The sequence below is a fragment of the Caldanaerobacter subterraneus genome (genome assembly GCF_004345675.1).
In the GTDB taxonomy this organism is placed as follows: domain Bacteria; phylum Bacillota; class Thermoanaerobacteria; order Thermoanaerobacterales; family Thermoanaerobacteraceae; genus Thermoanaerobacter; species Thermoanaerobacter subterraneus.
The window spans coordinates 1-46,252 of sequence record NZ_SLWU01000020.1 but is presented as its reverse complement, the minus strand read 5'-3'; the positions used below and the strand labels follow the sequence as shown (position 1 = coordinate 46,252).

The 46,252-nt window shown below is 37.8% G+C and carries 50 protein-coding genes, 1 tRNA gene, 2 pseudogenes, 1 riboswitch and 2 other annotated features; of the genes and pseudogenes, 42 read left to right on the top strand and 11 right to left on the bottom strand.

The window, feature by feature from the left end:
• Positions 1–198: 198 nt before the first annotated feature.
• Positions 199–1,677: a stage IV sporulation protein A gene (gene spoIVA, locus EV203_RS09625; protein WP_132040291.1), complete on the top strand. Its 1,479-nt coding sequence runs from the start codon at positions 199–201 to the stop codon at positions 1,675–1,677.
• A gap of 43 nt (positions 1,678–1,720) precedes the next feature.
• On the opposite strand, the gene EV203_RS09620 is transcribed toward spoIVA, so the two are convergent.
• A tRNA-Pro gene (locus EV203_RS09620) sits at positions 1,721–1,796 on the bottom strand.
• 253 nt (positions 1,797–2,049) lie between these two features.
• Here EV203_RS09620 and EV203_RS09615 point away from each other — a divergent pair.
• Positions 2,050–2,352, top strand: a pseudogene (locus tag EV203_RS09615) (ATP-binding protein); the annotation flags it as partial.
• 131 nt (positions 2,353–2,483) lie between these two features.
• Here EV203_RS09615 and EV203_RS09610 read toward each other — a convergent pair.
• From EV203_RS09610 to EV203_RS13430, 6 genes are all read right to left on the bottom strand, one after another.
• Positions 2,484–3,170 carry a Crp/Fnr family transcriptional regulator gene (locus EV203_RS09610; protein ID WP_009610358.1) on the bottom strand — a complete coding sequence of 229 codons (687 nt, stop codon included), beginning with the start codon at positions 3,168–3,170 and terminating at the stop codon, positions 2,484–2,486.
• Between the two features lie 214 nt (positions 3,171–3,384).
• The gene (locus EV203_RS09605) at positions 3,385–3,786 is read right to left on the bottom strand and encodes a gamma-glutamylcyclotransferase family protein (protein ID WP_011025844.1); all 402 of its coding nucleotides are present in this window, start codon (positions 3,784–3,786) and stop codon (positions 3,385–3,387) included.
• Between the two features lie 16 nt (positions 3,787–3,802).
• Positions 3,803–4,423, bottom strand: coding sequence for a pyroglutamyl-peptidase I (gene pcp, locus EV203_RS09600; RefSeq protein ID WP_009610337.1), 621 nt, complete (start codon positions 4,421–4,423; stop codon positions 3,803–3,805).
• A gap of 26 nt (positions 4,424–4,449) precedes the next feature.
• Positions 4,450–5,406, bottom strand: a complete 957-nt coding sequence (locus tag EV203_RS09595; protein ID WP_009610357.1) for a DUF979 domain-containing protein — start codon at positions 5,404–5,406, stop codon at positions 4,450–4,452.
• 15 nt (positions 5,407–5,421) lie between these two features.
• A complete protein-coding gene (locus tag EV203_RS09590) occupies positions 5,422–6,123 on the bottom strand; it encodes a DUF969 domain-containing protein (RefSeq protein WP_011025843.1) in 702 nt (233 codons plus the stop codon).
• A gap of 234 nt (positions 6,124–6,357) precedes the next feature.
• Entirely contained in the window at positions 6,358–6,495 is a 138-nt protein-coding gene (locus tag EV203_RS13430) for a hypothetical protein (RefSeq protein WP_165911604.1), read from the bottom strand.
• 420 nt (positions 6,496–6,915) lie between these two features.
• Between EV203_RS13430 and EV203_RS09585 the strand changes: the two genes are divergently transcribed.
• From EV203_RS09585 to bcp, 34 genes are all read left to right on the top strand, one after another.
• Positions 6,916–7,683, top strand: a complete 768-nt coding sequence (locus EV203_RS09585) for a LamB/YcsF family protein (RefSeq protein ID WP_207910882.1) — start codon at positions 6,916–6,918, stop codon at positions 7,681–7,683.
• An 18-nt stretch (positions 7,684–7,701) separates the two neighbouring features.
• Complete coding sequence (pxpB, locus tag EV203_RS09580; protein WP_132040289.1) at positions 7,702–8,451, top strand: 5-oxoprolinase subunit PxpB; 750 nt, start codon at positions 7,702–7,704, stop codon at positions 8,449–8,451.
• A gap of 4 nt (positions 8,452–8,455) precedes the next feature.
• Positions 8,456–9,463, top strand: a complete 1,008-nt coding sequence (locus tag EV203_RS09575; protein ID WP_009610353.1) for a 5-oxoprolinase subunit C family protein — start codon at positions 8,456–8,458, stop codon at positions 9,461–9,463.
• A gap of 12 nt (positions 9,464–9,475) precedes the next feature.
• Positions 9,476–9,685, top strand: coding sequence for an indolepyruvate ferredoxin oxidoreductase subunit alpha (locus EV203_RS09570; RefSeq protein WP_011025839.1), 210 nt, complete (start codon positions 9,476–9,478; stop codon positions 9,683–9,685).
• 243 nt (positions 9,686–9,928) lie between these two features.
• The gene (locus tag EV203_RS09565; protein ID WP_011025838.1) at positions 9,929–10,348 is read left to right on the top strand and encodes an acyl-CoA thioesterase; all 420 of its coding nucleotides are present in this window, start codon (positions 9,929–9,931) and stop codon (positions 10,346–10,348) included.
• Between the two features lie 393 nt (positions 10,349–10,741).
• The gene (locus EV203_RS09560; protein ID WP_011025837.1) at positions 10,742–11,119 is read left to right on the top strand and encodes a RidA family protein; all 378 of its coding nucleotides are present in this window, start codon (positions 10,742–10,744) and stop codon (positions 11,117–11,119) included.
• Positions 11,120–11,195: 76 nt separating this feature from the next.
• Positions 11,196–12,584 carry a tryptophanase gene (locus EV203_RS09555; RefSeq protein WP_207910881.1) on the top strand — a complete coding sequence of 463 codons (1,389 nt, stop codon included), beginning with the start codon at positions 11,196–11,198 and terminating at the stop codon, positions 12,582–12,584.
• A gap of 123 nt (positions 12,585–12,707) precedes the next feature.
• Positions 12,708–13,850 carry an HlyD family efflux transporter periplasmic adaptor subunit gene (locus EV203_RS09550; RefSeq protein WP_132040293.1) on the top strand — a complete coding sequence of 381 codons (1,143 nt, stop codon included), beginning with the start codon at positions 12,708–12,710 and terminating at the stop codon, positions 13,848–13,850.
• A gap of 8 nt (positions 13,851–13,858) precedes the next feature.
• Positions 13,859–14,536, top strand: coding sequence for a YggS family pyridoxal phosphate-dependent enzyme (locus EV203_RS09545; RefSeq protein ID WP_132040287.1), 678 nt, complete (start codon positions 13,859–13,861; stop codon positions 14,534–14,536).
• 16 nt (positions 14,537–14,552) lie between these two features.
• On the top strand, positions 14,553–14,954 hold the full coding sequence (locus EV203_RS09540; RefSeq protein ID WP_132040285.1) for a cell division protein SepF: 402 nt from the start codon (positions 14,553–14,555) through the stop codon (positions 14,952–14,954).
• Positions 14,955–14,973: 19 nt separating this feature from the next.
• A complete protein-coding gene (locus EV203_RS09535) occupies positions 14,974–15,270 on the top strand; it encodes a YggT family protein (protein WP_132040283.1) in 297 nt (98 codons plus the stop codon).
• A 3-nt stretch (positions 15,271–15,273) separates the two neighbouring features.
• On the top strand, positions 15,274–16,020 hold the full coding sequence (locus EV203_RS09530) for a YlmH family RNA-binding protein (protein WP_132040281.1): 747 nt from the start codon (positions 15,274–15,276) through the stop codon (positions 16,018–16,020).
• Positions 16,021–16,046: 26 nt separating this feature from the next.
• Positions 16,047–16,544 carry a DivIVA domain-containing protein gene (locus EV203_RS09525; protein ID WP_011025831.1) on the top strand — a complete coding sequence of 166 codons (498 nt, stop codon included), beginning with the start codon at positions 16,047–16,049 and terminating at the stop codon, positions 16,542–16,544.
• On the top strand, positions 16,534–16,779 hold the full coding sequence (locus EV203_RS09520) for a TM1266 family iron-only hydrogenase system putative regulator (protein ID WP_031313946.1): 246 nt from the start codon (positions 16,534–16,536) through the stop codon (positions 16,777–16,779). The genes EV203_RS09525 and EV203_RS09520 overlap by 11 nt, the downstream gene beginning before the upstream one ends.
• 60 nt (positions 16,780–16,839) lie before the next feature.
• Positions 16,840–17,060 (top strand) — a binding site (T-box leader).
• Between the two features lie 49 nt (positions 17,061–17,109).
• On the top strand, positions 17,110–19,908 hold the full coding sequence (gene ileS / locus EV203_RS09515) for an isoleucine--tRNA ligase (RefSeq protein ID WP_132040279.1): 2,799 nt from the start codon (positions 17,110–17,112) through the stop codon (positions 19,906–19,908).
• A gap of 50 nt (positions 19,909–19,958) precedes the next feature.
• Positions 19,959–21,260 carry an amidohydrolase gene (locus EV203_RS09510; protein WP_132040278.1) on the top strand — a complete coding sequence of 434 codons (1,302 nt, stop codon included), beginning with the start codon at positions 19,959–19,961 and terminating at the stop codon, positions 21,258–21,260.
• A 66-nt stretch (positions 21,261–21,326) separates the two neighbouring features.
• Positions 21,327–21,974, top strand: coding sequence for an L-fuculose-phosphate aldolase (locus EV203_RS09505; RefSeq protein ID WP_132040276.1), 648 nt, complete (start codon positions 21,327–21,329; stop codon positions 21,972–21,974).
• A 23-nt stretch (positions 21,975–21,997) separates the two neighbouring features.
• Complete coding sequence (locus tag EV203_RS09500) at positions 21,998–22,951, top strand: MDR/zinc-dependent alcohol dehydrogenase-like family protein (protein WP_132040274.1); 954 nt, start codon at positions 21,998–22,000, stop codon at positions 22,949–22,951.
• A gap of 11 nt (positions 22,952–22,962) precedes the next feature.
• Positions 22,963–24,000 (top strand): S-methyl-5-thioribose-1-phosphate isomerase, encoded by a 1,038-nt coding sequence (gene mtnA / locus EV203_RS09495; RefSeq protein WP_011025825.1) that lies wholly within the window; start codon positions 22,963–22,965, stop codon positions 23,998–24,000.
• Between the two features lie 10 nt (positions 24,001–24,010).
• Entirely contained in the window at positions 24,011–25,720 is a 1,710-nt protein-coding gene (locus EV203_RS09490) for an ABC transporter ATP-binding protein (RefSeq protein ID WP_132040272.1), read from the top strand.
• 7 nt (positions 25,721–25,727) lie between these two features.
• Entirely contained in the window at positions 25,728–26,486 is a 759-nt protein-coding gene (locus EV203_RS09485; RefSeq protein ID WP_132040270.1) for an energy-coupling factor transporter transmembrane component T family protein, read from the top strand.
• A gap of 14 nt (positions 26,487–26,500) precedes the next feature.
• The gene (locus EV203_RS09480; RefSeq protein ID WP_022587337.1) at positions 26,501–27,283 is read left to right on the top strand and encodes an S-methyl-5'-thioinosine phosphorylase; all 783 of its coding nucleotides are present in this window, start codon (positions 26,501–26,503) and stop codon (positions 27,281–27,283) included.
• Positions 27,284–27,364: 81 nt separating this feature from the next.
• Entirely contained in the window at positions 27,365–28,168 is an 804-nt protein-coding gene (locus EV203_RS09475) for a QueT transporter family protein (protein ID WP_243700652.1), read from the top strand.
• Positions 28,169–28,222: 54 nt separating this feature from the next.
• On the top strand, positions 28,223–29,416 hold the full coding sequence (locus EV203_RS09470) for a trans-sulfuration enzyme family protein (RefSeq protein WP_207910880.1): 1,194 nt from the start codon (positions 28,223–28,225) through the stop codon (positions 29,414–29,416).
• Between the two features lie 18 nt (positions 29,417–29,434).
• Positions 29,435–29,728, top strand: a complete 294-nt coding sequence (locus tag EV203_RS09465; protein ID WP_011025821.1) for a thiamine-binding protein — start codon at positions 29,435–29,437, stop codon at positions 29,726–29,728.
• A 38-nt stretch (positions 29,729–29,766) separates the two neighbouring features.
• Positions 29,767–30,062 (top strand) — a binding site (T-box leader).
• Between the two features lie 37 nt (positions 30,063–30,099).
• Positions 30,100–31,530 (top strand): anthranilate synthase component I, encoded by a 1,431-nt coding sequence (trpE, locus tag EV203_RS09455; protein WP_132040264.1) that lies wholly within the window; start codon positions 30,100–30,102, stop codon positions 31,528–31,530.
• Entirely contained in the window at positions 31,530–32,096 is a 567-nt protein-coding gene (locus EV203_RS09450; protein WP_132040262.1) for an anthranilate synthase component II, read from the top strand. Before trpE ends, EV203_RS09450 begins: the two co-directional genes overlap by 1 nt.
• Positions 32,097–33,116 carry an anthranilate phosphoribosyltransferase gene (gene trpD / locus EV203_RS09445; RefSeq protein ID WP_043883896.1) on the top strand — a complete coding sequence of 340 codons (1,020 nt, stop codon included), beginning with the start codon at positions 32,097–32,099 and terminating at the stop codon, positions 33,114–33,116. It begins immediately after the preceding gene.
• A complete protein-coding gene (trpC, locus tag EV203_RS09440) occupies positions 33,113–33,883 on the top strand; it encodes an indole-3-glycerol phosphate synthase TrpC (protein WP_132040260.1) in 771 nt (256 codons plus the stop codon). The genes trpD and trpC overlap by 4 nt, the downstream gene beginning before the upstream one ends.
• A gap of 1 nt (position 33,884) precedes the next feature.
• Positions 33,885–34,496, top strand: coding sequence for a phosphoribosylanthranilate isomerase (locus EV203_RS09435; protein ID WP_132040258.1), 612 nt, complete (start codon positions 33,885–33,887; stop codon positions 34,494–34,496).
• Entirely contained in the window at positions 34,493–35,668 is a 1,176-nt protein-coding gene (gene trpB / locus EV203_RS09430) for a tryptophan synthase subunit beta (RefSeq protein WP_009610092.1), read from the top strand. The genes EV203_RS09435 and trpB overlap by 4 nt, the downstream gene beginning before the upstream one ends.
• Positions 35,665–36,453, top strand: coding sequence for a tryptophan synthase subunit alpha (trpA, locus tag EV203_RS09425; RefSeq protein WP_132040256.1), 789 nt, complete (start codon positions 35,665–35,667; stop codon positions 36,451–36,453). The genes trpB and trpA overlap by 4 nt, the downstream gene beginning before the upstream one ends.
• Before the next feature lie 12 nt (positions 36,454–36,465).
• Positions 36,466–37,248, top strand: coding sequence for a 3-deoxy-7-phosphoheptulonate synthase (gene aroF / locus EV203_RS09420; protein WP_009610067.1), 783 nt, complete (start codon positions 36,466–36,468; stop codon positions 37,246–37,248).
• An 80-nt stretch (positions 37,249–37,328) separates the two neighbouring features.
• Entirely contained in the window at positions 37,329–37,802 is a 474-nt protein-coding gene (gene bcp, locus EV203_RS09415; protein WP_011025812.1) for a thioredoxin-dependent thiol peroxidase, read from the top strand.
• Between the two features lie 12 nt (positions 37,803–37,814).
• Here bcp and EV203_RS09410 read toward each other — a convergent pair whose 3' ends face one another.
• On the bottom strand, positions 37,815–38,996 hold the full coding sequence (locus tag EV203_RS09410; RefSeq protein WP_132040254.1) for a trans-sulfuration enzyme family protein: 1,182 nt from the start codon (positions 38,994–38,996) through the stop codon (positions 37,815–37,817).
• 234 nt (positions 38,997–39,230) lie between these two features.
• Between EV203_RS09410 and EV203_RS09405 the strand changes: the two genes are divergently transcribed.
• Both EV203_RS09405 and EV203_RS09400 read left to right on the top strand, forming a co-directional pair.
• Positions 39,231–39,473 (top strand): DUF5665 domain-containing protein, encoded by a 243-nt coding sequence (locus tag EV203_RS09405; protein ID WP_043883910.1) that lies wholly within the window; start codon positions 39,231–39,233, stop codon positions 39,471–39,473.
• A gap of 15 nt (positions 39,474–39,488) precedes the next feature.
• Positions 39,489–40,109, top strand: a complete 621-nt coding sequence (locus EV203_RS09400; protein ID WP_132040250.1) for a yteA family sporulation protein — start codon at positions 39,489–39,491, stop codon at positions 40,107–40,109.
• A gap of 29 nt (positions 40,110–40,138) precedes the next feature.
• Here the strand turns inward: EV203_RS09400 and EV203_RS09395 are convergent, their stop codons facing one another.
• A complete protein-coding gene (locus tag EV203_RS09395; protein ID WP_022588004.1) occupies positions 40,139–40,555 on the bottom strand; it encodes a secondary thiamine-phosphate synthase enzyme YjbQ in 417 nt (138 codons plus the stop codon).
• A 133-nt stretch (positions 40,556–40,688) separates the two neighbouring features.
• Here EV203_RS09395 and EV203_RS09390 point away from each other — a divergent pair.
• A pseudogene (locus EV203_RS09390) lies at positions 40,689–41,417 on the top strand (SIR2 family NAD-dependent protein deacylase).
• A gap of 19 nt (positions 41,418–41,436) precedes the next feature.
• Here the strand turns inward: EV203_RS09390 and EV203_RS09385 are convergent.
• Both EV203_RS09385 and hydG read right to left on the bottom strand, forming a co-directional pair.
• Positions 41,437–41,715, bottom strand: a complete 279-nt coding sequence (locus EV203_RS09385; protein ID WP_132040248.1) for a hypothetical protein — start codon at positions 41,713–41,715, stop codon at positions 41,437–41,439.
• A complete protein-coding gene (gene hydG, locus EV203_RS09380; protein WP_132040246.1) occupies positions 41,690–43,195 on the bottom strand; it encodes a [FeFe] hydrogenase H-cluster radical SAM maturase HydG in 1,506 nt (501 codons plus the stop codon). The genes EV203_RS09385 and hydG overlap by 26 nt, the downstream gene beginning before the upstream one ends.
• A gap of 385 nt (positions 43,196–43,580) precedes the next feature.
• Between hydG and EV203_RS09375 the strand changes: the two genes are divergently transcribed.
• The 3 genes from EV203_RS09375 to EV203_RS09365 form a co-directional block, all read left to right on the top strand.
• Positions 43,581–45,257, top strand: coding sequence for an SWIM zinc finger family protein (locus EV203_RS09375; protein WP_132040244.1), 1,677 nt, complete (start codon positions 43,581–43,583; stop codon positions 45,255–45,257).
• 58 nt (positions 45,258–45,315) lie between these two features.
• The gene (locus EV203_RS09370; protein ID WP_011025805.1) at positions 45,316–45,897 is read left to right on the top strand and encodes an RQC domain-containing protein; all 582 of its coding nucleotides are present in this window, start codon (positions 45,316–45,318) and stop codon (positions 45,895–45,897) included.
• 51 nt (positions 45,898–45,948) lie between these two features.
• A riboswitch (TPP riboswitch) is annotated at positions 45,949–46,051 on the top strand.
• 117 nt (positions 46,052–46,168) lie between these two features.
• Positions 46,169–46,252, top strand: an 84-nt coding sequence (locus EV203_RS09365; RefSeq protein WP_481752970.1) for a MerR family transcriptional regulator, incomplete at its 3' end; no start/stop codon positions are given.

Below are 46,252 nucleotides of genomic sequence, written 5' to 3'. Positions count from 1 at the left end.
TGGAGTTTTAAAGAAAATTTTATCCAGATATATACAGCCCCTGCTTTCGGTACTAAGAAAACAGGGGCTAAAATTTTGCTTTGTCAACAAACTGAATCTCCGGCTTTGCCGGAGATTTTATATTTAATCATATAACTGTGGGGTAAAAGCATATATTAGGAATGAGAATGAGGGACATAGCCAAAAGGAGGGAATAAAGTGGAAGGCTACGACATCTATAGAGACATTGCTGAGAGAACTCAGGGAGACATCTACATAGGAGTTGTTGGCCCTGTTAGAACAGGCAAGTCGACTTTTATTAAGCGTTTTATGGACATATTAGTGCTTCCTAACCTAGAAGAAGCTCCTTTAAAAGAAAGAATAAGGGATGAACTTCCTCAGAGCGCTGCTGGCAAAACAATTATGACTACAGAACCCAAGTTTGTTCCAGAAAAAGCAGTGGAAATAACTATAAACGAAAACACTAAGTTTAAAGTAAGGCTTGTGGATTGCGTTGGATACATGGTAAAAGGAGCGCTAGGCTACATGGAAGGAGACAAACCCAGGATGGTTTCTACCCCTTGGTATGACTACGAAATACCTTTTGAAGAGGCAGCGGAGATAGGGACAAGGAAAGTAATAAGCGACCATTCTACTATAGGGTTAGTAGTTACCACGGACGGAAGTATTACAGAAATACCGAGAGAAAATTACGTTCCTGCCGAGGAAAGGGTTATAAAAGAATTAAAAGAGCTAAACAAACCTTTTATAATTCTTCTCAATACCACTCATCCGCAGAATACAGAAACAATGAATTTAGCAAGTGAACTGGAGAAAAAGTACGATACACCTGTGATTGTAGTCAATGTGATGCAGATGGAGATTAAGGATATTTACAAAATTTTGGAAAAAGTGCTTTTTGAATTTCCAATCAGGGAAATTGCCATTGACCTTCCTACATGGGTGGATGCTCTTGATAAAAACCACTGGTTTAAAGAAAATGTGCTTTCTACGGTAAAAGAGAGCGTAAAAGATTTGTATAGGCTAAGAGATATTTCAAATCTTGTAGGCGGTCTTAAAGCAAATGAAAACTTTTCAGAGGTGTTTATAAAAAAGATTGCTCCCGGAGAGGGAAGCGCCAATATTGAGATTAAAACCCATGAAGGCTTATTTTTCAAAATTTTAAGTGATGAAAGCGGGCTTACAATCAAAAATGACAAAGAATTGATGAGTGTTATAAAAGAACTGGCACATGCAAAAAGACAGTACGATAGAATAAAAGAGGCATTTTTAAAGGCACAAGAGACAGGAGTAGGGGTAGTTCCTGCGAGTTTAGAGGAGATGAAATTTGAAAAGCCTGAAATAGTGAGGCAAGGTGGAAGATTTGCGGTAAGGCTTAAAGCTTCTGCACCTTCCTATCATATTTTCCGCACAGATATAACAGCAGAAGTGACACCTGTAGTAGGTACAGAAAAGCAAAGCGAAGACTTTGTAAAATACATAACAGAGCAGTTTGAAAATGCCCCAGAAAAAATCTGGGAATCCAACATATTTGGAAAGACATTGAGCGATCTTGTAAAAGAAGGTATGCAAAACAAAGTAAGTGCAATTCCTGAAAATTTAAGTCATAAATTGAGAGATACGTTGGAGAGAGTAGTGAATGACAGTGGCGGAGGAATAATATTCATAATCATCTAAACAAAAAGACCACTTACGTGTGAGTAAGTGGTCTTTTTTTCACTGGTCTGAGTGGGGGGACTTGAACCCCCGGCCTCCAGAACCCCATTCTGGCGCGCTACCAGCTGCGCCACACCCAGACATTCTCTGGTCTACCTTTATTTTAGCTGAAAATGAGGAAAAAATCAAGAGTTTATTTTTTCTGGCCCGTGTCAAGATTTTGTAGGTAAAAATTTTTTGTGGACAACCTTACCGCTAAAAATTTATAAGTTTAAATTAGTGATTTATATATATATTACTATTTATGTTAAATTATTACTTTGACAAAGCGTAAAGATCTTTTCTCCTTTTTCTTGCTTTTTAATGTAAAATAATGGAACTATACTCCTTCCGAGGAACCACATAAGGCCAAGGCTTCTTGTTGTAGATGAAATAGGATATTTGCCTTTAGACAACCTTGGAGCAAATCTCTTTTTTCAGCTGATAAGTGCACGGTATGAGAGAGGGAGCATAATACTTACAAGCAATAAAGGATTTGGGGAATGGGGTGAACTAATGGGGGATCCGGTTCTTGCAACTGCGGCTTTGGACAGATTGCTGCACCATGCTCATATAATCAACATAAGAGGTAACAGCTATCGTTTAAAGGATAGATTAAAGACTGGTCTTTACGGTAGTCCAAACATTAAAGCTTAATTAAAAAAACGCAGGGTGGGTCAATTTAAAACCGTTGAAAATGGGTCAATTTTAATCCGCTATTGACACTTTCAAATTATTAACCCCTTCACTTATCGCCGGGTTGTTATTTATTATATCATGCTTAAATGTTATGAATCCGCATAATTTTCAAGGTAGCGAAGGTCTTTTATTATAATCTTTTTTCCATCTATCTCAATTAAACCTTCTTTTTTCAACTTATTTAGTCCTTTTGTAACAGTTACTCTATCACATCCTATTAAATTAGCAATATCCTCATGGGTTAAAGGGATGTCTATTATATAACCTTTTTCTATTTTCTTACCTTCCTGATAAAACACTCTAATTAGAAAATCGCATAGTCTTCCCATTGAATCTTTGAAAATCAAATCACTCATTTGCATAGTAACAATTCTGAATTTTCTGCTCATGCTATGAGCAATATATTTATACATCGTAGGATTTGTTTTCAGCATAGAATTTAATTTATCTTCAAAAATAATAGATATTTCACTATCTTTTATAGCTTGACCTTCAATTAAATCAAATCCTCCTCCTAAATAAGAAAATTCCCCAAATATCTCCCCTGGCTGCAACAAATAAAGAACTTTTATCTTCCCATTTTTATTTGAAATAAATTGCTTTATCAACCCTTTCGTTATTATGGCAATATATGTTTTGTCACAATCAATTGTTATAGTTTCATTTTTCAAAAAACTCTTTTTATATCCCTCTATAGCTATATTAAGGAAAAATTTTCTCATATCTTTCTGTCGATTTATATCAAACATTTCGTTATATACCGAACTTATAGTCATCCCCTTTCAGCTCCTCATTTCTTTTCTGTTTGGAACAATAAAAATTACACCAACAATTTTGCTATTTTTACAATATGTGTAATTAAAAAGTTAACCTTTAAAATTAATTATACTATCTTTAAAATTGCATTTCTATATTTTGACCTTTATAGGTTTTCTATATCTAAATATCTAAAAGGCATGGAGCATAAAAATCTCCATGCCTAACATAGTTTCATCTCTTTAATAAAAATGTTCTCCAGTCACCTGTTTCGATATAAATATGAGGTTCTCTTTTTATGTCTTTTTTATATACATAAACATCAATATACTCTTTTTCGCCATTCTCATAAAATACTTCTCTTTTTTCTCTTAAATACATAATTTCATGCTTATCTCCAAAATATAACTCTAACTCATCAATACTTGACAAAACATTGCCATCATCATAGAAAGTAATAATCTCCCCCCATATTTTTTCTTTCCCTTCAATTAAAGCAGGACAACTTTCCCGTATCAGGTGATAGAGATTGCCGTAAGTATATCCTTTCTTTATCTCTTTAACTTTATCTTTTAAATATTTGTTGTAATTTTCAAAACCTCTCATTAAAGTTCCATATACAAATAGTTTTTTCACTTCTCCCAAATAACTGCTATCTACTTTTTTTACAACTTTTTACAATTACTTTTATAGCAGTTTCTATAGCTTTAACCATATCCCCTAAAGACATGGAAGGAGTAGAAGGCTTATTCAAAACTTGCACTGGCAAATAAGGTATGTGAATAAAGCCCGCTTTAATGTTTAATTTGTTTTTGTGAATGTAATTTAGAATTCCATACATTAGATGATTGCACACATACGTACCTGCTGTATTGGAAATTGATGCCGGTATATTTTCTTTCTTTATCTCTTCCACTATCTCTTTTATTGGAATAGTGGCAAAATAAGCTGGAGCTCCTTCAGGGTCAATCGGTGTATCAATTGGCTGCTGTCCTATATTATCTGGAATTCTAGCATCATCGATATTGATGGCTACTCTCTCCACACTTATATCATATCGTCCTCCAGCTTGTCCAATACTTAAAACTGCATCCGGATTAACTTCCTTTATTTTTTCTATTGCCTTCTCAACAGAGAGATAAAAAACAGTAGGAACTTGAATCTTAACTATCTCCGCACCTTCTATATTATCTTTTAAGTTTTTTAATACTTCATAAGAAGGATTAATACTTTCCCCACCAAAAGGATCAAAAGCTGTTACAAGTATTTTCATTACCACATCACCCTTTCATAAAAATATTAAAATGCCCAAACATACATTAGTACTATGTGAATAATGAGCATGGCAATAGCTACAGGAACTTGATATTTTATAACTCCATATTTCTTATCTTCCATTTCCAATATTGCAGTCGGAACTATGTTAAAATTTGCCGCCATTGGTGTCATTAAAGTTCCACAATATCCTGCTGTCATACCTAAGGCCGCTACTATCACAGGATTCCCTCCTTGAGCTATTACAAAAGGAATTCCGATACCTGCTGTAATAACTGCAAAAGCTGCAAAAGCATTGCCCATTATCATGGTAAATAAAGCCATTCCTACGCAATAAGCAATTACTCCTAAAAGTATATTACCTTGAGGAATGACAGTCTTTATTCCACTTGCAATCACATCGCCTACTCCTGCAGCGGTAAAAATAGCCCCTAGAGCAGCAAGCAATTGTGGTAAAATGCTTACAGGTCCTACTACTTCAAGTAACCTCCTACCATCATCAGCCATTTCTTTAACTTTCCCTTTCGTAATAACTAATGCCAAAATTGCAGCTACTACAGTTGATATCCAAAAAGCCACAAGAGAACCCAGTTGTTTAGTCCATATTTGGGCAACAATAAACGCAACAATACCAAGAGCCAAGGCTGGAACAAAGATTAAATTGCCAATTTTTTGTGACATTTGTTGTTTAAATTCTGAGGTTGATTCGTCAAATTTTCCAATTTTGACTAACCGAAATGCAGATAACAGAGTCAATATAATAACCATGTATCCTGTATAGATATCAGGTATATAAATGTTTTTATTACCCCACAATAAGCCTATTCGGCTAAATGTAAAAATTATTCCTAATAATCCCCAAAATAAAGCAGTAGGAATTTTTGAAGGATGACTTTTTTCTTTTAGTGTAGCATACACCGAGTAAAAACAAACTATGCCCATCATAATGTATAGGATTTCAGTTAAAGCATCCTTAAGCATCAACACTCCTCCTTCCTAAGCATTCTGCCTATTTTCTTTTTTAGGCCTTGTTTTTATTCCATATTTTTGGTCAAATTTTCTGTCATAATAGAAAAACTGCAAACTACCAACTACCATTATTATTAACGCGATAGGTATTGACGCTTTTGCAATATCTATAGCTTCTACAGTATAGTTTAATTCTTTTAATACGCCAACAATTAACAAAACTCCTCCTGCTGCAACAAAAGCATTCTGCCCAAAGAAATTGCCATAGTTTTCTACTGCAGCTTCTAATCCCTTAATTGTTTCATGGTCTTCGCTTTTTATTTCGCCATATCTATTCATTGCTGCCCCTTCTGCCATAGGTAGTATCAAAGGTCGTATAAATTGTACATGTCCGCCAAGCCTTAAGCCGAACATCGCTGATAATGTTCTAAGTACTAGATATAAAGCAGTTACTTTCCCCACTGTAGCTGCTTTTATTTTCCCTATTACATATGCAGCTCTTTCACGGAGGCCATACCTTTCAAGGATTCCAATTACAGGCAATGAGACAATAAATATAGACATATACCTATTCTCTACAAAAGCTTTCCCTAAAATTTCTACAATTTTAGGAAAAGGCAATCCTGCCACCAGGCCAGTCACAATACCAGCAATTAAAACCACTGCTAAAGTATCGAGCTTTAAGATAAATCCCACAATAATGATTAAAATACCAATTAACTTAATCATAAACTACCCCCTTTAAAATGGATTTATTTTTTTATAATTATATCAACAATACATAAATAAAACTGTAGTCACGGCTACAATTTGCCCGTGTCAAGATTTTGTAGGTAAAAAATTTTTTGTAGCCGACCTCACCGCTAATAACCTATAAGCTTGATTAGTAATTTATATATATTCCATTTATGTTAAATTATTACTTTAACAAAAACACAAATATCTTTTCTTTCTTTGCTTTTCTTAATGTAAAATAATAGAACTATACTCCTTCCTCAAATATCTACTGCCAAACCTTTGTGCTCGTGTTATTTCCTTTAAAATGTATTTTATCCATGGCTTGCTCGCAGATGGACCTTCCAGTATATGTCTCTTCGTCATACCACAGGACCTCTAGCAAGTTCTTCTGCAAGTGATAGGGATTTAGTCTATATTCTGCTTCGTTTTCCTTTACTATTTTCATTAAAATCTTGAACCAAAAGCAGGATTATACCCACTACACTATGTGTCGAATATCTAATAATATATCGGACCTTACCTTCCTTTTGTTTTGATTTTTGGTTTTTTCCCGGTGAGGTCTTTTTTTCTACATTAATACCTCATTTTTTCTGCTTTGTCACGTACTGAAATTTCACACTATCAAGCAAATGTGCGAAAAAGCACATTAAGAAATGTGTAGTGCACACTGAAATGGAAAATTAGCCTATCAATTTAGTAGAATTAAAACAGTAAAAGAGCAGAAGAGATGGCACAAAAATTGCAAAGGGTACAATGTAGAATAAAGATGAGGGGGTAATGATTATGTACAGAGTGGATATAAATAGCGATATTGGAGAGAGTTTTGGAGCTTATAAAATAGGAATGGATGAAGAGGTAGTCAAATATATTTCTTCTGCCAATATTGCATGTGGCTTTCATGCAGGAGATCCAATGGTAATGGCTTTGACTGTTGACCGTTGCTTAAAAAATGTGGTTTCAATAGGGGCACATCCTGGTTTTCCTGATTTGCTAGGGTTTGGAAGGAGAAATTTGGACGCTTCTTCAGAAGAAATAAAAAATTACGTTATATATCAAATAGGAGCATTACAGGCTTTTGCTGCAATCAGAGGTACAAAATTACAGCATGTAAAGGCTCATGGAGCTCTTTATAACATGGCAGCAGTGGATGAAAAAATTGCCATGGCAATTGCAGAAGCTATAGCTTCTGTAGACAGAAATTTAATATGTGTTGGAATGGCAAATACAGCGATGGAAAGAGCAGCAGAGAAGGTTGGATTGAGATTTGCATATGAGGTCTTTGCAGATAGAAATATAAATCCAGATGGCACTCTAGTTTCTAGAAAACATCCCAATGCCATAATCCACGATGAAGAATTGGCTTGCAAGAGAGTCTTGAGGATGGTAAAGGAAGGGGGTTGTGAGGCAATAGATGGGACTTTGGTAAAAGTAAAGGTTGACACTATATGTGTACACGGTGATAATCCGCAGGCTGTGGAGTTTGCAAAAAAGATAAGGGAAACTTTAGAAGAAAACGGAGTAGACATACTTCCAATGGGCGAATTTGTATAAAGTGAGGAGTTGATATAGATGTACGAAAAACCCCGAATATTGCCTTTTGGCGACAAAGGAATTGTAGTTGAGTTTGGAAATGAAATAACCGTCGAATGCAATGAAAAAGTTGTAAATCTTTATCGAATATTAAAGAAAGAGAGTAGACAAGGAATAATTTCTATGATTCCCACATATAGGTCTCTCCTTGTAAAGTACAATCCTTTACAGATTTCCTACAATGAGCTGATAAAATATGTTTCAGAAAAAATGGATAAAGAAGTAGAAATAAAAGAGGAATTTAAACCGCAGGTGTACGAAATACCAGTGGTATACGGGGGAGAATTTGGGCCTGACCTTGAATTTGTAGCTAAACACAATAATTTATCTATTGAAGAAGTAATAGCAATTCACAGCGCTCCACTTTACAGAATTTATATGGTAGGTTTTACTATGGGATTTGCATATTTAGGTGGAATGTCCGAAAAAATTGCTACACCGCGCCTTGAGACTCCTCGCACAGAAATAAAGGCAGGGTCCGTGGGGATTGCTGGGAATCAGACTGGGATTTATCCTCTTTCGAGTCCGGGAGGATGGCGAATAATAGGGAAAACTCCTGTGAGATTGTACGATCAGGAGAGAGAAAAGCCAATTTTATTTGAGGCAGGAAACTATATAAAGTTCATTCCCGTCTCTGAAGAGGAATATTACAAGATAGAAAAAGAAATACAAGAGGGTAAATATCAACTGCGCATTTACGAATATCTAAATCATAATCTGAGTGGGTGATAAAATGGAATGTTTTAAAGTATTAGAGCCGGGATTATTTACTACTATTCAAGATTTAGGTAGGTTTGGCTATGAGAGCCAGGGAGTTCCTACTTCTGGAGCAATGGACGAATTTGCTTTTAGGATAGCTAACAGACTTTTAGAAAATGAAGAAAATGATGCGTGTTTGGAAATTACTCTTGTGGGACCTACTTTAGAAGCATTAACTGATACTTTTGTAGCTGTGACAGGAGCAGAGATGCAACCTATGGTAAACGGTATACCAAGACCTATGTGGTCTTCTTTTCCTGTGCGAAAAGGGGATATTTTATCTTTTTCTCCTATTAAGTCAGGCTTAAGGTCATACCTTGCTGTTAAAGGCGGATTCAAAGGGGACTACGTGATGGGAAGTGTTTCTACGTATACCCGGGGTAAATTAGGAGGTATCAAGGGCAGGCGCTTAGAAAAAGGCGACATACTAGAAAAGAATCCTTCTCCTCAGGTGTTACTGCAGACAAGGAAAGTGCGTGAAGAGTACATTCCCTCTTACTCTTCTGAAGAGGAGGTAAGAGTGATATTAGGACCTCAGGATGATTATTTTGAAGAAGAAACTATAAAAGTGTTTTTAAGCTCGTCTTATGTCATCAGCAAAGATTCAGACAGAATGGGGTACAGATTAGAAGGACCTTTTCTTAAGGCGAAAGAGAGGTACGATATTATCTCAGACGGGCTTTTACCCGGAGCAGTCCAAGTACCTGCGAATGGCCAACCGATTGTAATTTTGAAAGATGCCCAGACTACGGGTGGATATACTAAAATCGCTACGGTTATTTCTCCAGATCTATCAAAAATAGCTCAGTTAAAACCAGGGGATAGAATTAGATTCAGGGTAATAACTTTGGAGGAGGCTCACAGGGCTTTGGAAGAGATAGAAAAATTAATAGAGAAGATAAAAACTTCCGCAAAAGAGATAAAGTACTTCACAGTAAGGGTGGATGAGGAAACTTTTGATGTGAGTGTAGAACCTTTTTGAGGAGTGAAATGAATGACAAAGGAAAATAGCGTGAAAAAGTTTAACATAATCCAAGAATGGTGCAAAGGCTGTGGGATCTGTGTGGAATTTTGCCCCAGAAAAGTTTTAGAGATAAAGAATGGCAAAGTCCATTTAATTGACGATGAAAAATGCATAAAATGCGGAATATGTGAAATGTACTGCCCTGATTATGCCATTTATGTTGAGGAGGAAGAGGGATAATTTGGTAGAGTGTTAGTAGGGAAGATTTTTAAAAAGCATGAGAAGATATTATAAAAAATAAGGTAAAAATTATGGTTAAAAATTTGGAAGTGGAATATGACAGGAAGGTATGAACAGATGCACTTAAGATTTATTTCTTCAATTTGAAGATGGTAATATCAATTGACAAAATTTCGGGATCTGGTTATTATGAAAGGGGTCCCGAAATTTTATTTTATAAAAACTGGGCAGGAGGAAGAAAAAATGAAGGAGATAAGCGTTGCTCATCTTGTAAAATCTGAGGACTTAAACCACCATGGTACGCTTTTTGCTGGAAGAATTGCGGAGTGGTTTGTGGAAGCCTGTTTTATAGCTGCTTGCGACCTCATAAAAAAGCCTGAAAATATAGTGTGTCTAAAGATACACGGGTTGGAATTTAGAAAGAGTGCTACAAAAGGGGATATAATAAAGATAAAGGCGAAGGTGGTTCTGACAGGAAGGTCCAGCATAAAAACTTACGCAAAAGTATACAAAAACGATGAAGAAGAACCTATACTTGAAGGTTTTGCTACATTCATTCATGTAGATGAAGAAGGGAAACCAGTACCTCACAACGTTGTACTGCCTGAGCCGGAAAATGAGGAAGAAATGAGATTAAGAGAAATAGCTGCTCAGCTAAGATAAAAAAGGAGGGGCGGACTTCTCACCCCTCCTTTGGCTATTAGAGGCTTAAGGTGTGTAGAGGTGGAAAGATGGTTTACGAGAGAAAATCTCTCCTTTTTACCATACTTACCACCTCCTGCACCCTTTGCCTACCTTCCACTTTAATAATTACAACAAAGGTCAGGGAAAGTCAAAGTCAAATAAATGAATTTGTTTGCGATTTTCCAGCAAAATTATTGAAAAACTACAGAAAATCTCTATTTTTCTTCTGTTTTCGCTTATTTACTCTTTCTTAATTGTATGTACAAAAATTTTATAATCCTTAAAAAATTATTGAAAAAGCGCAAGTTTAAGTGATATAATATTCATGGACAACGTTTTATGTGGGAAAATAAATAGAAGGGATGGGGATAGATGAAGACAATTATAAACACTGATGCTGCTCCAAAGGCTATAGGACCCTATTCACAGGCAGTTTTAGTAGATGGATTTTTATACACCGCAGGACAAATAGCTATTGACCCTGCCACAGGAGAAATGGTAGAGGCTGACATTGAAAAGCAGACAGAAAGAGTTTTGGAAAATATACGGGCCATCTTAAGAGCTGCAGGTATGGATTTTAACAACGTTATAAAGACCACTGTATTTGTCACAAATATGGCTGACTTTGCAAAGATTAATGAAATTTACGGAAGGTATTTTAAAGACAATCCTCCGGCCCGTTCACTGGTCGAAGTAAAAAGTCTGCCAAAAGGTGCTTTAATAGAGATAGAGGTAGTTGCTCATAAGTAAGAAACTGTTTTTCTGTCTTTTTAAACTGCTATTAAACGATTACAGGCTGGGGATAAAAATTTTAGGAGGGATTTCTGTGTACGATGATTTGACGAGAATGGCTGAGCCTTATAAGATCAAAATGGTGGAGCCGTTGAAAATTACCACGAGGGAAGAGAGAATAAGGCTTATCAAAGAAGCCGGGTATAACTTGTTTTTATTAAAATCTGACGACGTGTACATTGACCTTTTGACTGATAGCGGCACTGCTGCGATGAGCGATTATCAATGGGCAGGTATGATGCTGGGGGATGAATCTTACGCAGGAAGCAGAAACTATCAGCATTTGTGCGAAGTTGTTCAAGATATTTTTGGCTATAAGTACGTTGTGCCAACCCATCAAGGGCGCGGAGCCGAAAAGGTGTTGTTTCCTCTTCTCATAAAGAAGGGACAGTATGTACTTGGTAACATGCATTTTGATACCACAAAGGCCCATATTGAGCTAGCAGGCGGAATTGGTATAGACATGGTGATAAAGGAAGCTGAGGACACAGAAAACTACCATCCTTTTAAAGGAAATTTTGATGTTGAAGCTTTGGAAAATTTCATAAAAGAAAAAGGTGCTGAAAACATAGCTTTTATTTTAGCAACGGTGACCTGCAACAGTGCGGGTGGACAGCCTGTTTCAATGGAAAACATAAAAGAAGTGAGGAGAATTGCTGATAAGTACGGTATCAGGCTTTTCTTTGATGCAGCAAGATTTGCAGAGAATGCCTATTTCATAAAACAGAGAGAAAAAGGCTATGAAAACAAATCCATTAAAGAAATAGTAAGAGAAATGTTCTCCTACGGCGATGGCTTCACAATGTCTGCCAAAAAAGATGCGCTGGTAAACATTGGCGGCCTCATTGCCATAAAAGACGATGAAGAGCTCTTTACAAAGGTCAAGACGATGTTAATACCCATGGAGGGTTTTGTAACGTATGGCGGGCTCGCTGGGAGAGACATGGAGGCTATGGCGAGAGGCTTAGAAGAAGTTCTTGATGAAAATTACCTTGCTTGGAGAATAAATCAGGTAAAATATTTGGGGGACAAGTTGAGAGAGGCAGGCATACCGATTCAGTACCCGACTGGCGGTCATGCTGTATTTATAGATGGCAAAAAGTTTTTGCCTCACGTGCCTCAGGATCAATTTCCTTCCCACGCAATTTGCGTAGAACTTTATATAGAAGCAGGAATTAGGGCTGTAGAAGTAGGTGCTCTTCTAGCAGGAAGGGACCCAGAGACAGGTCAAAACAGGCTTCCAAAACTTGATTTTGTCCGACTTACCATTCCTAGGAGAGTTTACACGAACAGTCACATGGACGTGGTAGCAGAAGCAGTGAAGAGGGTATATGCTAGAAGAGACCAAATAAAGGGTTATAGGTTTGTATATGAACCTCCAATTTTGAGACATTTCACTGCTAGATTAGAGCCTGTAGAATGAGGATGGCGTTTGCCATCTTCTTTTTTTGTGATAAAATGAAAGAAGGAAAGTAGAGAAATTTATAGAATATTTATTGATAGGTGAGAAATTGTGAGGAGAAATATAATAAAAATATTAGCTTTTATGGTTATTTTAGCATATGCAGGAAAATCTGTGGTCAGCGTTTACACTGAAAAGAAAGACACTGCAACTGTTACGTACGGAAATGTCATTTTGGGTTTTAATACAAAAGCTTACATAATTAAAGATGAGATGATAATCAAAGCTCCTTTTGATGGCAGAGTGGAAAAACTGGTGAAGGAAGGGGAAAGAGTTTCAAAAGGGCGCGCTATTTTGAAAATATATTCTTCTTCCTTTGATGAGGAAAAGTTAAGACAGCTGGAAGCAGTGGAGAGTGAATTAAAAAAGCAGGATACAAATATCCCCTTTTACAAAGACCTTCAAAAGATTGATGAGATGATAAAAAAAGAGCAGGATAATTACAAGGAGGCTTTGAAAAAAGATGCGGAGCTTGCAAAGAAAATTTTAAGGAGAATAGATAGTTTAAAGGCTAAGAAAGAAGAGATTTTGAAAAAAGGGCCTCTAGTGCTTCAAAACATTGAAAGTTTGAAGGAGCAAAAGGAATACCTTGAGAAGTACATATCTGACAACACTGTTACCATAAATTCTCCTGAGGCTGGAATTATAAGCTACACTTTTGAAGGAGTGGAGGACATTTTAAACACAAAGAACATGTTTGATTTAAAAATACCAAAGCTTTCTAATTTGGTTTTCGAAAATAAAGAGGTGAGTGGGGAAGTCAAAGAAGGACAACCTGTTGTTAAAATAGTAGATAATTTTGACTGGTATTTAGCTGTGATTTTAGAGGATAAACAGGCAAGTCTTCTTAAGGAAGAGAGCGGAATAAAAATTTTATTTTCTGATTATCCCAATGAAATGCGGGGAAGAGTTATAAAAGTCTACAAGGGTGACGATAAATTATATGTAGGTATAATAAAGATGATAGATGAATATCCTGATTTTTACAAAAAGTCGAAGGTAGATGTAGAGATAAAATTGAAAGAGTGTTGGGGGTTGAAAATACCTGTTTCAGCGATTGTTGTTGAAAATGGGAAAGAAGGCGTGTGGGTGCTTAAAGATAGGACTTCTAAACCTGTGTTTAAAGAGATAGAGATTGAAATTTCTGATGGAAGCTATGCTATTGTAAAGGGGTTGAAGATTTACGATAGAGTTTTGCTCAAAAAAGAGAGGAATAGGGGGGATTAAAAACGAGCATCTGTGAAAATGTAAAAAGAATAAAAGAAACCATTGCGGAACATGCGCTAAAAGTTGGAAGAGACCCTCAAGAGATACTGATTGTGGCAGCTACAAAAACTTTTGGGGTAGATGCTATTAAAGAGGCCATTTCCTGCGGAATTACTGCTATTGGCGAAAATAGAGTGCAGGAGCTTATGGAGAAATATCCGCATCTTAAAGGGCAGGTAGATTTTCACTTTATAGGTCATCTTCAGACAAATAAGGTGAAGTACATTGTAGACAAGGTAAAGCTGATTCATTCGCTGGACAGAGAAAAACTGGCGGAAGAAATTGATAAAAGGGCGAAACAAAAGGGGATTATAATGGATTGTCTCATTGAGGTAAACATAGGAGGTGAAGATACTAAGTTTGGCGTTTCGCCGGAAGAGATGCATAACTTAGTGAAAAAATTGGAAAAATATGATAATATAAGGATAAAAGGACTTATGACGATTGCTCCTTATCTTCCTCCAGAAGAAGTGAGGCCATATTTTAAAAGGATGAGAGAACTTTTTGAGGATTTAAAAAGAATTAATCAGAGGAATGTAGAAGCTCAGTATCTCTCAATGGGGATGTCGAATGACTACTGGGTGGCAGTGGAAGAGGGAGCTAACATAGTCAGGATTGGCACCGCCATTTTTGGAGAAAGACGATAAAAGCGGAGGGGTTAAAATGTCTTCGAAGGTAATAGATAAGATAATGAGTTTTTTGGGAATTGAAGAAGAGGAGGAAATTCAAACTCCTCAGCCTGTGGTATCTTTCGACAGAAGACCTAAAGTGGTCAACATCCACACCAATCCTCAAATAAAGGTATTGATATCTAAGCCAGAGAAATTTGAACAGGTGCTTTCTATATGCAATGAACTTAAAAGCAAGAAGCCTGTGATTGTGGATTTGCAGAAAATGGATAAAAGTGAGGCTCAAAGGGTGGTAGACTTTTTGAGTGGAGCTGTTTATGCCCTTAACGGAGAAATTACTAAAATATCGGGCTATATATTTTTAGTGGCTCCAGAGAATTTTGATGTAACAGGCGATATAAAAGAAGAAGTTAATGCGCTCTACAATTTAAACTAGATAGTGAGGAGGATGAATTTTGCCTACAAACTACGTGATTTTAACAGCCTTAAACTACTTTTTTGAAGTGATAACATGGCTTATCCTCATAAGAGTCATCCTTTCTCTTCTGAGGATGGAGAACATGTCAAACCCGATCTCGCGGTTTGTAATTGTGACTACAGAACCGCTTTTAGAGCCTTTTAGAAGGCTTCAATTCATGTCATCTTTTGGAAGGAATTTGATGATAGATTTTTCTCCTGTCTTTGCTATTTTGGTCATTCAGTACGTGGTGAGACCTTTGGTTTTTCAGCTAGTATTGTGGCTGATGAGGTGAAAGATGGAAAAGGATTATGCGATAGCTCGCATGGAGGATGCTTTTAAGGGTTGTTTGAAATCAAAAAGGTTGCAGTATACCGACTTTTTGACGCTGTCTGAGCAGAAACAGTTTGAGAAACTTGCTTTAAAATACAAAAATGAAGGGCTTAAATATTTTTTAGAAGGAGGATATCCTTCTGCCGAAAGGAAAATTGGTGCTGTATACCCTGATTTTTTGGAATTTCAAAAAGAAGAGTTGCCTCTTAAAGCTTTGAGGATAGAAGGGAGAAGTAATTTTTCTCACAGAGATGTATTGGGCTCCATTCTGGGGCTTGGGGTGAAAAGAGGAAAGATTGGAGATATAATTGTTAATGAAAGCAAGTGTGATGTGATTTTAAAGGAAGAGATGAGGGATTTTTTGCTCTTTAATTTAACTAAAATAGGGAGAGAAAGTGTGGAAGTCCATGAAATTGAGCTTTCAGATGTGATGCAGCCGGAGATTAAATACAAGGACATTTTTTCTACTGTGGCATCGCTCAGGGTAGATAGCGTTGCCGCCTCTGGCTTTGGCATTTCGCGCACCAAAGCTTCAGAGCTCATAAAAAGCGGGCTTTTGCAGGTAAATTGGGAAGCTGTAGAAGACCCTTCATTTCACGTTGGGGAAGGGGATGTGATTTCTTTAAGGGGGTTTGGCAGGATAAAATTGCAAGAAATAAAGGGGAATACTAAAAAAGGTAGAATTTCTATACATATTTTGAGGTATCTGTGACAACTAAAGAGAAAGGAGGGATATTAATGCTGACCCCAATGGATATACATAATAAGGAGTTTAGGAGGTCTTTTCGCGGCTATAACGAAGAAGAGGTGGATGAGTTTCTGGACAAAGTAATGGAAGATTATGAAATGCTCTACAGAGAAAATGCTGAGCTTAAAGAGAGAATAAATATAATGAATGAAAAGCTTCAAAGTTATATAAATATGGAAACAACTTTGAACAATACTTTGATAGTGGCTCAGAATACGGCAGAAGAATTAAAGAGAAATGCGGAAAAAGAAGCACAACTTATCATACAAAATGCTCATCAGACTGCTGAAAAGATACTGGAGCAAGCCAATCAAGAAGTCGTAAAGATAAGAATGGAGCTTGAAAGGTATAGAAAGCAACTTAACATCTTTAAAGCGAAGTTTAAAGCGCTTTTAGAAGCTCAGTTGGAGGCAATACTTTCTATAGACGAGAAAGAATTACTGCCTGATGGGGAAGAGGTGGAGGATGTCACAGAAAATGCCCAGTAGGCTGGGAGTTGTAGGGATACTCGTTTACGACAGAGAAAAGGTGGCAGATAAAGTAAATCACATACTGAGTGAGTATGGCCATATCATTGTAGGGAGGATGGGGATACCCTATAGGGATAGAGGTGTATCTGTCATCGCACTTATTGTGGACGGTACAACTGATGAAATAGGGGCCATGACGGGGAAATTAGGGAGGCTTCCAGGGGTTAAGGTTAAATCAGCCCTCACTGCCTAGATTTTAATTGTATTGACTTAATGGAGGATGTGTTATATAATTTGAGTAAAAATAATATCGGGAAAAGCTATGAAGAGGACGAGTAGGTAGAAGCGGCTTTCAGAGAGTTGGCGGTTGGTGCGAGCCAATAAGTTCGTTTCTACTGAAAATCCCCTCGGAGCTGCAGGCTGAACTTGTAAGTAGGCTGGGCCGGATTTTCCGTTATCTAAAATGAGGGATTAAGGCAAAGCTTTGCTTTGTCTTAATAATTAGGGTGGTACCGCGAACTTCTCGTCCCTGACGAGAAGTTTTCTTTTTAGTAGGAAAAATCTTAAAGAGGAGGTAGCGAGAGTGGATTACAACAAGACTTTAAACCTGCCAAAAACGGATTTTCCAATGAAGGCAAACCTTCCAGTAAGAGAGCCAGAGATATTGAAAAAATGGGAAGAAATGGACATATATCGCAGAGTTTTAGAGAAAAACAAAGGAAAAGAGAAGTACATTTTGCACGATGGTCCGCCTTATGCCAATGGGGATATACACATAGGGACTGCCATGAACAAAGTTTTAAAGGACATAGTAGTGAAATATAAAACCATGAGAGGGTATGATTCTCCTTATGTGCCAGGGTGGGATACTCACGGACTTCCAATTGAGCAACAGGTGATAAAAATTTTGGGAGTAAAAAGGCATGAGATGAATCCTGTAGAGTTCAGAAAAGTGTGTAAAGACTTTGCTTTTTCTCAGATTGAAAGGCAGAGGCAGCAGTTTAAGAGATTGGGGGTAAGAGGGGATTGGGAAAAGCCCTACCTTACTCTTGACCCGGAATATGAGGCTAAGCAGATAGAAGTGTTTGGAGAAATGGCAAAAAGGGGCTATATATACAAAGGGTTAAAGCCTGTTTACTGGTGCCCGAGCTGTGAGACAGCTTTAGCAGAGGCAGAAATTGAGTATTTTGATGAGACTTCGGACTCTATATACGTAAAATTTAGGGTAAGGGATGACCTTGGTAAATTCAAAGGGATTGTTGGAGATTTGAGTAAAGTATACTTTGTGATTTGGACTACTACTACATGGACCATTCCTGCTAACTTGGCTATTGCTTTGAATCCCGAGTTTGACTATTCTCTTACAAAATTTGGAGATGAAGTGTATATCATAGCAAAGGACATGATAGAAGAGGTGAGAAAAGAGACGGGCTTGGGAGATTACGAGATACTGGCTACTTTTAAAGGCAAAGAACTGGAAGGAATGAAAGCAGTACATCCAATTTATAACAGAGATTCCATAGTTGTGCTTGGGGAACATGTGACTCTGGATGCGGGTACTGGATGCGTTCACACAGCTCCGGGCCATGGTGAAGAGGATTTCCTCGTAGGTCAAGAATATGGGCTTGAAGCTTTAAACCCCATAGATGAAAAGGGGTATTTCACAGATAAGGCGCCCGGATATGAGGGGCTTTATTACGCTGAGGCAAATAAGGTTATAAAGGAAGACCTGAGAAAGGCAAATGCGCTTTTGGCAGAGAAAAAGATCACCCACTCATATCCTCACTGCTGGAGGTGTAAAAGTCCTATACTCTTTAGAGCAACAGAGCAGTGGTTTGCTTCCGTAGAAGGCTTTAGAGAAGAAGCATTAAAGGCTATAAAGGAAGTTAACTGGTACCCTGCGTGGGGAGAAGAGCGCATCACAAACATGGTAAGGGATAGAAAAGACTGGTGCATATCTAGGCAGAGGGTATGGGGGGTTCCAATACCAATTTTCTACTGTGAAAATTGCGGCAAACCCTTGATAAACGATGAGACTATAAATGCAGTAAAGGAACTTTTTAGGCAAAAAGGTTCTGATGCTTGGTTTGAAATGTCAGCAGAGGAAATACTGCCTGAAGGGATAAAATGTGAATGCGGATCTACCAAGTTTAGGAAAGAGACAGACATAATGGACGTATGGTTTGATTCCGGTTCCAGCCATGCGGCCGTTTTAGAGACTCACCCTGACTTGAAATGGCCTGCAGAGCTCTATTTGGAGGGTTCTGACCAGCACAGAGGATGGTTCCAGTCTTCCCTTTTGACAGCTGTGGCAACGCGTGGCAAAGCTCCTTACAAGAATGTGCTAACTCACGGCTTTGTGGTGGACGGAGAAGGCCGAAAGATGTCTAAGTCATTGGGAAACGTAGTGGACCCCGCAGAAGTGATTCAAGAATACGGGGCTGACGTCTTGAGGCTTTGGGTGGTATCTGCCGATTACACTGCAGACATGAGGACTTCTCCTGAGATACTAAAGCAGATAGCAGAGGTGTACAGAAAAATCCGCAACACTGCTAGATTTTTGCTTGGAAATCTTTACGACTTTGACCCTGATAAAGACATGCTGCCTTACGAAGAGCTTTTAGAGATAGACAAATGGTCTTTATACAGGCTTAACAGGCTGGTCAAGCAGCTCACGGAGTCTTTTGATAAATACGAATTTTACGACTTTTTCCACCCTGTCCACAACTTCTGTGTTGTAGACATGAGTAGCTTATATTTGGATATTTTGAAAGACAGGCTGTACACTTACCCAGCTAAATCAAAGGAGAGAAAAGCTGCGCAGACGACTCTGTATATCATCCTGGACACTCTGGTAAAGCTTATGGCGCCGGTTCTCGCTTTTACCTCAGAGGAAATATGGTGGCACATGAAGCATGACAGAAATAACAACTTTGAAAGCGTGCAGTTGGCAGACTGGCCGCAGGTAAAAGAGGAGTATGACAACCCTTATATCATAGAAAAATGGGAAAAGCTCTTTGACATAAGAAAAGACATTTCAAAAGCTTTAGAGATAGCGAGAAGCGAAAAGAAAATAGGGCACTCTCTGGATGCCCAGGTGGATATTTATCCTTCTTCAGAGCTATACGAGTTCTTTAAAGGCTTTGAGGATTTGCAGTACGTATTTATAGTTTCAAAGGTGGTATTGCATGACCCACAGGAGGTTGCGCCAGAGAATGCTTATGTAAGCGAGGATTATGACCTTAAAATAACGGTTACCCGCGCGCCAGGTGAAAAATGCGAGCGCTGCTGGATGTACAGCGAGACAGTTGGAACTATAAAAGAACATCCTACTATCTGTGCAAGATGTGCTTCTCACATTGAGGAGCAGTTAAAGGTATAGAAAGGGGATTCCCCTTTCTATACTTATATTTTTGATAGGAGGGGAAAGAAGTGAATTTGTTAATTAAAAATGTAAACCTTCTTTCCATGGAGGAAGATAAGGTATTAGAGGGCGTGAATGTGTATGTCGAGGGAGATACTATAAAGCACATAGGAGAGTTGCTCCCTGATGTTAAAGTAGACGTAGTCATTGAGGGAAAAGATAAGCTTGCAATGCCGGGACTTATAAACGCTCATACACATCTAGGGATGTCTTTGTTTAGAAATTATGCAAATGATGTACCTCTTTTTGACTGGCTTACAAAGTACATATGGCCGCTTGAAGCAAGGCTTACTGCAGAGGATGTTTACTGGGGCTCCCTTCTTAGCATGATAGAGATGATTTACTCAGGTACTACTACTTACTGTGATATGTACTTTTTTATGGAGGAAGTAGCAAAAGCTACAGAAGAAATAGGCATAAGAGGCGTGATTTCCAGGGGAATTATAGAAGAACAGGATGCCAAAGTTAATGAAGAGAAGCTAAAGGATACGGAAAATTTGTATAACGCTTGGAATGGCAAGGCTGAGGGCAGAATCAAAGTGATGGTAGGACCTCACGCACCTTACACCTGTGGACCAACTTATTTGAAAGAAATTTTGGACCTTGCCAAGAGATTAGGTATGGGGATTCACATTCATGTGTCAGAGACAAAGAGGGAAGTAGAAGAAAGCCTTGAAAAGTACGGTAAAACCCCTGTACAGCATTTAAAGGATTTGGGAATTTTTGAAGTGCCTACTGTAGCTGCTCACTGTGTACACCTTACAGATGAAGATATTGAGGTATTAAAAGAGATGAAAGTCTCTCCTGTGTACAATCCCACCAGCAATTTAAAGCTGGCAAGTGGATTTGCTCCTGTAGAGAAAATGTTAAAAAAAGGGATAAATGTTGCTCTTGGAACTGACGGTCCTGCCAGCAACAACAATTTAAACATGTTTGAAGAGATTCATTTCGCGGCCACCATCAACAAAGCCTTAAATGAGGATGCTCTGTCTGTACCTGCTTTTGAAGCTTTAAAGATGGCCACAGTGAGTGGAGCAAGAGCGCTTTTATGGGAAAGAGAGATAGGCACTATTGAGGTTGGGAAAAAGGCAGATGTAATTCTCATAGACCTTAATAAACCTCATTTACATCCCAAGAACGACTTAATCTCTGCTTTAGCCTATTCTGTTCAGGGTTCAGATGTAGATACAGTTATAGTAAATGGCAAAGTGATAATGGAAAAAAGGGAGATAAAAACTGTGGACGTAGAGAGGGTTTACTACGAAGTGGAGAAAAGGGCTCAAAATTTGATAAGAGGAGAAATCAGTTGACAGCCCCTTTCTCTTGTGATATGATGGATTTAGTGGGAATATTCATACAAAAACGGGGTGAAAAACGTGCTTTTAAAATATGAGAGAGAACAAATAGTAGAGTACGGCAAAAAGCTCATAGATACAAATCTCACCAGAGGTACAGGGGGAAATTTAAGTGTTTATGACTATAAAAGTGGACTTATGGCTATAACTCCTTCGGGAATGGACTATTATGAATTAAAAGCTGAAGACATATTGGTGATGGATTTAGAGGGAAAAGTTGTAGAAGGGACAAAGGTTCCTTCTACTGAATACGAGATGCACAGGATTTTTTATGTAAGAAGAGATGACATAAAAGCAATCATACATACCCATCCTGTTTATACCACGACCCTGGCCTGCCTTAACTGGGACCTTCCCCCTATCCACTACCTCATAGCTTTAGCGGGGCCCGATGTAAAATGCGCAAAATATGCCACTTTTGGCACTAAAGAACTTGCCGAGAACGCTTTTGAGGCAATGAAAGGCAGAAAAGCTGTTTTGCTAGCTAATCACGGGCTTCTAGTTGGTGCTGAAGACCTTCCGAATGCCTTCAATATAAGTATACAGATCGAGTATGTAGCAGAACTTTACTATAGAGCAAAATCTATAGGCGAACCTGTGCTTTTATCTTCTGAAGAGATGGAGCTTATGATGGAGAAGTTTAAAACTTATGGGCAGGTAAGAAAATAAAAAATTTAAAAGGAAGTGAAAAAGTGAAAGCCCTTTATTTTGACGGAAAGCTTAAGCTAAAAGACCTTCCAAAGCCTGAAATAAAAGAAGGAGAATCGTTGATAAAGGTTTTACTGGCTTCTGTGTGTAACACTGATATAGAGATAATGAAAGGGTATAAAAATTTTAAAGGAGTACTTGGGCACGAATTCGTAGGAATTGTTGAAGATTCTTCTAATCCGCAATTGATTGGTAAAAGAGTGGTTGCGGATATCAACATAGCTTGTGGTGAGTGCGACCTGTGCAAGGAAGGGCTTTTCCATCACTGCAGAAATAGAAAGGTCTTGGGTATATTCGAAAAGGATGGAGCTTTTGCGGAGTATATTACGCTTCCTAATCGCAATCTTTTCATTGTGCCTGATAGCATTAAAGATGAAGAAGCTGTTTTTACTGAGCCTTTGGCGGCTGCCTTAGAAATTCTTGAGATGTATCATATAAAACCTACTGATAAAGTTGTAGTCATAGGTGATGGCAAACTTTCTCAGTTTATAACGCAGGTGGTAGCTCTTACAGGATGTGACCTTTATGTGGTCGGTAAACATGAGGAAAAACTTGAGCACCTCAAAAATAAAGCTAATACTCTTCTTTTGGAAGAAGTTGAAAGGCTTGAGACTAAAAGCGTGTTTGACGTCGCTATAGAATGTACTGGCAATGAGGACGGATTGAAACTTGCTCAGCAGCTGGTTAAACCTACTGGCACAGTTATTTTGAAGAGCACATACAATGCTTATGCTACTTTGAATCCCACTGATTGGGTGGTGAATGAGATAAAATTGATAGGTACAAGGTGCGGTCCTATGGCGTCTGCCTTGAGGCTTCTTGAAAAGAGGTTTGTCACTACTGATTACCTCATAAGCGGTTTTTATAAGTTAGAGCAGTATGAAGAGGCTTTTTCTCCAAAAAATACTTTTAAGGCAGTTTTTGACTTAAGAGGTTAGGAGGAGTTGGAATGAAGGAGATTAAGACAATGGAATTTAGAGATGGCGTGCTTTATCTGATAGACCAGAGGAAACTTCCCTTAAGTTATGAATTTTTTGAATGCAGAACTTATCAGGATGTAGACTTTGCTATAAAAGACATGGTAGTAAGGGGTGCTCCGGCGATAGGAGCAGCTGCAGCTTATGGCGTGGTACTCGCAGCTCAGCAGTTTATGAAAGAAGAGAAGGAAAATTTTTTAAAAAACATGGAAAATGCTCTAAATGTGCTTTCAAAGTCCAGGCCTACAGCTGTGAACCTCACCTGGGCTATTGGCAGGATGAGGGGTGTTTTAGAAAAGGTAAAGGATTTGAGTGTTTCAGATATATACGAGGCGTTAAAAGAAGAAGCCAATAAGATTTACTTTGAGGATTTAGAGACAAATAAAAAGATGGCTAAGATTGGAAATGAAGTGATAAAGCCAAACGCAGTCATACTGACTCACTGCAACACAGGAGCTTTGGCCACAGTTGGCTATGGCACAGCTTTAGGGGTCATAAGAGAAGCCCATTACAGCGGAAAGAATATTTTTGTATACGCTGATGAGACAAGGCCCAGGCTTCAGGGGGCGAAATTGACAGCTTGGGAACTTGTCCAAGAGGGAATACCGGCTAAATTAATTGCTGACAGTGTAGCTGCTACTCTCATAAGAGATGGAAAGATTGACATCATACTCGTGGGGGCAGACAGAATAGCCCTAAACGGAGATACTGCTAATAAAATCGGTACCTTCATGCTCTCTGTTGTGGCAAAAGTGTACAATGTTCCTTTTTATGTGGTGGCACCTACCAGCACCATCGATTTTAACATAGAGACTGGAGCCGAAATAGTCATAGAAGAAAGAAGTCCTGAAGAGGTAACACATATAAATGGTGTGAGAATTGCACCTGAAGGCATAGATGTGTACAACCCCGCTTTTGATGTTACGCCCCATGAAAATATCACTGGTATAATCACAGAAAAGGGCATAATAAGGCCGCCTTTTAGAGAGAACATATTGAAATTGAGGTGAGGGTTAGGACATGACGTTAAGCGATAAGGAAATAATTGTGAAAGATTTGACATTTCGCTACAAAGAGCAAAAGGACAGAAATGCTATAGAGGGGATTAACTTAGAAGTAGAGAAGGGTGAGTTTATTGTGATAATGGGTCCCAGCGGTGCAGGGAAGTCTACTCTGGCTCAATGTTTAAATGGCCTTATTCCGCATTTTACGAAGGGACACTACAGTGGAGAAGTTGTGGTAAGAGGTATAAAGGTGAAAGAGACGCCTGTCAGCAAAATGGCGAAAGAGATTGGGCTTGTTTTTCAGGATTTTGAGGCACAGCTTTTTTCTACTAATACAAAACTCGAAATAGCTTTTGGACCCGAAAATTTTGGAGTTCCTAGAGAAGAAATTGAGGAAATAATAAGGAGAGTTTTAAAAATTGTAAACCTAGAAGGGCTAGAGGACAGACCTCCTTCTACCTTATCAGGTGGGCAAAAGCAAAGGCTCGCGATAGGGTCAGTTCTAGCTTGTATGCCCAGCATACTTTGTATGGATGAGCCCACTACTGATTTAGACCCTATAGGTAAAATTGGAGTTTTTAATATAGCAAAACAGCTTCATGAAGAAAAAGAGTTAACCCTCATAATAATAGAGCACGAGACAGAAGAAGCTTTAAATGCGGACAGGATAATTTTGATGGAAAAAGGTAAGATAATAAAAGATGGCAAACCAAGAGAAGTTTTAAAAGAAGTAGATTTGATGGAAAAAATAGGGTTAATGCCGTTGCAGATTCCTAAGTATTTTTCACAGGTTTCTAATCTTGAAAAAGCAGACCTTCCTCTAACTTATGAGGAAGGGGTGCAGAAGTTTAAAGAGTTGGGGCTTCAAATTGATGAAGGTAAATATCAAGAAATTCTAAGAAGAGAAGATGAGAGAGAAAAAAGCTATGGAGATGTAATCATACAAGCTAAAGATGTAGAATATGTCTATTCCAATGGTACGAAAGCTTTGGATGGAATCAATCTGGAGATTAGAGAAGGGGAATTCATAGCTCTTTTAGGACACAATGGGAGTGGAAAAACTACTCTAGCAAAGCATTTTAATTGTCTTTTAAAACCCACAAGAGGCAGTGTTATTGTATATGGAAAAGATACTAAAAATTCAAATGTGTATGAAATAGGAAATTATGTGGGATACGCTTTTCAAAATCCGGACCATCAGATTTTTGCAGATACTGTGTACGATGAAATTGCTTTTGGACCCCGCATGAGAGGCTGTACTGAAGAGGAAGTTAAAGAGAGAGTAGCAGAAGCTTTAAAGGCAGTGGACATGGAGGGGTTTGAAAAAGAAGATCCTTTTGCTCTGTCTAAAGGAGAGAGGCAGAGGATTGCTGTTGCCTCCATTTTAGCAGCAAGACCTAAAGTTATCATATTAGATGAACCTACTACTGGTTTGGACTACAAAGAGCAAAAGAGGATGATGGAACTTGTAAAAAGGCTTAACGAAAGCGGACATACTATAATAATGATAACCCACACCATGTGGATTGTCGCAGAGTATGCTCACAAAGTAGCAGTTATGAGGGATGGAAAAATTGAAATGTACGGAAAAGTAAGGGATGTGTTCAAGGAGGAAGAAAGGCTTTTAGAGCTTTCTCTGAAGCCCCCTTCAATAGTGAGTTTGAGCAACAGGCTTGGTAAGACATTCCTTTCTGTAGAAGAAATGGTCAGCTGTACAAAGAGGTGAAAGCTTTATGGAGATGTTTCTTTACATGGATAAAGATAGTATTTTACATAAATTAGACCCTAGGACAAAAATATTTATCATGTTAATAAGCTTTGCAATAGCTTTAATGTTTAGCTCTTTATCTTTGCTCCTTATCCTTTCTTTTCTGGTCATATTATATGGAGCTTTAGGGAAAGTTCTCAGCAATTTAAAAAGGATACGAGTAATTTTGATAATGATTGCCATAATGTCAGTTATACTTTGGGCTTTAACTTATCCGGGGACTACAAGGCTTTGGGGGCCTGTTACGAAAGAAGGAATTATATATGGAATCGCTATAGGAATAAAATTTGATGTAATGATAATAGCAGGCATGATATTTTTAAGCTCCACAAAAATTGAAGAAATATCTTTAGGTTTAGTAAAACTTGGCATACCTTATAGACCTGCTTTTGCGTTTTCTACTGCTGTGAGATTAGTTCCTATGATAGTTTCTACCAGTTACATAATAACGCAAGCACAAAAATCAAGAGGATTGGACCTGGATACAGGAAACATTTTACAAAGAATAAAAAAATACATTCCTCTTTTAATACCTGTTCTTATCTCTGTAATCAGGCAGGCAAATATATTGGCTATGGCTTTAGAGTCGAAAGGATTTGGATACAGTGATAAAAGGACAAGCTATCTAGAAATAAAATTTGAAGTTAGGGATTATGCCTTTTTGGCAGTAGCTCTATTGATTTTGATTGTCGCAGTGTATTTTAAATTTAAATACAGGCTGTAGGAGGCGAAATTTTTATGGAGAAAGCTATCATAGGTGGTACGGGAGTGTATGACGTAGCAGAGAAAGTAGTTCAAAAAAAGGTTGAAACGAAATACGGAACAGTAGAGGTGGACGTGGTTACAGTAGAAGGAGAAGATATAGTTTTTTTAGCACGCCATGGGAAAGAGCATGGTGTTCCCCCGCATTTGGTGAACTATAGAGCAAATATAATGGCTTTAAAGCAGCTTGGAGTGAAGTACATATATGCTACGGCTGCTGTCGGTTCTTTAAACGAAAATTACCCTCCTGGAAGCGTAGTTATTCTAAAAGATTTTATAGATTTCACAAAATCCAGGCCCTTGACTTTTTTTGAGGGAGAAGATGAGATAGTAAGGCATGTAGACATGAGTGATCCTTATTGTGTAAATTTGAGAGGAAAATTTATAGAAGCGGCAAAAAAGGAGGGGCTTACTGTAAAAGGAGAAGCTGTATATGTATGTACGGAAGGGCCCAGATTTGAGACAGCTTCTGAGATAAAGGCTTATAAGATGCTGGGAGCTGATGTAGTAGGTATGACAAATGTTCCTGAGGTAGTCTTAGCTAAAGAATTGGGAATGTGCTATGCAGCCGTCGGTATAATCACAAACTGGGCTACAGGCCTTATAGCGGCAAGTTCAGGTCCAGTGAGTCTTAGAGAGATTACAAGTGCAATAGAGATAAACAAGGAAAAGGTGATAAGAACCTTTATAAGGGTATTTACTGAAGAAACCTTAGACCAGGAGCACTGCAACTGTGCCAATTCAGTAATTGAATTATAAAATTACAGGGAAGAGGGGGGATTAAGCCAAAGAGTATTCTTTTTATAATTCTCTAAAATTAAAATTTTGAAAAAGGGGGAAATGGGTGTGAAGGAAGTTTTAAGTATGTGGAGGCACACCAAGATGGTGGTACTGGTAGCTTTGAGCGCAGGAATTTATGCAGCTGTGCTAATACCTTTTAAAGGCCTTGTGTTAATTCCAGGAATAACGGAAATAAGACCTGCCAACACTTTACCTCCTGTCTTGGGCCTTCTCTTTGGTCCAGCAGGAGCTTGGGGCTCAGCCATCGGCAATCTTATAGGAGACTTTTTTGGTACTTTGGGTATTGGCAGTATTTTTGGTTTTATAGGTAATTTCATGCAGGCTTACATACCTTACAGGCTATGGAGAAATTTGGGGCTTTTAAAGGCAGATGACTTAGAACCCAATCTAAATTCTGGAAGAAAAATCTTTGCTTATACTGTAGTTGCTCTTTTAGGTTCTTTTGCCTGTGCCCTTACCATAGGCTGGGGACTGGATTTGCTTAAAATGGTTCCCTTTGCAGCTTTAGCTTCTATAATAGCTGTAAATAACTCCATACCCTCAATAGTACTGGGGATTCCTCTTCTCATGATACTTTATCCCAGAGTTAAAAAATGGAATTTACTCTGGACAGATATAATGGAAGAAGATGAAATATCAAAGCCTGACGCAAAAGCAAGGATCGCTGCTCTCATAACATCACTAGCAATATTGGTTGGCCTTTTTGGAGGATTGATGGCAGCAGTGGCTGGAGGACAATCACTTTTTGCAGCAGGTTTTGCGGGAGGAAAAGCAGGACTTGCCAGTGTGGGCTTTATAGCAGGTTTTTCAACTATCATCTTTATACTGGCGAGTCTTCTATAATGATACCAGCAGGGTGTACCTAAAAAGGTACGCCCTGTAAGTTTTAACAAAGGAGTGAGGGGTGTGAAAAAAGAGTTTAGATTTGATACAAAGGCGATTCACGGCGAAGAGCTTAAGAAAAATCCTGAAAACGCATTGAATCCCCCTATTTTTCAAACCACTACTTTTGTCTTTGAAGATTTGGACCATGTTGAGAAGGTAATGTCTTTTGAGTCTCAAGACTATGTTTACACACGCGGCAACAATCCCACCCTGAGGCTGTTTGAAAACAGAATGGCAGAGCTGGAGTACGGGAAGGGAGCTGTAGCATTTTCATCGGGAATGGCGGCAATAAGTTCTGTGCTCTTTTCTCTTTTAAGGCCTAATGACAAAGTTTTAGCAAACAAAACTCTGTACGGCTCAAGCTACAACGTGATAACTAACCTTTTGCCCAAATACGGGGTTAAATATAAACTCATAGACATGACAAGTTTAGAAGAGTTAAAAGAGAATTTAGATGATACCGTGAAGGTGATTTACTTTGAAACTCCCTCCAATCCTGATTTGTCAATAATAGACATAGAAGAAGTGAGTAAGATAGCCTATCAAAGAGGTATAAAAGTAGTGGTAGACAACACTTTTGCCACACCTTGTTTTCAAAATCCTCTTCTTTTGGGAGCCGATGTGGTAGTACATAGTGCTACTAAGTATATATGCGGGCATGGGGATGCGCTAGGAGGAGTTGCTATTTCAAAAGATGAAGCCTATATTCACTATTTAAAATTCGACTACATGTGCGAGTTTGGAGGGATTATGAGCCCTTTTAACGCTTGGCTTATGTTAAGGGGTATAAAGACTTTAGGGCTCAGGATGAGGCAGCATGAGAAGAATGCCATGGAGGTCGCAAAATTTTTGAGTAGGCATCCCAAAGTGAAAAATGTTTTGTACCCTGGTCTTGAATCCTTTAAAGGACATGGAATTGCAAAAAAGCAGATGAGAGGATTTGGAGCTATAATAAGTTTTGAGATAGAGGGTGGAAGGAAAGAATTAGAAGAATTCATAAAAGGGTTGAAACTTTGCCAGCTGGCGGTGAGTCTGGGGGACGCAGAGACATTGGTGGAAGTTCCTTCTATTATGACCCACAGAGGATATCCAAAGGAAAAACTAGAAGATTTTGGATTTAAAGAAAATACCGTGAGGATTTCAGTAGGGCTTGAAGATTACAACGACATAATAGAGGATTTAGAAGATGCCTTGAAGAGAATTTAACACTCAAGAGGTGATTTTATGCCAATTGTCAATTTGAGCTTACAGGTATTGCCTTTAGTCCCAGAAGAGAAAGTGTATCCAATTGTGGATAAAGTGATAAAATATATAAAAAGCACTGGCGTGAATTTTATGGTGGGACCCATGGAAACTACTATGGAAGGAGAGCTAGATATCCTTCTTGATATTGTAAAAAAAGCTCAAAAGATATGCGAAGAGGAAGGTGCGAATAGGGTCATCTCCATTATAAAGCTTGATTACAGGTCTTCAGGAGTAACTATGGAAGAAAAAATAAAAAACTATATTGACAAATGATTTAACACGTTATAAAATTAAAACAAAATAATTTCTGATGAAACCCTATGACCGGGAAGAGTAGATACCGGCGTTTAGTCAAAGCGAGCTCGGGAGGGTGGGAGCCGAGTACTGTAGCCGGTATTGAATGGGCCCGCGAGGGGAACTGCGAAATCAAAGTAGCAGTCTCCGGTGAGCCTACCGTTAAAAAGGCAGGGTATCGAGAGCAATCTCCGTACCCGAAAGAGTGGTCCTGTGTTAAAAAGGTGGCACAAGCATTTCATCCTTTTGGTGAAATGCTTTTTTTGTAAATACAGGACAAATTGGGTGGCACCGCGGTCACTCCGCCCCAATGGGCGGAGTGACTTTTTTAATTTTCAGGAGGTGATAGAGTGGTAAATATTTCTAAAGAAGATTTTTATGCCTATAAAAAAATGGGATACACTTTCCCAGTATATGAGGAAATAAATGGTGATGAAATCACGCCAATAAACATTTTTTATAGTCTTTCTGGTAAACACAAATTTTTATTGGAAAGTGCAAATGGAGGGAGTCACTGGGGTAGATATTCTTTTATAGGAAAGGACCCTTATTTGTCAGTTTTAAGCTATGGAAGGGATATAAAAATTATCACAACAGAAGAAGAATCGAATAAAAGAGGTTTAGCACTGGAAGAGGTAAAAAACTTTCTGCAGATTAATTATAACCCATTAGGGCTTAACATTCCTTTTACAGGAGGTGCGGTAGGCTATGTATCTTATGATGCGATAAGGCTTTATGAAAAATTGCCAGAAAAAAATCCTGATGAAATAAATATACCGGATGTATACTTCATGTTTTACAAGAGTTTCATCTGCTATGACCATTTTAAGCATGAAGTCTACATTGTCTACAATGTATTTGCTAATGAGGATACCGAGTATGAGGAAGTTTTGCAAAAGATTAATGAGCTTTTAAATGAGATAAAGTCAAATAAAATAGAGTTTCACGACCTTTCGCTTCAAGAAGAAAAAGTGATAACTTACAACTTCACAAAAGAAGAGTTTTGTCAAATTGTTGAAAGAGCCAAAAAATACATTGAAAAAGGAGACATATTTCAAGTGGTGTTATCCCAGAGGCTAAAGGCAAAGACAAATTCAGATCCTTTTGAGATTTACAGGAGGTTGCGTTCAAAGAATCCATCTCCCTATCTTTTCTATATCGACTTTGGCGATTTTCAGCTTCTGGGTTCTTCTCCTGAAAGCCTTGTGAGAGTCTTTCAGGACAAAGTGACCACAAATCCTATAGCAGGCACAAGACGAAGGGGAAAAGATGAAAAAGAGGATTTAAAAAACAAAGAAGAACTTTTGAAGGATGAAAAAGAAAGGGCAGAGCATGTGATGTTGGTTGACTTAGGGAGAAACGACATAGGAAAGGTCAGTGAATTTGGAAGTGTTAAAGTGGAGCGCTTTATGGAGGTGGATTTTTACTCTCATGTAATGCACATTGTATCAACTGTTTCTGGAAAATTAAAAAAAGGATTTACCGCTTTTGATGCCCTTATAGCTTGTCTTCCTGCAGGCACAGTTTCTGGAGCGCCAAAGATAAGAGCGATGGAAATAATAGAGGAATTAGAAAATGTAAAAAGGTCCTTTTACGCAGGGGCTGTTGGCTATTTTTCCTATAACGGCAATATGGATATGTGCATAGCAATAAGGACTATTCTCATAAAAGAAAATACTGCTTATCTTCAAGCAGGAGCAGGTATTGTGTATGACTCAATTCCTGAGATGGAATACTATGAAATTTTAAATAAAGTGATGGTACTTAAGGAGGTTCTTTGATGGTTTTGATTATAGATAATTACGACTCTTTTACCTATAATCTCTATCAATACGTAGGAGAAATGAAAGAGGAGGTCATGGTGGTGAGAAATGATGAAATAACAGTGGAAGAGGTTGCAAAACTAAATCCTAATAAAATTATATTATCGCCAGGACCAGGAAGACCGGAAAATGCAGGAATATGCGTCGAATTGATTAAAAATTTGGGTCAAAAAGTTCCAATGTTAGGGATATGTCTTGGACATCAGGCTATTGGATACGCGTACGGAGCGAAAATTGTAAAAGCAGATAGGATAATGCATGGAAAAATTTCTCTTATCTTTCACAATGGCAGAGGAATATTTAAAAATATAAAAAATCCAATTGAAGGAATGAGATACCATTCGCTGGTTATTGATAGAAATACTTTACCTGAAGAGTTGGAAATAACAGCTCAGACGGAGGAAGGGGTGATTATGGGGGTAAGGCATAGAAAATACCCTGTGTATGGTTTACAGTTTCATCCAGAGTCTATTTTGACAGAACAAGGAAAGGAGATATTGAGAAATTTTTTGGAGGTGTTTTAAATGTTGCAGGAGGCGATTAAAAAAATTGTATTAAAAGAAAATCTTGATGAAAAAGAAGCTTACGAAGTTATGGGAGAAATTATGAGTGGGAATGGCACTCCTTCTTTAATAGGAGGTCTATTGATAGGGCTTAGATTAAAAGGGGAAAGTGTGGAAGAGATAACAGGTTTTGCAAAAGCCATGAGGGACAATGCAGTAAAACTGCAATTGGATGCTGACTACGTCATTGATACCTGTGGTACAGGTGGGGACGGGGGAAAGACTTTTAATATTTCCACTGCTGTAGCTATAATTGCCTCTGCTGCGGGTGTAAAAGTTGCAAAACATGGCAACAGAGCTGTTTCGAGCAAGAGCGGCAGTGCTGATGTTTTGAGGGAATTGGGATTTAATATAGAAGCTGAACCCATGTATACAAAGAAAATGATAGAGGAAAAAGGAATGGGATTTCTCTTTGCACCTTTATACCATAGGGCGATGAAGAACGTACTTCCAATAAGAAAAGAATTGGGAACGAGGACAGTTTTTAACTTGCTGGGGCCTTTGACAAATCCTGCACCTATAAAAGGACAGGTATTAGGGGTGTATGATAGAAATCTAACTCATCCGATAGCGGAAGTGCTTCTTAAGCTTGGAATAGAAAGAGCGATGGTAGTGCACGGATTTGATGGGCTTGATGAAATAACTACTACGGCTCCAACCTATGTTAGTGAAGTAAAAGAAGGAGAAATCTTTGATTACGTAATAGACCCTTTAGACTTTGATATTCCTTATTCCAAGCCTGAAGACCTGAAAGGAGAAGGACCGAGGGAGAATGCAGAAATAATTATTGACATATTAAAAGGTCAAAAAGGACCTCGAAGAGATATAGTGGTTTTAAACACCGCAGCGGCTTTATACGTGGGCAAGTTGGTTGAAAACTTAAAAGAAGGTGTTGAACTTGCGGAAAGGCTTCTTAATAGCGGTTTGGCTTATGAGAAGTTTTTGGAGATTTTAGACTACCAGAGGAGGAATATTTCATGATTCTAGAGGAAATTGTGAATTTTAAAAAAGAAGAAGTGAGGAAGAAAAAAGAGTTAAAGTCTTACAACGAATTGCTAAATGTCAGCGCAGTATACAGAGGAGATTTTAAAAATTCTCTGAACAAAGGAAAGGTGGCAATTATAGGGGAGATAAAGAGAGCTTCTCCTTCCAAAGGGATTATAAGAGAAGAATTTGACCTTGTAGAAATTGCAAAGACCTACGAAAAGGCAGAAGTTGATGCCATATCTGTCTTGACAGAGAAAAGATTTTTTAAAGGCGAAGATGGCTACATTCCTCAGATAAAGAAGTTAACCACAAAGCCTGTTTTGAGGAAAGACTTTGTAATAGATGAGTATCAGATTTACGAGTCAAAATTTCTAGGGGCAGATGCAGTCTTATTGATTGTGGCTATTTTGGAAGATAAGCTTAAGGGTTTTTGCGATATAGCAAAACAAATTGGGCTTGATGTGCTTGTCGAGGTTCACGAGGAGGAAGAACTTGAGACTGCGCTAAAGGCAGGATGCGATATCATAGGGATAAATAATAGGGACTTGAAGACTTTTAAAGTTGACATAAAAACAACGGAAAGACTTATAAAAAACATTCCTAAAGATAAGATAGTAGTATCTGAAAGTGGCATAAAAACTCCAGAGGATGTATTGTATTTATCTTCCCTTGGGGTTAAGGCGGTTTTGATAGGTGAAAGCTTCATGAAAATGGATGAGGGAGGAATAAAGGAGTTTGTGAAAAAAGTGAGGGGAGGATAAAGTGGTAAAAGTAAAAATTTGCGGTTTAAGAAGGCTTGAAGATATCTATTATGCAAATCAGTTACAGCCAGATTTTATAGGTTTTGTATTTTCTGAGAGCAAAAGAAGAGTTGATTTGAAAGAGGCATTGGAATTTATAAAAAGGCTCAGAGAAGGGATTAAAAAGGTAGGAGTTTTTGTAAATGAACCCGTTGAGAAGGTCATGGAAATAGCTGAAAAATTAAAGCTAGATGTCTTGCAGTTTCACGGCGATGAGACACAGGAGTATATAGACAATTTTAAAAATTTCATTGTCTGGAAGGCTATAAGAATAAGAAGCAAAGTTGACCTAAAAAAGACAGAGGAATTTAAGGTGGATGCCTTTTTGTTTGACTCATTCTCCGAGAAAGGATATGGAGGTACAGGAGAGGCATTTGATTGGAATATCCTTAAAGCATACAAAAGAGAAATACCGGTTGTTTTGTCAGGAGGGCTTAAGGAGGAAAATGTTGAAGAGGCGATAAAACTAGTAAGACCTTACGCCGTCGATGTGTCGAGTGGCGTTGAGGTTGGGGGATATAAGGACTTTAATAAAATGAAGTCATTTATTGAGAAAGTGAGGGGTGTTGTATGAAAGGTAGGTTTGGAAGGTTTGGAGGGCAGTATGTGCCGGAGACAGTTATGAATGCTCTTATAGAGTTAGAGAGAGAATTTGAAGAGGCAAAGAAGGACGAAAAATTCATGGAGGAGTACAGATATTATCTTAAAGAATACTCAGGAAGGCCTACGCCTTTGTATTATGCAGAAAATCTCACTAAAAGGCTGGGTGGCGCGAAAATTTATCTAAAAAGAGAAGACCTCAACCACACAGGAGCTCACAAGATAAACAACGTATTGGGACAGGTGCTTTTGGCAAAGCGAATGGGCAAAAAGAGAATTATAGCTGAAACAGGAGCAGGACAGCACGGAGTTGCTACTGCTACAGCTGCTGCTATGTTTGGAATGGAATGCGAAATATTCATGGGAGAAGAAGATATAAAAAGGCAGGCACTAAATGTGTTTAGGATGAAACTTTTAGGGGCAAAAGTGACAGCTGTTACTTCAGGTACAAGGACATTGAAAGATGCAGTGAATGAGGCCATAAGGGATTGGGTCACTAATATAGAAACTACCTTCTATGTGATTGGCTCTGTGGTAGGACCTCATCCATATCCCACTATGGTAAGAGATTTTCAGCGAGTTATAGGGGATGAGACGAAAGAGCAAATCCTTGAAAAAGAAGGTCGACTTCCTGATTATGTGGTTGCCTGCGTGGGAGGAGGCAGTAATGCCATGGGAATATTCTATCCTTTTATTGAAGATAAGGAAGTGAAGTTGATAGGGGTAGAAGCGGCAGGAGAAGGTATAGAGACAGGGAAACACGCTTCAGCAATGGCAAAAGGTTCAGTTGGGGTGCTCCACGGCATGATGACCTATCTCCTTCAGGATGAGGAGGGGAAAATTCTACCTGTTCATTCGATATCGGCAGGGCTTGATTATCCAGGAGTGGGGCCAGAACACGCTTATTTGAAGGAGATAGGAAGGGCAGAGTACGTGTATGCTACAGATGAAGAGGCTTTGGCAGCCTTTATGGACCTGTCTCAGACAGAAGGGATAATACCAGCGCTAGAAAGTGCACATGCGCTGGCTTATGCTATGAAATTGGCTAAGAAATTGGATGAAGACAAGATAATTGTAGTAAATCTTTCTGGAAGAGGGGACAAAGATGTAAATACCGTCGCAAAAGTAATGGGGGTGGAATTGTGAATAGAATTGATAGAAGGTTTGATGACCTCAAAAAAGAAGGTAAAAAAGCCCTTATAACTTTCATTACTGCCGGAGACCCAGACATTGATACAACTTATGATATAGTTTTAGCCCTTGAAGAAGCAGGAGCGGATATAATTGAACTTGGTATACCCTATTCTGACCCCTTGGCCGATGGGCCGACAATCCAAGCTTCTTCCCAGAGAGCTTTGGCTAAGGGAATAAAAATTAAAGATATAATGGATTTGGTAATGAGAATAAGAGAAAAGAGCGACATTCCTATTGTCTATCTTGTTTATTACAACTCTGTCTTCAAATACGGCATAGAGAAGTTTTTGGAGGATTCGAAAAACGCAGGAGTTGATGGACTCATTATTCCCGACCTCCCTTTGGAGGAGAGGAAAGAAGTCTTGGATGTAGCTGATAAGTACGAAATTTATTTAATACCTCTGGTAGCTCCTACTTCAAAGGAGAGAATAAAGGCAATTACTGAAAACGGTAAGGGATTTGTATACTGCGTGACTCTGACTGGAGTTACGGGAGCGAGAGAGGAAATTGCAACAGACCTTGAGGAATACATGAGGCTGGTATCTTCATATACTAGCATGCCAAAGGCTTTAGGGTTTGGCATATCAGGACCCGAAATGGCAAGAAAGCTTAAAAGTTTGAGCGATGGAATTGTGGTAGGAAGCGCTATTGTAGAAAGAATTGCTAAGGGGTATAATAGATGTGAAATGTTAAAAGAGGTAAAGGAATTTGTGTCAAGCTTAAGAGAAGTCTTGTGAAAGGTGATAAGTATGGAATTTAAAATAGTGGGAAATAAAGATAAAAAGCCGAGTGTAAAAATAGGGGAGGTAACCGTTGGAGAGGAGAAACTTATAATTGCAGGCCCTTGTGCAGTGGAAAGTGAAGAAATGCTTGTAAAGACAGCCGAAAAGGTCAAAAGCTGTGGAGCCAATGCATTAAGGGGCGGGGCTTATAAGCCTCGCACATCTCCCTATTCCTTTCAAGGTTTGGGCATTGAAGGGCTCAAACTCTTGAGAAAAGTAGGAGATGTTTTTAAACTCCCTATTGTGACAGAGGTTTTAGATGTGAGGGATGTGGAGATTGTTCAAGAATACGCAGATGTTTTGCAGATCGGTTCAAGGAATATGCAAAATTTTCCACTTCTAAAAGAGGTAGGGAAGACTAAAAAAACTGTCCTTTTAAAGAGAGGGTTTTCTGCAACTTATGAAGAATGGCTTTATGCAGCGGAATACATTGCAATTGAAGGGAATACCAGCATCATTTTGTGTGAAAGGGGTATAAGGACGTTTGAAACTTATACAAGAAATACCTTGGATATAGCAGCAGTTCCTGTAATCCATGAACTTTCAAATCTTCCTATTATTGTAGATGTAAGTCACGGTACAGGGAAGAGAAGCTTAATTATCCCAATGGCAAAGGCAGCCCTCTGTGCTGGTGCTGACGGAATAATGGTAGAAGTGCATCCTGATCCTGAAAAAGCTTTGTCAGATGGTGAGCAGTCTCTCAATTTTCTTGAATTTGAAAATTTAATGAGAGAAATAAAAAGGTGTTGACATTTGAAGGAAATGAGGCTATAATTTAAGTATCAGATAATGATTATCCATAGAAAATAATTTTAGAAAGCAGGGATAATATGGTAGAGGTAGGCAAAAAAGCCCCTGATTTTGTGCTTCCAGATGCTGATGGTAGACAGGTATCTCTTTCAGATTTTCTTGGGAAAAATGTAGTGCTGTACTTTTACCCAAAGGACAATACTCCAGGGTGCACCAAAGAGGCAGTTGCTTTTAGGGACAGTATAAAGACTATAGAGGATAAAAATGCGGTTGTCATCGGAATAAGCTTGGATGACGAGGCTTCTCACAGAAAGTTTATTGAAAAGTACAGTCTTCCATTTGTACTTTTAAGTGACAAAGAGGCAAAAGTATCAACTGAATATGGAGTGTACAAAGAGAAGAATATGTACGGTAAAAAGAAAATGGGGATAGAGAGGTCTACATTTATAATAGATTCAAAAGGGATTGTGAGAAAGATATTTAGAAAGGTAAAAGTGGATGGGCATGTGGATCAAGTTTTAAAAGCGCTTGATGAAATAAAAGAGGGAGTGTAAAAAGCTCCCTCTTTACACTTTATCTAGAGCCTGTTTAAAGTCTCTTATCACATCTTCTATTTCCTCAATTCCGACAGACACCCTTATGAGTCCTTCTGAAATTCCAAGAGCTTTTAATTCTTCTTTGCTCAAAGCCCTGTGGGAAGTGGACTTCGGATGTGTTATCATGGTTTGAACTCCTGCCAGTGATGGAGCAAATTTTATAAGTTTGAGCTCCTGCATGAATCTATTTACAGATTGTTCACCACCGTCAATTTCAAAGCTCAACATGCCTCCAAATTCATCCTTAAAAAGCTTTTTGGCGATGCTGTAATCAGGGTGAGAAGGCAGTCCTGGATAGAAGACCTTTTTCACTTTTGGATGGCTTTCTAAAAATTCGGCCAATCGCATTGCGTTTTTGCAGTGCTCTCTCATCCTTAAAAACAGTGTTTTAGCACCTCTTAAAGTGAGCCATGCGTCAAAAGGACTCATAGAGCCTCCAAAATTGTGGACTATTCTCCTTGTGCGGAAAATAAATTCTTTATTTCCTGCTATAAGTCCTCCTATTACATCACTGTGTCCGTTTATGTATTTTGTGGCGCTATGTATTACAGCATAAGCGCCGACTTCTAAAGGCCTTATCAGGTAAGGAGTTGTAAAAGTATTGTCTACTATAAGTTTTAATCCGTGCCTTTTTGCTATTTTTACAACTTCTTCAACGTCAAATACTCTTATCAAAGGATTTGTCATGATTTCCATGTATATGACTTTTGTATTTGGCTTGATAGCCTTTTCTACAGATTCTAAGTCTGAAAAATCCACCAAACTTATTTCCATTCCCAATCTCTTAAACTCCAAATTAAAAAGGCTGTTTGTTCCTCCGTATATGTCTTTTGCCGCGATTATGTGGTCTCCTGAATTTACTTCTGCCAGGAGAGCTGAGGAAATTGCTGCCATCCCTGAAGCACAGGCTTGCCCTGCCTCTGCTCCTTCTAAATTTGCAATTAATTCTTCTACAGCAGTTTGGTTTGGGTTTCCAAGCCTTGTGTACATATACCTTGAAGGATTGCCGTCTAAGTAATCATAAACTTCTTCAAGAGTATCAAAAGTAAATACAGAAGTTTGATATATAGGGAGAGTTTTGGGTTTTGGAGGAATTTTTTCATCCACATAATTTCCAATATGAACTACTTTTGTTTTGAAATGAAGTTCCATATTATCACCCTCAATTTTCAGATTTTAACTCTATCATAATATGGGAAAAATTAAAAGTCAATAACCCTTTCTTTGTGATGGATTTTGTTGTAAACTATTAAAAAGAAGGATTAATGCATATTAATTAAATTAAGAAATTTGAGTAAAAGGAGGAAATAGCAGTTGAATGATAAAGAGGAAAAAAGAGACAAGGATAATCTGCTTTTAATCGTTATAAAAAAGCAACTTGACCAGATGGCTGAGCTTATGGAGAAAATGAAAATAGCTGACTATGTAGAGCTTATGCAAAGTCCTTATAGGCTTTTGTGGCTAAATTTTATAGGGGGAGTTGCGAGAGGTTTTGGAATAGCAGTCGGTTTTACAATACTTGGCGCAATTATCATATATATCTTACAAAAATTAGTTGTATTAAACCTGCCTCTAATAGGGAATATTATAGCTGATATAGTTAAGATTGTACAGCAAAAATTGTACTGACAGGAGCTGATTATAGTGGATAATGAAAAATTGATGCATTTTAAAAATTTACTTCTTAAGGAGAAAAACAAGGTGTTATCTACCATACACAGGATGAACTTAAACGATGGGATAGGGGGAATTGCTCAGAGGGAATACTATCAGGAGCTTTCTCTTTTGGACAATCATCCAGCTGATATGGCTTCAGAGGTTTACGAAGTAGAAAAAAATTACGCTTTAAAAGACAATGAAAAAAATATACTGCGCCAGATAGAAGATGCACTTCAAAAAATAGAAAATGGGAATTATGGAATTTGTGAGAATTGTGGGCAACCCATAGAGGAAGAAAGACTTGAGGCTATTCCCTATACTACTTTATGCTCCTCCTGTGCAAAAGAAAAGGACTTAAGCTTAAAGGATTTGAAAAATTCAAGACCCAATGAGGAAAAAGTCATAAAATACCCCTTTGGATGGGGATACAAGGACAAAAAAGGAGAGATACAGTTTGATGCTGAAGACTCCTTTCAAGAAGTTGCAAGGTTTAATAAGACAAAAAGCGGTTCTGACCATTACGAAGAGGTATACGACGAAGAAAATGCAGGGTATGTAGAGGAGACGGACAAGATAAGCAACGAAGATTATAAAAAGACTTTGTAAAAGGCACTTAAAAAGAGTATAAGTGCCTTTTACTCTCCTATTATCTTTACCAGTACTCTTTTTTTCCTTTTTCCATCAAATTCTCCGTAAAAAATTTGTTCCCACGGCCCTAAATCTAGTTTCCCATCTGTTATTGCCACGACAACTTCTCTTCCCATAATAGTTCTTTTTAGATGGGCATCGGCATTGTCTTCATAGGTGTTGTGATAGTACTGCTCATAAGGCTTTTCAGGAGCCAGTTTTTCTAAAAAATTTTCAAAGTCTTTATGTAATCCTGGTTCGTCGTCATTTATAAAGACACTGGCAGTTATGTGCATGGCATTGCAGAGAAGAAGACCTTCTTTTATTCCGCTTTCTCTTACGCATTCTTCCACGAGAGGAGTGATATTGATAAACTCTCTTCTTTTTTTGGTTTCAAACCAGAGTTCTTTTCTATAGCTTTTCACCTTCCGACTCCCCTTTCAGAAGTTTTGTCTACAGGATATATTTTACCATAGTTTTGTTGCTTTTTTGAAAAAAGGAGTTTTGAAATTGAAGGAGAAATTTTTAAATGATAAAAATGTAGGGGAGGAAAAGAAAATGGATTTTAAAATATTGAAAGAAAAACTAACTCAATCGAATTTGACGGTTGTGCTGACAGGAGCAGGGATATCGAAAGAAAGTGGGATACCTACTTTTAGAGGAGAAGATGGGCTATGGAAGAAGTACAATCCAGAAGAACTTGCAACGCCATGGGCTTTTCAAAGAAATCCTGTTCTTGTTTGGGAGTGGTATGATTATAGAAGAAAGATAATTTCTAAAGCGAAACCCAATAAATGTCATCTGCTCATTGCAGAGTTTGAGGAAAGGTTTAAAAATGTAAGAGTAATTACGCAAAATGTAGATGGCTTACATGAGGCAGCAGGGTCTACAAATGTGATAGAACTTCATGGGAATATATAGAAAGTAAAATGCACAAAATGTGACTTCAGAGGCATAAATAGAGAAGTGCCTTTAAGCAAAATACCTCCTGAGTGCCCGAAATGCGGATCTATTGTAAGACCAGATGTGGTCTGGTTTGGTGAACCTCTCCCATCTGATAAGCTTACAGAGGCTATGGAGCTGTCACAAAGAGCAGACCTTTTTATTGTGATTGGTACATCTTTAATGGTGCAGCCTGCAGCTTCTCTTCCTTTTCTGGCCCTTGAAAGAGGAGCTTTTGTAGTAGAGGTAAGTCCTGAAGAGACTCCACTTTCAAGGAAAGCACATCTTTTTTTCCAAATGGGAGCGGTTGAATTTGCCATGAAATTTGAAGAGAAGGAGGGATAAAAAATAAAAGGGCACACATTTATGTGCCACTGAACTTCTTGAGGTGATTGATAAGCTTTTTCTTTTCTTTTTCAGGAATTTTGTCCCAATTATTTGATACTATTGCAAACCTCTCATTAAGATAAATAACCTGGGGTGGAAGGAATGATTCCTCTTTATAGCCTGCTACATACGAATGCCTTTTTCCCATAATTTCCACCAGCCACAAGCTCACGCCGTACTTTGATTTTATTAAGTCTGAGAGCCTGGTAAATTCTTCGATCAATAGCTTCTTAGAAGTAGAGGTCTCTTTCTCCATTCTGTATCCTCCTGTAATACTCCATGAGCTTTGAAAATACTTCTGCGGGAACTCTTTCTTTGATTTCTTCAATTTCTTTCTGTATTACTTGTTCACCGGCTATTTTTGTTTCCTCGCTTGCAAAATCGTCCAGCCATTCTCTAAAAGTGAGTACGGCGTTTAGCTTGCAGAAAACAGCTTCTCTTCCTGTTTTTAAAAGGGTCATTATGTGTTTGCCTGTTCTTCCACATCTGTAACCTGCTGTGCAGAAACTTGTTATATACCCCATTTTTGCCCGTTCTCTTATCAATTCGTCCAGGCTTCTGGTATCCCCTAGCAGGAACTGCTGTCTCTCTGCTTCCTGCTCGGTGTACCTGTCAGAGTAGGCGCCTATTCCAATTTTTGTAGAAGCATCCGTTTGAGTGACTATGCCCATGGAGAGAATTTCATCCCTTAAGTGAGCAGGTTCTCTGGCGGTTAGAATCATACCAGTATAAGGTACAGAAAGCCTTATGACAGCTATTAACTTTTTGAAATCTTCATCAGATACTTTGTATTTTGATTCTTGAGCAAAAGGTGTATTAGCAGCAGGTTCTAACCTTGGGAAAGATATGGTATGAGGTCCTATGCCAAAAAATTTCTCTAGATTTCTTGCGTGATATAAAAGACCCATTACTTCAAATCTCCAGTCATAAAGTCCAAAGAGCACTCCCAAAGCTACATCGTCAACTCCTGCTTCCAGTGCTCGGTGGTGACAGTACAATCTCCACTGATAATGGGATTTTATGGTTCCTTCTGGGTGTAGCTTTTTATAGGTCTCATGATGATAGGTTTCTTGGAAAACCTGATAGGTTCCTATTCCTACATCCCGAAGCATTTCTAATTCTTCTATAGACATGGGGGCGGCGTTTACATTTACTCTTCTTATCTGCCCATATCCATTTTTTGTTTTAACTTTGACTTCATATATAGTTCTTATTGTATCTGCAATATATTTAGCATCTGTAGTAGGATGCTCACCATATACTGCAATTAAACGCTTATGGCCTATTTCTCCTGCTAGAACTTCTGCTTCTCTTCTTACTTCTTCTAATGTTAACCTTCTTCTTTTGATGACTGTATTTTCTCTCCTAAATCCGCAGTAGACGCAATTATTTACACACAGGTTGCTGCAATAAAGGGGCGCAAAGGTTACAATTCTGCTGTCATAAACTTTTTTCTTGATTTTTGCTGCTGCATCAAAAATTTCTTGCCATAGTTCAGGATCTTTAACATTGAGAAGAGCAGCCGTTTCATCAGGTTCAAGAATTTCTATTTCTAGTGACTTTTGAATTATTTCTCTTATCCTCTGCTTATCAGGATTCTGGTTTTTCCTCAGTTTTTCCCATATTTCTTCGTCGTCAATGAAGTCTCTTCCGTTTTCAAGATATCTGGTGATTTGTTCCTCTTTGATTACTCCTTCCATCCATTTTTTCTCTTTTTCACTAAGCACAACAGCCATTTTTAAATTTCCTCCTTCCCTTGCCCTCAGAGTACCTCCTTGGGCTCAGCATTTCAATTACATTATACAATAGGATTGTTAAATTTTCAACAAAAATGATGAATATAATTATTGTCCTATGAAATCTTACTAAGTACAAAAAATAGAATTGCTTTTGCTTTTAAGTTAATATATCATAAGAATAGACCCACTCTATAAGTGACCTACTCCCGAGCATTTTTATTTTCCTCCAATCCTCCCAAGGTGAATTTTGCTGGGAGTGGGTCAATTGTACATTATTAACCACATAATAAAAGTACAAAAAATTGCTTATATAGCAATTGGTGGGGGTTGGATAATAATACTAAATGTTGTCTTTTTGAGAAAGAGTGGTGAGAAAGTATAAATGACCATATATGATTTTGAAGACTATATCGATGAAATAATTTTAGATAGAGGTTACGATTACTATGTTGGAGGAAACATAATAGACCTTTATAATTCCGGAAAAAATGAATATATTTTTAAAATTCAAGGTAGTGATGACTATGAGGTTATGGTAAAACTAGATGACAATGGGGAAATTCTCTATTCAGAATGTAATTGCCCCTATGATTATGGTCCTATTTGTAAACATCAGGTAGCAGCTTTTTATAAACTGGTGGAGATTTTTAGCAGTCAAAATGAAGCTTCAAATGTACAGAAAAGAGCTAAAGAACAGCAGGATATAAAAGAAGTATTAGACAATCTTTCAAAAGAAGAGTTAATAGATATTATAATGGATTTAATAGGAGACGATGAAACTTTAAAAAATAGGATCGTCTTAAGATATTCAAAGGTTGACAGTAAACAAGAACTTATAAGGTGCAGAAAACTAATAAATTCTATTGTTAGGAAATATAAGGGCAGAGATGGTTTTATTTCCTATAATGAAACATATGATTTTGTAAGTGAAATGGAAGATTTATTGTGGAAAGCCAGAGATACTGAAGATATATTCTTAGCATTGGATATTGCATTTTTAGTACTTGAAGAAGCGATACAGGCTTTTGAATACGCAGATGATTCGGGTGGAAGTATAGATTTGTTGGTATCAGACGCCATAGAAGTTATAGGAGACATAGTATTCCGGAGCGAAAACTTAGATATAAATTTAAAAAAGGAAATATTTAGTAGGTTATTGACATTAAGTGAAAGTAAAATTTTTGATGGATGGGAAAGTTACAGAATTGATATACTTTGGCTTTGTGCTGACTTTGTTGACATAGAGGAACTGAGAGATAAACTGGTGTCGAAAATAGAATATCTTGTAAGTAATTGGTCTACCGAGAATCGCTATGGAAAATATATTACTGAAAAATTACTTCAAATTCTTTATGTGATAAAAGAGAGATATGGGAGTAGAGAAGAAGCAGAACAATTCGTACAAGAACATCTTGAATTTGACTTTTTTAAAGAAGTGTTTATTCAAAAGTGTTTTAGAGAAAAAGAGTATGAGAAAGTCATAGAGTTAGCTTTAAAGTGGGAGGAACAAGACAGGCAATATCCTGGTTTAGTATCAAAATGGAAAAAGATGAGATATGAAGCCTATAAAAAGCTTTCATTAAAAGAAGAACAAATGAAATTGGCAAAAGAGCTTTTGTTTGATGGAAATTTTGAATACTATCGAGAACTAAAGGAATTAATTACTGGCGATAGAGCAGAGTTTTACAATAATTTAAAACAAGAATTAAAGAACTATAAGGGATGGCATGGGAAAGATATTTATCTTAAGGTCATATTAGAAGAAAATGACTTGGATGAGCTTATGGAGTTTGTAAAAGAAAACCCAACAAGAATAGAAGAATATGCAGATAAGCTAAAAGATAAGTTTAAAGATGAAGTTATTGAAGTGTACAAAAAATATATAAAACTTGCTGCAAGCTCTTCATCAAATAGAAAAGACTATCAAAAAGTATGTGGAATACTTAAAAGATATAAAAAAATAGCAGGAGAGCAAAGCCAAAAAGAAATTATAAATGAGCTAATGAGGTTGTATAAAAAAAGACCAGCATTTATTGATGAACTTAGCAAAATTAAGTAAGGCAGGACCAAAGAGACTCTTCATTAAAATAATGGGAAAAATATAAGGGGTATTATTTATGGGGAGAACTAAGCAGAAAGTAAGATATAAACTTAATAGTGGTGGGATTAAGAGCTTAAGTGATGAAGAAATTAAGGTTATACTCCGCGCGGCAGATGAACTGATTGGAACAGGTGGACGCAGTATGCTGGCAAAGATCCTTAAGGGTTCAAAAGATAAAAAAGTTTTAAAGTATGGTTTGAACAAATGTCCTTCTTATGGATATTACTGTGAACTTACGAGGGAGGAAATAACCAAACGGATTGACTGGATGATAAAGTCAGGCTATCTTAAAATTGAGTACAGTGGGAGACTTCCAGTGCTTATCTTTACGGAGAAAGGTTGGGAAATTGAACGTGAAACTTATGCAAATGAATTGTTAAATAAACTCACAGAGATTTTGGAAGATCAAGATTATAGTTTTGTTTATGAATTAAAAGATAGAAACCGAGGGATGATACTTCTTTTAATCGAAAAAATCAAGAATACGAAGAATGCCAGGTTTATACCCCTATTGAAAGAATGGAAGAGAATAGAATATAAAAAGGTTCAAACAGAGCTTCAAAAAGCAATTAATTATTTAATGGAAGTTGGATTTTGAGAAATTTTGTGATATAATTACTTTAACCTATTCTATTCTAAAAATTAAATACTCAAGTGCTAGGGGAGCCAAAAATGGCTGAGAGGGGATTCGTTCCCGACCCTTAGAACCTGACCAGGGTAATGCCTGCGAAGGGAAGCACGTTTTACGAAATTTGTAAAAAGTGCTCACCTTTTCAGGTGGGCATATTTTATTATTAAAAACTTCAAGGAGGTCAAAACAGTTGAAATTAGTAGTAAAAAATGATATAATTTTAATTAGGTGATGATGAATGTTATTAACTATAAAAAAGGTTAAAGAGCTGTATGATATAAGCAGAATTACATTAATAAACTGGGAAAAGGAAGGATTAATA

Excerpts from the sequence above, each read along its gene's own strand:
- EV203_RS09610 (WP_009610358.1), bottom strand. The coding sequence starts at position 3,170 with ATGACTATAAGTTCGGTATATAACGAAATGTTTGATATAAATCGACAG.
- pcp (WP_009610337.1), bottom strand. The coding sequence starts at position 4,423 with ATGAAAATACTTGTAACAGCTTTTGATCCTTTTGGTGGGGAAAGTATT.
- EV203_RS09595 (WP_009610357.1), bottom strand. The coding sequence starts at position 5,406 with ATGCTTAAGGATGCTTTAACTGAAATCCTATACATTATGATGGGCATA.
- EV203_RS09590 (WP_011025843.1), bottom strand. The coding sequence starts at position 6,123 with ATGATTAAGTTAATTGGTATTTTAATCATTATTGTGGGATTTATCTTA.
- EV203_RS13430 (WP_165911604.1), bottom strand. The coding sequence starts at position 6,495 with ATGACGAAGAGACATATACTGGAAGGTCCATCTGCGAGCAAGCCATGG.
- EV203_RS09585 (WP_207910882.1), top strand. The coding sequence starts at position 6,916 with ATGTACAGAGTGGATATAAATAGCGATATTGGAGAGAGTTTTGGAGCT.
- pxpB (WP_132040289.1), top strand. The coding sequence starts at position 7,702 with ATGTACGAAAAACCCCGAATATTGCCTTTTGGCGACAAAGGAATTGTA.
- EV203_RS09575 (WP_009610353.1), top strand. The coding sequence starts at position 8,456 with ATGGAATGTTTTAAAGTATTAGAGCCGGGATTATTTACTACTATTCAA.
- EV203_RS09570 (WP_011025839.1), top strand. The coding sequence starts at position 9,476 with ATGACAAAGGAAAATAGCGTGAAAAAGTTTAACATAATCCAAGAATGG.
- EV203_RS09565 (WP_011025838.1), top strand. The coding sequence starts at position 9,929 with ATGAAGGAGATAAGCGTTGCTCATCTTGTAAAATCTGAGGACTTAAAC.
- EV203_RS09560 (WP_011025837.1), top strand. The coding sequence starts at position 10,742 with ATGAAGACAATTATAAACACTGATGCTGCTCCAAAGGCTATAGGACCC.
- EV203_RS09550 (WP_132040293.1), top strand. The coding sequence starts at position 12,708 with ATGGTTATTTTAGCATATGCAGGAAAATCTGTGGTCAGCGTTTACACT.
- EV203_RS09540 (WP_132040285.1), top strand. The coding sequence starts at position 14,553 with ATGTCTTCGAAGGTAATAGATAAGATAATGAGTTTTTTGGGAATTGAA.
- EV203_RS09530 (WP_132040281.1), top strand. The coding sequence starts at position 15,274 with ATGGAAAAGGATTATGCGATAGCTCGCATGGAGGATGCTTTTAAGGGT.
- EV203_RS09525 (WP_011025831.1), top strand. The coding sequence starts at position 16,047 with ATGCTGACCCCAATGGATATACATAATAAGGAGTTTAGGAGGTCTTTT.
- EV203_RS09520 (WP_031313946.1), top strand. The coding sequence starts at position 16,534 with ATGCCCAGTAGGCTGGGAGTTGTAGGGATACTCGTTTACGACAGAGAA.
- mtnA (WP_011025825.1), top strand. The coding sequence starts at position 22,963 with ATGAAGGAGATTAAGACAATGGAATTTAGAGATGGCGTGCTTTATCTG.
- EV203_RS09490 (WP_132040272.1), top strand. The coding sequence starts at position 24,011 with ATGACGTTAAGCGATAAGGAAATAATTGTGAAAGATTTGACATTTCGC.
- EV203_RS09485 (WP_132040270.1), top strand. The coding sequence starts at position 25,728 with ATGGAGATGTTTCTTTACATGGATAAAGATAGTATTTTACATAAATTA.
- EV203_RS09480 (WP_022587337.1), top strand. The coding sequence starts at position 26,501 with ATGGAGAAAGCTATCATAGGTGGTACGGGAGTGTATGACGTAGCAGAG.
- EV203_RS09475 (WP_243700652.1), top strand. The coding sequence starts at position 27,365 with ATGGGTGTGAAGGAAGTTTTAAGTATGTGGAGGCACACCAAGATGGTG.
- EV203_RS09465 (WP_011025821.1), top strand. The coding sequence starts at position 29,435 with ATGCCAATTGTCAATTTGAGCTTACAGGTATTGCCTTTAGTCCCAGAA.
- EV203_RS09450 (WP_132040262.1), top strand. The coding sequence starts at position 31,530 with ATGGTTTTGATTATAGATAATTACGACTCTTTTACCTATAATCTCTAT.
- trpD (WP_043883896.1), top strand. The coding sequence starts at position 32,097 with ATGTTGCAGGAGGCGATTAAAAAAATTGTATTAAAAGAAAATCTTGAT.
- trpC (WP_132040260.1), top strand. The coding sequence starts at position 33,113 with ATGATTCTAGAGGAAATTGTGAATTTTAAAAAAGAAGAAGTGAGGAAG.
- trpB (WP_009610092.1), top strand. The coding sequence starts at position 34,493 with ATGAAAGGTAGGTTTGGAAGGTTTGGAGGGCAGTATGTGCCGGAGACA.
- aroF (WP_009610067.1), top strand. The coding sequence starts at position 36,466 with ATGGAATTTAAAATAGTGGGAAATAAAGATAAAAAGCCGAGTGTAAAA.
- bcp (WP_011025812.1), top strand. The coding sequence starts at position 37,329 with ATGGTAGAGGTAGGCAAAAAAGCCCCTGATTTTGTGCTTCCAGATGCT.
- EV203_RS09410 (WP_132040254.1), bottom strand. The coding sequence starts at position 38,996 with ATGGAACTTCATTTCAAAACAAAAGTAGTTCATATTGGAAATTATGTG.
- EV203_RS09405 (WP_043883910.1), top strand. The coding sequence starts at position 39,231 with ATGGCTGAGCTTATGGAGAAAATGAAAATAGCTGACTATGTAGAGCTT.
- EV203_RS09385 (WP_132040248.1), bottom strand. The coding sequence starts at position 41,715 with ATGGAGAAAGAGACCTCTACTTCTAAGAAGCTATTGATCGAAGAATTT.
- hydG (WP_132040246.1), bottom strand. The coding sequence starts at position 43,195 with ATGGCTGTTGTGCTTAGTGAAAAAGAGAAAAAATGGATGGAAGGAGTA.
- EV203_RS09375 (WP_132040244.1), top strand. The coding sequence starts at position 43,581 with ATGACCATATATGATTTTGAAGACTATATCGATGAAATAATTTTAGAT.
- EV203_RS09370 (WP_011025805.1), top strand. The coding sequence starts at position 45,316 with ATGGGGAGAACTAAGCAGAAAGTAAGATATAAACTTAATAGTGGTGGG.